Genomic DNA, 55,197 nt, shown 5'->3' with positions numbered 1-55,197 from the left:
GGCAGTTCGGCCGCGCAGGCGGGCACGGCCACCGGGCAGCGGCCGGCGAAGCGGCAGCCGGGCGGCGGGTTGATCGGGCTCGGTGGATCGCCCATGAGCTTGATGCGCTGCGCGGCGCGCTGGCGCCCGCCGCCCACCGCGGGCACGGCGGACATCAGCGCCACGCTGTAGGGGTGCAGCGGCCGGGCGAAGAAGGTCTTGCGCGGCCCCTGCTCGACGATCTGGCCCAGGTACATCACGGCGATGTCGTCGCAGATGTGCTCGACCACGGCCATGTCGTGCGAGATGAACAGGAAGGTCAGGCCCAGGTCCTTCTGCAGCCGTGCCAGCAGGTTCAGGATCTGCGCGCGGATCGCGATGTCCAGTGCCGACACGGGTTCGTCGCACACCACCAGCTCGGGGTTGGTGGCCAGCGCGCGCGCGATGTTGATGCGCTGGCGCTGGCCGCCCGAGAACTGGTGCGGGAAGAGGTGCTGCTGCTCGGGCCGCAGGCCGACCTGCGTGAACAACTCGGCCACGCGGGCCTCGCGCTCGGCGGGGGTGCCGACCTGCATGAGGTCCAGGGGCGCGCGCACGGCGGCACCGGCGCGCTGGCGCGGGTTCAGCGAGGAGAACGGGTCCTGGAACACGATCTGCATGCGCCGGCGCGCCTGGCGCAGGGGTTCGCCGGACAGCGCCGCCAGGTCGGTGTCGCCCAGCCGCATGCGGCCGGCCGTCACGGGCGCCAGCCGCATCACGGCCAGCGCCGTGGTCGTCTTGCCCGAGCCCGATTCGCCGACCACGGCCAGCGTGCTGCCGCGGCGCACGCGGAAGGACACGCCATCGACGGCCTTGACGACCTCGGGCGGCTGGAACATGCCGCTGCGCGGCCGCGGGAAATGCACCTGCAGGTCGTCGACCTGCAGCAGGATGTCTTCGGTGCGCGCGTTCATGCCAGTTCCTCGGTGCGTGCGCGCAGCTTCGGCGCCTGGGTGTGCAGCCAGCAAGCCACGCCGTGGTCGTTGCCGGAGGCGTCCGCTGCCAGCGTGACCAGTGGCGGCACCTCGCTCGCGCAGCGCGGCAGGGCCTCCCTGCAGCGCGCGCGGAAGGCGCAGCCGCTGCCCAGTTCCCAGATCGAGGGCACCACGCCCGGGATCTCGGGCAGGTCCTCTCGCGCGGGCGCCTGGCTGCTGCCCAGTTCGGGCAGGCAGGCGATCAGGCCGCGTGTGTAGGGGTGGGCCGGCGCCGACAGCACCTGGTCGCAGCTGCCTTGTTCGATCACGCGGCCGGCGTACATGACCATCACGCGGTCGGCCATTTCGGCCACGGCGCCCATGTCGTGCGTGATCATGAGGATGGCCGTGCCCTTCTCGCGCTGCAGATCGCGCAGCAGGTCGAAGATCTGGGCCTGCACGGTGACATCGAGTGCGGTGGTGGGCTCGTCGGCGATCAGGATGTCGGGCCGGCAGGCCAGTGCCATGGCGATCATCACGCGCTGGCGCATGCCGCCGGACATCTGGTGCGGGTAGTCGTTCACGCGGCGCTCGGGCGCCGGGATGCCCACCTGCTTGAGCATCTCCACCGCCCGCGCCTGCGCGGCCGCAGGGTCGAGGCCCGCATGCAGCCGCAGCGACTCGGCGATCTGCTCGCCCACGGTGAACACGGGGTTCAGCGAGGTCATGGGCTCCTGGAAGATCATGGAGATGCGGTTGCCGCGCACGGCGCGCATGCGGGCGTCGTCGGCGGTCAGCAGGTCCTCGCCCTGGAACAGCACCTGGCCGCCCGTGATGCGGCCTGGCGGCGAGGGGATCAGGCGCAGCAGCGCCAGCGCCGTCATGCTCTTGCCACAGCCCGATTCGCCGACCACGCACAGCGTCTCGCCGCCGCGGATGGCGAAGTCCACGCCGTTGAGCACCATGGCTTCGCCGCGGCGGCTGCTGAAGGTGACGCGCAGGTCCTTGACCTGCAACAGTGGCTTGTCCATCACCGCTCCCGGAGTTTGGGGTTCAAGGCATCGTTGAGGCCGTCGCCGATCAGGCTGACGGCCAGCACGGTGACGAAGATCGCAGCGCCCGGGAAGGCCACGGCCCACCAGCACGACAGCACGTACTGGCGCGCCGAGCCGATCATGAGGCCCCAGCTCATCTGGTTCGGGTCGCCCAGGCCGAGGAAGGACAGGCCGGCCTCGAACAGGATGGCAGCGCCCACGGCCAGCGTGGCCGACACCACCAGCGAAGGCAGTGCGTTGGGCAGGATCACCTTCCAGATGATGCGGGCGTCGCGCGCGCCGATGGCACGTTCGGCGCGCACGAACTCCAGGTTCTTGGTCTTGAGGAACTCGGCCCGCGCGAGCCGTGCGGTGCCGGGCCAGCTGACGATGCCGATGGCCAGCGTGACGGTGACCAGCGAAGGCGAGAACAGCGTGACCACCACCATCGCGAACAGCAGCGCCGGCAGCACCTGGAAGAACTCGGTCACGCGCATCAGCAGCGCGTCCACGCGGCCGCCGTAGTAGCCGGCCAGCGCGCCCAGCGTGACGCCGATGGCCACCGACAGCAGCGCCGCGAAGGCCCCCACCATCAGCGTGGCGCGGCCGCCGTAGACGATGCCGGTCAGCACATCGCGGCCGAGCTGGTCGCTGCCCAGCCAGGCGTCCTCGCTGAACGGCGGTGTCAGCGGCATGGTGCGGATCTCGAAGGGGTCGGCTGGGTAGACCCAGGGGCCCGCGATGGCCACCAGCAGCACGGCGATCAGCATCACCATGCCGGCGATGGCCGTGCGGTTGCGCATGAACATGCGCAGTGCTTCCCGTGCGGGATGCTCGGCCGCGAGGGCGGCGGGTGCCGGCCGCGCGGCCGACAGGGGGTCCAGGGGTGGGGCTGTCGTGGTCATGGTGGGCCTCAGGCGGTCTTGATGCGGGGGTCGATGAAGCGGTAGGCGAGGTCCGTGAGCAGGTTCATGACCACCACCACGATGGAGGAGAACAGCAGCACCCCGAGGATGGTCGGGTAGTCGCGCCGCAGCACCGAGTCGAAGGCCAGGCGGCCCAGTCCCGGCCAGTTGAAGACGGTCTCCACGATGATGGCGCCGGCCATCACGTTGCCGAATTGCAGGCCCAGCATGGTGACCACTGGCAGCAGCGCGTTGCGCAGCGCGTGCTTGTAGAGCACCACGTGCTCGGCCAGGCCCTTGGCGCGCGCGGTGCGGATGTAGTCCGAGCCGAGCACGTCCAGCATCGACGAGCGCGCCAGCCGGCTGTATTGCGCGAGGTAGACCAAGGCCAGCGTGACGGTGGGCAGCACCAGGTGGTGCAGCACGTCCAGCATGTCGGTCAGGCCGCTGGCGCCGACCGAGTCGGCCGAGCGCATGCCGGACACCGGCAGGATCGGCAGCACCGACGCGAACAGCAGCACCAGCAGCATGCCGGTCCAGAACACCGGCGCGGCGAAGCCCACCAGCGAGAGCACGGTGATGCACTGGGACAGCAGGCCGTTGGGCCGGCGCGCGGACAGCACGCCCAGCAGCGTGCCGGCCACGAAGGCCAGCAGCACGGCCGAGACCACCAACAGCAGCGTGGCGGGCACGCGCTCGAAGATCATCTGCGCCACCGGCAGGTTGAAGAAGTACGAATAGCCCAGGTCGCCGCTCAGCACGTGGCCGAGGTAGATGCCCAGCTGCACCGGCAGCGGGCGGTCCAGCCCGTACTGGCTGCGCAGCTGCGCCATGAGTTCGGGGCTCATGCCGCCGCTGGCGCCGGCAATGGTCTCGACCGGATCGCCGGGTGCGGCATGCACCAGCATGAAGTTCAGGACCACCACGGCCAGCACCAACAGAAAGCCCTGGAGCAGGCGGATTGCAAGAGCGCGCAGCATGTTCATGTTGTCAAAGTGGTTGTGGAGATGCGGGCCAGTATGGGTGGTGTGTGCAGTCCATATCACGAGGGTCTACGCGCATACACTGCATGCGACAACGCCATCGGAAGACGCCATGCACGCCACGCACGACCCCACTGCACGGGCCACCATCCTCGTCGTCGACGACGTGCCCGAGAACCTGGCCTTGCTGGCTGGCATCCTGCAGGGTCGGTACGCCGTCCGCGCTGCGAACAGCGGCCCGCGGGCGCTGCAGCTGCTGCGTCGCGGCTCCTTGCCCGACCTGGTGCTGCTGGACGTGGTGATGCCCGAGATGGACGGCTACGCGGTCTGCGGTCGGATCAAGCAGGACCCGCGCACGCGCGACATCCCGGTCATCTTCCTGACCGTGCTGGACGACGCCGTGGACGAGGAGATGGGCCTGGGCATGGGCGCGGTCGACTACATCGCCAAGCCGGTCAGCCCGCCCATCGTGCTGGCGCGCATCGCGGCCCAGCTGCGCCTGAAGGCCACGGCCGATTTCCTGCGCGACCAGAACCAGTTCCTGGAGCACGAAGTGGCGCGCCGCCTGGCAGTGGCGGAGCGCCAGTACGACGCGATCATCGGCACCATGGCGGGGCTGCTGCACGCCCGCGCGTTCGAAGGCGGACGGCATGTGCAGCGCCTGCAGGCCGGTCTGCAGGCGCTGGCGGACCGCCTGCAGCTGGACCCGCGCTACGCCCCGGCGTTGACGGAGGAGGCGGTGCGGCTCATGGTCAAGGCGGTGCCGCTGTACGACATCGGCATGGCGGATGTGCCGGACCGCATCCTCTTCAAGGCCGGGGCGCTGAGCACCGAGGAGCGTGGCATCGTGCGCCGGCACGCCGAGCATGGCCACACGCTGCTGCAACACATCGCGCAGGAGCTGGGCGGCAGCACGCCCTTGCTGCAAATGGCCGGCACCATGGCCCGTGCGCACCAGGAGCGCTGGGACGGCAGCGGCTATCCGCATGGCCTGGCTGGCGAGGCCATCGCACCGGCGGCGCGGCTGGTGGCCGTGGTGGACGCCTACGAGGCGCTCGCGAGCGGGCGCCTGTACCGCCAGCCCGTGCCGCACGCGCAGGCGGTACAGGCCATTGCGGAAGGGCGCGGCACCCAGTTCGACCCGGGTGTGGTCGATGCCTTCCTGGACATCCAGGCCGAATTCCAGCGCATTGCGCAGCAGCTGGCGGACACCGCCGGGGCGGCTGCCACGTCTTCGCGCGCCATCGACGCCGTAGGAGGCCACGGAGCCTGATCCTTTGCGTGCGGCCGGGCGCATGTTGGTAGGGCTGGCGGCGCCCGCTTACTTCAGGAAGACCTCGTCGTAGGGAGACGCGGGCCCCCAGATCGTCGTCGGCACGTTGCCCACGTTCTTGCGCGTCGCCGTGAAGTAGGGCGCGTTGTTGATGAAGACGATGGGCACCTCGTCCGTCACGATCTTCTGGAAGGTGGCGTAGTAGGCCTTGCGGCGGGTCTCGTCCATGATGCCGCCGGCCGTGTTGAGCAGCTCGTCGACCTGCGCGTTCTTGTACGACTGGGTGTTGGTCCAGACCACCGGCTTGATGTTGTTCGACAGGTAGGTGCGGTGCACGCCGATGACCGGGTCGCCCCAGTTGAAGACGGTGTCCATCGACAGGTCGAAGTCGTGCGTGGCCAGCCGCTTGGCCCAGGCCGGGAAGTCGGCCGAGGCGCGCACCTCCACCGCGATGCCGACCTTCTTGAGCTGGGCGCGCAGGTACTCGGCCACGTTCTTTTGCTGTTCGTCTGCACCGGGCAGGTAGTCGATGCTGATCTTGAAGCGCTCGCCGTTGCCGCCTGGCTTCAGGCCCGCCTCGTCCAGCAGCGCGGCGGCCTTCTTGAGGTCCACCGGGTAGCGCACGAGGTCGGCCACCGCGAACGGGCTGCTTCCCACGATGGGGCCGTCGGCCGGCGTGGCGAAGCCGCCCATCAAGGCCTTGGTGATGAAGTTCTTGTCGATCGCATAGGCGATGGCCTTGCGCACACGCACGTCGTCCAGCGGCTTCTTGGCGGTGTTGATGGCCAGCCAGTTCAGCGCACCGATGCCTTCGAAGCCCTTGTTCGTGAGTGCGATGTTGGGGTTGTTCTGCAGCCGCTTGAGGTCGATGGAAACGGCCACGTAGGGCACCATCTGGATGTCGCCGCGCTCCAGCCCCAGCAGCAGGCTGGAGGTGTCGGGCACGATGTTCATGATCACCTTGTCCAGGTAGGGCTTGCCCGGCAGGAAGAACTTGTCGAAGCGCTCCATCACGATGCGCTGCCCGGCGCGGAACTCGACGAGCTTGAACGGTCCGGAGCCCACCACATCGGTGGTGTTGCGCGGATGGGACTTGAGGTCGACGCCGTCGCCGTAGACATGCTTGGGCAGGATGGGGGCGAGCGCCGGGCTCATGGCGAGCAGGATCGCCGGGTGCGGCTGGCTCATGCGGATGATGGCCGTGTAGGGGTCCGGCGTTTCGACCTTCTCCACCGGCGCCAGCATGGTCTGGAACGGGTGGTTGGCCTTCACGGCCATGATGGAGAAGGCCACGTCTTCGGAGGTGATGGGCTTGCCGTCGTGGAACACGGCGTTCTTGCGCAGGTTCAGCGTGAGCGACTTGCCGTCCTCCGCCAGCTTCCAGGACTCGGCCAGGTAGGGCTGGGGCTGCCACTTGTCATCGAAGCGCAGGGGGCTGGCGAACAGCTGCGTGGACGGCATGGCGGTGGCAATGCCGGACTGCACCGCACCGTTGAGGTGGCGTGGCACCTGGGTGCTGCCCACCACCAGCGTGCCGCCCTTCTTGGGCTGCTCCTGGGCCTGGCTGGGCAGGGCCGCCGTGGCCAGCGCAGCCGCGGCGAGGGCGATGCTGCCGAGGGCGCGGCGGTGCAGGAAAAATGAACGCATGCGGAAGTCCTCTGGTCTGTGGCCGCGCCCATCGCGGCCTTGCGCCGACGATACGCACGAAGCACACCAACCACGCATGCCACAGGCGGTGAACTGCTGGTGCCAGAGGGGCAGTGTTTTCCCTTGGCACGCACCGTCGTCGTGCGACGTCCCGTCGTGCTACTTCTCGTCGCGCAGCCAATACCACTTGTAGAGCGCACGCTGGCCGATGCGGCGGAACGGTGCCAGCAAGGACGAACGCACCACGCCGAACGCATTGGGGAACTCCAGCGGCCCGTCGTAGATGGGCAGGGAGAACACGGCGCGCTCGGCGTCCTGGCCCGTCACGCGCTGGGCCAGGCGCTTGCCGGCCCAGGTGGAGAACGACACGCCGTTGCCGCCGTAGCCCACGGCATACCAGATGGTCTGCGCCGGGTCGGGCCGCGTGATGCGCGGCATCATGTCGTGGCTCACGTCCACCCAGCCCCACCACGAGTGGTCGATCGCGACACCGGCCAACGGAGGGAACTTGCGCGCGATCGCATCGGTGAGCAGCTTGAGGTGTTCGGGCGCTTCGGCGTCGGCGCCCGTGACGGCACTGCGGCTGCCCAGCTGCAGCCGGTTGCCGCGCAGGAAGCGGTAGTAAAAGCGCAGCGTGCGCGTGTCGGTCAGGAAGGTCTCGCTGCGCACGCCGCAGGCGGCCATCTCCGCGGCCGTCAGCTCGCGCGTGACGACCGAATTCGACAGGATCGGCATGATCTTGTTCTTGAGCAGCGGGTGCAGCTGCTGGCCGGTGTAGCCGCCCGTGCACACGGCGACGCGGCGCGCCCGCACGGTGCCACCGGGCGTGCGCAGATGGTGCACGCCGCCGATGGTCTGCCAGCCCTGCACCGGGCTGGCCGGATGCACCTTCACGCCCAGCGCGCGGGCCCGCCGCATCAGGCCGAAGGTGAACTTGAGCGGATGGATGCCGATGCCGTGCTCCTCCCACATCGCGCCGGCGGCCTCGCGTTCGTCGCAGAACTCCTCGCGGATCTGGCCCGGCGTGAGCATGCGCGTGCGGTAGCCGAACTGCTCGTTCATCACGCGCGACTCATCGCGCAGGTAGTCGATCTTCTCGGGCCGGTGCGCCATGTAGAGATGGCCGCCGTCGTAGGCCTCGCAGTCGATCTGGCGCGTGAGCTCGGCGAAGTTCTCGAAGCCTGTGCGGATCTCGCGGTCGAGTGCGCGTGCGGTGTCCAGGCCCCAGCGCGCGATCCACTGGCTGCGCTTGAGCCGGCCGCTGGCGTTCTGGCCCTGGCCGCCGCTGCGGCTGGAGCAGCCCCAGGACGTCTGGTTGGCCTCCAGCACCACGGCGGCGATGCCGTGCTCCTGCGCCAGGTACAGCGCCGTGGACATGCCGGTCGCGCCGGCGCCGATGACGACCACGTCGGCATCGAAGTCGCCGCGCACGGGGCCGTCGTCGGGCGGCGGCTGGCCGGCGCTCGCCACCCACCAGGTCGGTGCGTAGGCGCGTCCTGCACCCGGATCGGGCGCGACCAGGGGGTCGTAGCGCGGGTCGTAGCGCCGTTCGGCCGGACTGGCGGACGCGGTGAAAGGCACGCTGCTCATCTGTCAGCGCGCCGGCAGGTTCGGCCGCGTCTTGCGGAACACGTTCTTCAGGTGGATCTTGCCGTTCTTGAAGGTGAACAGGTCCACGCCGTCGACCTCCACACGCGTGCCGTCCGCCGCCGTTCCGGTGAAGGTCCATTCGGACACGCCGAAGTCGCCCTGCACGAAGTGCTTGCCGTTGCGCCACTGTGCATCGGGCATGGTGGCCCAGGCCGCCGGAAACGCCTGGCGCACCGCGGCCGCGCCGACGTGGCGCGTGCCGCAGGCATCCGGTCCGCCCGCAGTCTGGAAGATGCAGTCCTCGCTCATGAAGGACATCAGGGCCTCGATGTCGTGGCGGTTCCAGGCGTCGCTGAAGGCGGCCAGGGTGGCTTCGGTGACGGGCGGGGGGGTGGTGTTCAAGACGCTCTCCTGTTCAGGTTGCGTCGCAGGTTAGGCAATTGATCCGTGCAGCGATAGTGCCAGTGGCCCCCAATCCACCACGCCAGTCGCGTGCCGGCATGGCGCTAGACTGCGCCTCCCATGAGCACCCCCGGCGCCGATGCGCACCACCAGTGGGCCAGGCTGTTCGTCGTGCCCGAGCAGCCCGGCCTGCCCTTGCAGGGCCGCTTGCGGCTGGCCATCGTGCAGCCCATCCTGGAGGGCCGGCTGCCGGCCGGCGCGGCGATGCCGTCCTCGCGCGAACTCTCGCGCCTCCTCGGCCTGTCGCGCAACACCGCCACGGCGGCCTACCAGCAGCTGATCGACGAGGGCTTCCTGGAGGCGCGTGCGCGCAGCGGCGTCTTCGTGGCGCGCAACGCGCGGCCGGCCAGCGTGGGCGCCACGCCGCAGGCCAGCTTCGGCAGCGGCGGCGGCGTGGCACCGGACTGGGGCGCGCGCGTGCTGCGCTCGCTGGCGGACGCACCCACGCTGACCAAGCCGGAACGCTGGCGCGAGGTGCCGTTTCCCTTCGTCTACGGCACGCACGATCCCGAGCTGTTCCCGATCGAGGGCTTCCGCGAGTGCTGCATGCGCAGCCTGGCGCGCGCCCAGCTGGCGCACTGGACGCCGGACTTCGAGACCGACGACGTGCCCGACCTGATCGAGCAGATCCGCCTGCACCTGCTGCCCAAGCGGGGCGTGTTCGCGCTGAAGGAGGAGATCCTCGTCACCGTGGGTGCGCAGCAGGCCTTCCAGCTGCTGGCCGACGCGCTGCTGGACGAGCGCCAGCGCCTGGGCTTCGAGGAACCCGGCCACCCGCATGCGCGCAACACCTTCTCGCTGCGGCGCCCGCGCTGGGTGCCGGTGGCGGTGGACGGCGAGGGCGTGGTGGTGGACACGCTGGCGCCGCTGGACTACTTGTTCGTCACGCCCTCGCACCAGAGCCCGACCACCGCCACGCTGACGCTCACGCGGCGCGAGTGGCTGCTGCGCAAGGCCGAACTGGCCAACTTCGTGATCATCGAGGACGACTACGAGGCCGAGAACCTGTACGAGGGCGCGCCCATGCCCGCGCTCAAGAGCCTGGACAAGAGCGGCCGCGTGGTCTATGTGGGCTCGCTGTCCAAGAGCCTGTCGCCGGCCATGCGGCTGGGCTACATCGTCGCGCCGCGGGCGCTCATCGCCGAGCTGCGGCTGTTGCGCCATGCCATGGTGCGGCACCCGAGCGCCTTCCTGCAGCATGCCTACGCGCTGTTCATCTCGCTCGGCCACCACGAATCGCACGCGCGCCGCGTCAACTTCGTGATGCAGGAGCGCGTGCAGCAGGTGGCCCGCGCGCTGCGCACGCACCTGCCGGATTTCGCGTTCGAGCTGCCGCGGGGCGGCGCCTCGATGTGGGTGAACACCCCGGCCTGGATGGACGGCGCTGAGCTGGCCGCCATCGCGCAGCGCCACGGCGTGCTGATCGAGCCGGGCGACGTGTTCTTCCAGCACCCGCCCTATCCCTGCCCGCACTTCCGGCTGCGGCTGTCGTCGATTGCCACCGAACGCATCGACGACGGCATCGCGGCGCTGGCCAAGGCCGTGGACGAACTCGCGGCGGCGCGCGGCGCGCGGCGCACCTGAGCGTCCCTGCGCGGCGCACGGCGTCGGTGCGCGCCGCACCAAACCAAGGGTTCACCCTGGTCCCCTGGCCCCATGGACGGGCGCACGCTGGTTCTTTTGTGTCGTGTGCCTTTGCTGCACATTGGCCCGGCTCGCCCCCCGCCCGGCGCCGCAGTCCAGCGGTGGCCACATGTGCTTCCGTTGGGAACCAGGAGATCTCCAAGATGTTCACCCGTCGATCCATGCACCGCGCGGCCGCTGCCGCCGCGCTCGTCCTCGCAGCCGGGGCCCAGGCCCAGACCAAGGAGGTGACCTTCGCCCACCAGGACATGCTGGTGCCGCTGCGCCTGGTCATGGAGTCCGGCGAGGTCGAGAAGGCCACCGGCTACAAGATCAACTGGCGCATGTTCGGCGGCGGTGGCGATGTGATCCGCGCCATGGCCTCGGGCAACGTGCAGATGGGCGAGGTCGGCTCCAGCCCGCTGACGGCGGCGGCCAGCCAGGGGCAGGACATCCGGCTGTTCTGGGTCTCGGCCGACATCGCCGATGCCGAGGCCCTGGTGGCTCGCAACGGCGCGGGCGTGAACACGCTGGCCGACCTCAAGGGCAAGCGCGTGGGCGTGCCCTTCGTCTCCACCGCGCACTACCAGCTCATGGCCGCGCTCAAGGCCGCGGGTGTGGACGCGCGCCAGGTCAACGTCAACAACATGCGCCCGCCCGAGGTGGCGGCCGCCTGGGAGCGCGGCGACATCGACGCCACCTTCATCTGGGACCCGGTGCTCAGCAAGGTCAAGGGCAACGGCAAGGTCATCGCCACCTCCGGCAGCATCGGCAAGCAGGGCTATCCCACCTTCGAGGGCATCGTGGTGGACGCCAAGTGGGCCGCCGCCAACGAGGCCTTCATGGTCGCCTTCGTGAAGGCGCTGGACCGCGCCAACGCCGAGGTGCGCACGGGCCTGAAGGGCTGGACGCCCGATTCGCCGCAGGTCAAGGCCGTGGCCAAGTGGACCAAGGCCGACGCCAAGGACGTGCCGGCCGGCATGGCGCTGTACAGCTTCCCCACGCTGCAAGAGCAGCTATCGGCCAACTGGCTGGGCGGCGGCGCGGCCAAGGCGATGACAGGCACGGCGGAATTCCTCAAGGAGCAAGGCCGCGTGCAGGAGGTCAAGCCGAGCTATGCGAGCTTCGTGACCGACATGTATGTGAAGAAGGCCCTGGGCCAGTGAGGCGAGGCGATGCCCACGCTCGACATCCGTGAGCTGACGGTCAACTACGCCGTCACGGGCGGCACGCTGCAGGCGCTGGCGCCCGTCAACCTGCGCATGCAGGGCGGCGACTTCGTGGTTGCGCTCGGCGCCTCGGGCTGCGGCAAGACCACGCTGCTCAACTGCATCGCCGGCTTCCTGCCGCCCTCGTCGGGCCAGGTGCTGCTGGACGGCCGGCCGGTGGTGGGCCCCGGTGCCGACCGCGGCGTGGTGTTCCAAAAGCACGCGCTGATGCCCTGGCTCAACGTCCGCGACAACGTGGCGCTGGGCCTGCGGCTGCGCGGCGTGCCGGCGGCCGAGCGTGGACGCATTGCCGAAGAGAAGCTGGCCCTGGTGGGCCTGGCCAAGTACGCCGACCGCGCCGTCTACGAACTCTCGGGCGGCATGCAGCAGCGCGTGGGCATCGCGCGGGCGCTGGCCAACGACCCGGCCGTGCTGCTCATGGACGAGCCCATGGGCGCGCTGGATGCCTTCACGCGCGAGCAGGTGCAGGAGATCCTGCTGCGCGCGTGGATGGCCACGCAGAAGATGGTGTTCTTCATCACCCACGACGTGGAGGAGGCGCTGTTCCTCTCCACCCGCCTGATCGTCATGAGCCCCAGCCCCGGCCGCATCTCGCACGTCTACGACGAGGTGCCGTTCTCGCGCCAATTCCTCGCGCATGGCGACGCGCGCAAGGTCAAGTCCGAGCCGGCCTTCATCCGCATGCGCGAAGAGGTGCTGGCCATCATCCACCACCGCGAAGCACTGGAGCCCGCCCATGCCTGACAGTGCCCCCGCCATGACCGTGCCGGCGGCTGCCGCGGTGCAATCCGCCGCCCCCGTCAAGACCAGCCGCTTCCGCACGCCCGGAGAAGGCAACAGCGGCGCCATCAGCGTGGCCACCGTGGTCACGCTGCTGGCGCTGTGGACCATCGTGACCAACATGGGCTGGGTCAAGCCGCTGTTCCTGCCCACGCCGCAGGCCGTGTTCGAGCAGTTCTGGCAGTACCTGACCGGCCAGGCCAATGACAAGCCGCTGTGGCAGCACTTCCTGGCCAGCATGTTCCGCGTGTTCTCGGCCTTCTTCCTGGCCTGCGTGACGGCGATCCCGGTCGGCATCGCCATGGGCATGAGCCGCTGGGCGCGCGGCATCTTCGACCCCCCGCTGGAGTTCTACCGCCCGCTGCCGCCGCTGGCCTACCTGCCGCTGATCATCATCTGGTTCGGCATCGACGAGCTGCCCAAGGTGCTGCTGATCTTCCTGTCGTGCTTCGCGCCACTGGCGCTAGCCGCGCGCTCGGGCATGCGCAGCGCCGCGCAGGAGCAGATCAACGCCGCCTACTCCATGGGCGCGAGCTACTGGCAGGTGGTGCGCCATGTGGTGCTGCCTGCGGCCATGCCCGAGATCCTGGTGGGCATGCGCATCGCCATTGGCTTCGGCTGGACCACGCTGGTGGCGGCCGAGATGGTGGCGGCCAACATGGGCCTGGGGCAGATGGTGCTCAACGCATCGAACTTCCTGCGCACCGACATCGTGATCATGGGCATCGTGGTGATCGGCGTGGTGGCCTACCTGTTCGACCTGCTGATGCGCTGGGTCGAGCGGCGCGTGGTGCCGTGGAAGGGGCGCATGTAGCCGCAGGCACCGGTGGCGCGCCGGCCTGCCGGTGCGGCAATCGCCCCTGGGCGCGCCGGGCATGCCGGTAGCAGAGGTCGGTGGCGCAATTGCTGGCATGCTCGGAGGCCCTTCTCCACGGACCGGTATGCGCGTCAGCCCTTGCACCTTGGCCTGCCGAATGGCGTTCTCAGCGGCCTTCCTCGCCGCCCTGGCGGCACCCGCCTTTGCCCAACAGCCCGCGGCCGCGGTGGACGACACCGCGTGCGCCGCGCAGCTGTCGGCCATCGAGGAGGAGATCGGCGATGCGCGCGCGAAAGGCCGCATGCTGCTGCGCCGCGAGCTGGACAAGCAGCTGGCGGCATTGCAGGCACGCTGCCATGCCGGGCCGGCGCAGGCCAGCCGGGCGGCCCGCATCGAGCTGCTCGAGCAGGAGATCGAGGCCTTGCGCGCCCAGCTCGGGCGCACCGAGGAGCAGTTGCGCAGGCTCAGGAACGCACCGCCTTGAAGGCGTGCTGCATCCTCGCCGTGGCGGTCCGCCCGCCACCTGCACCCCGTGCACGGCCTGACGGGAGGTGTCGCTCTTGACCGCCACGCTGCTGCTCCCTCCGCTGGCCGGCTGGTCCCTGGTGGCGGCCCTGGCCGTGGTGCTGGGCGCCGGCTTCGTGCGCGGCTTCGCGGGCTTCGGCTTCTCGGCCTTCAGCGTGGCCGGCCTGTCGCTGCTGGTCGCGCCCTCGGCCGTGATCCCTTCCATCTTCCTGCTGGAGATCCTGGCCAGCCTGCACATGCTGCGCGTGGGCCTGCGCGACGCCGACTGGCCCTGGCTGCGCGCGCTGGTGGCCGGGCAGGTGCTGGGCGTGCCGGTCGGCGTGGCCCTGCTCGCCTGGCTGCCCGAGAGCGGGTTGCGCCTGGTGATCGGCGGCTTGCTGGTGGCCGCCGTGCTGGCCCTGCGCAGCGGCGCGCGGCCGGCGCTGGAGCCCACGCCGCGCATGCGCGGCGCGGTCGGCATGGCCTCGGGCGTGGTCAACGGCGTGGCCGCCATCGGCGGCATCGTGGTGGCCGTGCTGCTGAGCGCCACGCGCATGGCGCCGTCCGCGCTGCGCGCGACCATGGTGCTGATGCTGCTGTGCTCCGACGTGCTGGCCCTGGCCTTCGCCGCCATGCTGCCGCGTGCCGCCGATGCGGGCGCGCTGGTGGGCGCCGGCACCTGGCGTTGGGCGCTGTGGCTGGCGCCGGCCATGGTGGCCGGCATCTGGCTCGGCAGCCACGCGTTCGCGCGCGTGTCGCCGGACCAGTTCCGGCGGCGGCTTCTGGATCTGCTGGGTGTGCTGGCCGTGTTGGCGCTGGGGCGGGCAGTCTGGGGTGTGGTCGGCGCGGTGTGATGGTGTGGCCGGGCGTGCGTTCGCCTCGGCCCATGTGTTGAAAAGCGGGTTCCGCGTCGCTTCGGAGTGCTTGCGCCTGCACTCCCGTGGCGGACCTTTGTTTCTCGGGCCGACCAGGGAGGTGTCTTAAGGCACCTCGGGTGGGGGAGGGGGCAAACGATGGCTGCTGTGTCGGCGCGTTGACGTAAGATAAAAATCGGTTCGCCCGCACTCCGATTTACTGGCCCTGATTCACCAAAGTACTGACGCAACTTCGCTGACTGTATGAGGTCACCACCCGAGATGTCGCAGATGCCCAGTCTCCAGTGCCTCTTCTGCCAGCACATCAATCCGGCTGATGCAGACGATTGCCGTCGTTGCGACGGACAGTTGAATTTGCAACCCTGTCGCCGGTGTGGCGCAGTCGACCTGCGAACAGCGACGAACTGCTACAAATGCGGCGCCAAGTTCTCTCTGCCAGTTGCGACGAGACTTGAATTCCCGTTCCCGCCGGCGATCGTCGACAGGGAATCCGCTTACTCCCCATCGACAGACATCGGAGTGGCGCGTTCGGAGGCGGGGCACCTGCCTGCCGGTGTTCTCGACAAGCCGGATACCGGCGCGAAGCCTGAACGTGGCACACCCGCGGCGGTCTTGGCAATATTGCTCCTGCTGATTGCAGGTGCTGCGGCGGCGTATTTTTTTCGTGGGAATGCGGCACCCGCCAATATGGCAGCCGAAACGGACGCCGCTTCCAAACCGGTGGGCCCGGTTCCAAATCCACGTGTGCCGCTGCCAGAAGGCGCCGACGCTGTGCCGGCTGCGCGCCCATTGCCGGCCACCGACGCCGAAGTCAAGAACGGCCCAGACCCATCGGGCGTTGAAAAATGCCCGCCTGCCGTCGCAACGCTGGGGCTGTGCAATCCGGAACCACGACAGGAGAAGCGCTGAAATGAACAACTTCATATGGAGCGTGCTGCTGCTGATGGGAGTGCTCTCCCATCTCCCTGCGCTCGCGGCGGTGGAATACAAAATCGTCACCGCTTCCGAGCGGGGAACCTACATCAAGATCGGGAACGATCTCGCCCAGCTGGTTGCGCCCTCTGCGGACATCAAGCTCGACGCCCTGCCTTCAGCCGGATCGGCAGAAAATGTCCGGCGCTTGCGTTACGACGCGGGCGTCAAACTGGCCTTGGTGCAATCGGACGTCTACCAGGCCTTTCTCGACATTGCCGCTGGCGGAAATGTGGAAGCCCGCGACATGATCCGGCCGTTGCGGGTGGTCATGCCGCTCTATAACGAGGAAATCTATTTCATCGTCCGGGCCGACTCGGAGCTGAACTATATCCACGAGATCCAGAATGCGAAGGTCAATGCCGGCGAGTCAGGAAGCGGAACGGCGCTGACCTCTGCAACGCTCTACCGCCTGATGTTTGGCGGACCCATGCCGCAGGCAGGCACCAGTTACCTCTCCAACGAAGAGGCGCTGAGCAAATTGGTGACCGACAAGACGGTCGACGTGGTTGCCGTTGTCGCCGGCCAGCCTGCCAAGCTGTTCGTCGACATGAAGCCGGAATCGCGCAAGCTGATCAAACTGCTCAAGTTCGACCCCAACCATTCAACCAGCGCAGGGGTTCTCAAGACCTATTTCGCAGCCAGCGTTCTGGCCAAAAATTATCCCAACCTGCTGACAACGGACATCCCGGGATTGGCGGTCAAGGCCTTCCTTGTCACCTACGATTTTCAGCTCAAGGAGACAGAGACCAACCTGCGCAATATGGCGCGCGCGCTGTGCCAGAACTTCTCGACGCTCCAAGAAAAAGGGCACCCGAAGTGGAGAGAGGTGGAGTTGGCGCTTCCGGATCTCGGTCGCGGCTGGTTCTACTACGCTCCGACGACGCGGGAAATCCGCTCCTGTATCGCCGGGAAGGCGAATGTGGCAGTGCCTGTCAAATCGAAACCTGCGAAGGACTGCGCGCAGCAGGAACGGATCCTGGGTCTGTGCAAGCCTGTTTAGCCGCAGCAGTCCTGCCGTCCTGCCCGGGTCCGCTACGCAGCAGCCGCGCTACAGCAGCGTGCGCATCCGCGCCGCGGCCGCGTGCAGGAAGGGCAGCTTCTCGCGCGCCTGCGCCAGCGACATGCGGGCCGTCGGCGCATGCACGGCGATCGCCGCCCTGGGCCGCCCCTGGCTGTCGAGCACCGGCACGGCCACGGCGATCAACCCGGCGATGAACTCGCCACGGTCGTCGGCATGGCCCTGGGCCGCAATCTGCACGCATTCGGCGCGCAGCGCCTGTGCGTCGGTGAGCGTCTCGGGCGTGAGCCGCTCCAGCACCAGCTGGCCGATCAGCGCATCGCGCTCGGCGGCCGGCATCAGCGCCAGGAAGAGCTTGCCGCTGGCGGTGGCATGCAGCGGCACATGCGAGCCGACCTCCAGCGTGAGCCGCAACGGCCAGTGCGCCTCCACGCGGTCCAGGTAGAGCACGCGCATGCCGTCCAGCGTGGTGAAGTTGCAGGTTTCGCCGACCTGCTGCACCAGCCGCGCCAGCACATCGTGGCGCAGCCCGCGCGCAGCGCCATGGTTCAGCGTGTCGAAGGCCAGCTGGCGCAGTGCGGGGCCCACCACGAAGCAGCGTTCGTCCACATCGCGCGCGAGAAAGCCGCCCTCCTGCAGCTGGCCGCAGAGCCGGTGCAGCGTGGGTTTGGGCAGGCCCAGTCGCTCGGCCAACTCGGCCAGCGTGAGCGCATGGCCCGCCCCCGCCACGGCCGCCAGCACACGCAGGCTGCGGGCCGCGGACGAATCGGGCAGTTTCGAGGGGGCTGACGCTTTCACGGGCTTGCTCAGGGTATTCATCAAGAAACGGAACGTTTTATTCCAAGAATAATCGCCTCGACTTCATTTCGGAAGCCAACGTTCCGGAAATCCAATGTCAGAGGTGTTCGATCACATTGTCGTGGGTGCCGGCTCCGCTGGCTGTGTGCTGGCGGCGCGCCTGTCCGAGGACCCGGGCACGCGCGTGCTGCTGCTGGAGGCCGGCCCGCCTGACCGCTCGCCCTGGATCCACCTGCCGATCGGCTATGGCAAGACCATGTGGAGCCCCGAGCTCAACTGGTGCTACCAGACCGACCCGGACCCGAACATGAACGGCCGGCGCATCTACTGGCCGCGCGGCAAGACCTTGGGCGGCAGCAGCTCCATCAACGGCTTGATCTACATCCGCGGCCAGCAGGAGGACTACGACCACTGGGCCGCGCTGGGCAACACCGGCTGGAGCTACGACGAGGTGCTGCCCTACTTCGTGAAGTCCGAGAACAACCAGCGCGGCGCCATCGCGCTGCATGGCGACGCGGGCCCGCTGCGGGTGTCGGACATCGGCGCGCGGCACGAGCTCATCGAGGCCTTCATCGCCGGGGCCGGCGAGATCGGCGTGCCGGCGACGTCCGATTTCAACGGCGCGCGCCAGGAGGGTGCCGGCTACTACCAGCTGACCACGCACCGCGGCCTGCGCGTGAGCGCCGCCAAGGCCTACCTCAAGCCAGCCCGCGGCCGCCCCAACCTGCGCGTGGAGACCGGCGCCTTCGCCTCCGGCGTGCTGCTGGAGGGGCGGCGTGCCGTGGGCGTGCGCTGGCGCCAGGACGGCATCCTGCGCGAGGCACGCTGCCGCGGCGAGGTGCTGCTGGCGGCCGGCGCGCTGCAGTCGCCGCAACTGCTGCAGCTCTCGGGCATCGGCCCGCCCGCGCTGCTGGCCGAACACGGCATTCCCGTGGTGCACGACGCGCCAGGCGTGGGCGAGAACCTGCAGGACCACCTGCAGATCCGGCTGATCTACGAGTGCACCAAGCCCATCACCACCAACGACCAGCTGCGCACCTGGTGGGGCCAGACGCGGCTGGGCCTGCAGTGGCTGCTGGCGCGCAGCGGCCCGCTGGCGGTCGGCATCAACCAGGGCGGCTGCTTTCTGCGCGCCCTGCGCGGGCCCGATGGCCTGCCCGTGGCCACCACGCCCGACATCCAGTTCCACGTGGCCACGCTGTCGGCCGACATGGCCGGCGGCAAGGTGCATCCGTTCTCGGGCTTCACAATGTCGGTGTGCCAGCTGCGGCCCGAGTCGCGCGGGCGCGTGCGCATCCGCTCGGCCGACCCGTTCGAGCCGCCTTCCATGCAGCCCAACTACCTGGCCACCGAACTGGACCGGCGCACGGCCGTGGCCGGCATGCAGGCAGCCCGCGCGATCGCGGCCGCACCTTCGATGCGGCCCTACGTGCGGCGCGAGGTCAAGCCCGGGCCCGATGCCGCCGACGAGGCTGCGCTGCTGGCCTTCTGCCGCGACAACGGCGCCACCATCTTCCACCCCAGCGGCACCTGCCGCATGGGCGTGGACGCGGCCGCCGTGCTCGACCCGCGGCTGCGCGTGCGCGGCATCGCCGCGTTGCGCGTCATCGATTGCTCGGCCATGCCCACGCTGGTGTCGGGCAACACGCATGCACCGGCGGTGATGATGGCCGAGAAGGCGGTGGACATGATCCGGGAGGACGCGCGCAGGCGGCCTTGATGGATGGCGGGGCGCGCCTGCCCGGTGACGGCGCGCGGTTTCTCAACTGGCGACGAGAAGGAGACAGAACATGGCGGAACTCACACGGCGCGGCGCCCTCGGTGGCGCGGCCTCGGCCCTGGCCGCCGCCGGCCTGGCGGCCCCCACGGTGGTCGGCGCACAGAGCGCGGTGCGCATGAAGATCCAGACGGCGGTACCCACCTCCAGCATCTACTTCGACCTCATGAAGAAGCTGGGCGATCGCTGCGACAAGATGTCCGGCGGCAAGATCAAGATGGAGATGCTGCCCGACGGCGCGGTGGTCAACGCCTTCGAGATGCTCGATGCGGTGGACAAGGGCGTGGTGGACGGCGGCTATTCGTGGACGCACTACTGGTCGGGCAAGAACACCGCGGCCGGCCTGTTCTCCAACCCCGCGGCCGGTGCCGGCACCGGCATGGACCAGATCTCGCACGTGGCCTGGCTGCTGCAGGGCGGCGGCATGGCGCTGTACCGGCGCTTCTACGCCGAGGTGCTCAAGCTCAACATCGAGCCGCTCATGGTGCAGCCCATGGGGCCGGATCCGCTGGGCTGGTTCAAGACACCGATCAGCTCGCTGGACGACATGCGCAAGCTCAAGTACCGCGCGCCTCCGGGCCTGGTGGGCGAGATCTTCAAGGAGATGGGCATCAACGCCGTGGCCATGCCGGGCGGCGAGATCGTGCCGGCGGCGCAGCGAGGCGTGATCGACGCGGCCGAGTGGATCGGCCCCGCCGACGACCTGGCGCTGGGCTTTCACACCGTGTTCAAGCACTACTACCTGCAGGGGCTGCACCAGTCCACCGACGTGGGCGAGCTGCTCATCAACAAGCGCGTGTGGGAGAAGCTCGCGCCGGAGCACAAGGCCATCGTCGAGACCGCGGCCCTGGCCTGCATGACCGAGACCTACAGCTACAACGTGCAGCGCAACGCGCAGGCGCTGCAGAAGATCCAGGGCGAGTTCAAGGTGCAGGTGCACGACACGCCCAAGGACATCTTCCCCGCCTTCATCAAGGCCACCAACCTGGTCTACGACCGCGAGGCCGGCAAGAACCCCTTCTTCAAGGAAGTGCTGGAGTCGCAGCGCACCTTCGCCAAGCTCGTCGTGCCGTACTGGAACAAGATCGTCGGCCTGTACTACAACCTGGGCATCGATTCGCCCTACAAGTGAGCAAAGGCGCCGGGCCAACGGCGGCCCTGCGCCATCCCAACGGAGATGCGGATGCAATCGATGGAATCGGGCCTGCTGCGCCTCGCGCGCGCACTCGACCGCGTGGCCATTGTCTCGGGTCACGCCGTGGCCTGGATGATCGTGCCGCTGGTGCTGTCGCTGAGCTACGAGGTCGTGGCGCGCTATGTGTTCAACGCGCCCACGCAATGGGCCTACGACATGACCTTCATGCTGTACGGCAGCTTCTTCATGCTGGGTGCGGCCTACACGCTGCAGCGCAAGGGCCATGTGCGCACCGACAGCTTCTACGCCGACTGGTCGCCGCGGCGCCAGGCCGGGGTGGACCTGGCCGGCTACCTGCTGATGTTCTTCCCCTTCGTGGGGGTGCTGCTGTTCGTGGGCTGGGGCTACTTCTGGAAGGCCTTCGTCACCCACGAGACCTTCGTCAGCAGCTCCTGGCAGCCGATCACCTGGCCGTTCAAGCTGTCGCTGCCGCTGGCCGGCGCGCTGCTGATGCTGCAAGGCGTCAGCGAGTGCCTGAAGTGCCTGCACACGCTGCGCACGGGGGCCTGGCCGGCAGCCGAGGCGCCAGCGGAGATCGCGGTATGAGCGACGAGATCCTGGGCATCGTCGCGCTGCTGGTCCTGTTCGGCGCCATCTTCATCGGCTTTCCGATCTCGTTCACGTTGGGGGCGCTGTCACTGGCCACGGGCTTCATCGCGCTGGGCCCGGTGGTGTTCGACCTGGCCATCCTGCAGACCTTCTCGGTCATGCGCGACACCGTGCTGGCCTCCATCCCGTTCTTCCTGTTCATGGGCTTCCTGCTGGAGCAGTCCGGCCTGATGGAACGGCTGTTCCGCGGCATCCAGCAGCTGCTGGCCGGCGTGCGCGGCTCGCTGTACATCGCCGTGATCGTCACCGCCACGATCTTCGCGGCGGCCACCGGCATCGTCGGCTCGGCCGTCACGCTGCTGGGCGTGATGGCCGGGCCCTCCATGATCAAGAGCGGCTACGACCCCAAGCTCAGCGCCGGTGCCATCACGGCCGGCGGCACGCTGGGCATCCTCATTCCACCGAGCGTGATGCTGATCGTCATGGGCCCGGTCGTCGGCGTGCCGGCCACCGACCTGTTCGCCGCCGCTGTGCTGCCGGGCCTGCTGCTCTCCACGCTGTTCCTGGTCTGGTGCCTGCTGCGCTGCTGGCTCAACCCGGCGCTGGGCCCGGCCTTGCCGCCGGAGCTGCGGCCCGCCTCGCTGGGGCCGGTGGTGAAGGACCTGGCCCTGGGCGTGCTGCCGGTCATCGTGGTCATCATGGCCACGCTGGGCGTGATCCTGCTGGGCATCGCCACGCCCACCGACGCCGGTGCCGTGGGCTGCGCTGCCACCTTCGTGCTGACCGTGGGCTCGGGCCGCATGCGCTGGCCGCAGATCCGCAAGTCCATGCTGCAGACGCTGGAGGTCTCCAGCATGATCCTGTTGCTGGTGTGGCCAGCAACCTGTTCGGCTCGGTGTTCGCGCGGCTCGGCAGCCCGCAGTTCATGGCCGACTGGCTGCTGGGCCTGTCGCTGCCGCCGATGGTCATGCTGGGGCTGATCCTCGGCCTGATCTTCGTGCTGGGCTGGCCGCTGGAATGGGTGCCCATCGTGCTGATCGTGGTGCCCGTCGTGCTGCCCATCGTGCAGGCCGCGGGCATCGACCTGCTGTGGTTCTGCACGCTGGTGGCCGTCACGCTGCAGACGGCCTGGCTGTCGCCACCGGTGGCGTTGTCCGCCTACTTCCTCAAGGGCGTGGTGCCGCAGTGGGAGCTCAAGCACATCTACGCCGGCATGCTGCAGTTCATGGCGCTGCAGGTGCTGGCGGTGGGGATCCTGATGCTGTTCCCGGCGCTGGCGACGTGGTTGCCGCGCGTGACGGGGTGAGGTGGCCCCTCAGCGGCCGCCGCGTCCAGGGCCGATCAGCACCAGGTTTTCGTGGCGCGTCTCGCCCAGCACGAACCAGTCGGTGCCGATCTGCGTGTAGCCCTGGCGTCTGTAGAAGGCCAGGGCGCGGTCGTTGCGCGCGTTGACCATGAGCCAAGGCGCACAGTCTGCGGCGGCGAGCACCTGCGCCTCGACGGCCTGCAACAGCCGTTTGCCGATGCCACTCCCGATGAAGTGCGCCTGCACATAGAGCGTCTGCAACTCCACTGTGGATGGCGCGCCCGCCGGACAGGGCGCCTTGCCGCGGGCCACCGCCATGCCAACGAGCCGTTGGCCGCGCTCTGCCACGAGCACGCTGGTGCGCGGATCTCCGAGCAATGCGGCGTACCTGTCGACGCCGAGCTCCGACAGGACATGGCGGGCGATGTCGTCGCCGATGCCGTCGGTGGCATAGGTGTGCAGCCAGACCTGGGTTGCCAGGACTGCCAGCCGTGCGGCGTCGCCCGGGCCGGCGCTGCGCAAGGCCAGGATGGCATCCGGTTCCGCCGGCAACCCTAGGGGCAGGCGTTCAGCCGAGGCGGTGGACGTCGCCGTTGCTGGGCGTGGCATGCTCATGGGACAGGTCTTCCAGGTACTGCTGCAGTTCTTCTTCCGCGAGCTCATCGGGGACCACGAAGTCGGCGGGCACGCGCTTGCCGTCCAGGTTGGCGGAGAAAGCCCGCCAATGCCGGCCGTCGCCGACGATGTCCACCAGCCTGTCGAAGCTGCTGAAGCGGATGGACTGCATCGCCGCGCTCACCCCGCCGCCAGCACCGCCAGCGCCACCGACGCGATGCGCGCGCCGGCCGAGTCCGCGCGCGAGGTCACCACCACCGGCACGCGCGCGCCCAGCACCAGGCCCGCGCAGTCGCCTCCGCCCACGTAGACGAAGCTCTTGTAGAGCATGTTGCCGGCGTTGAGGTCGGGCAGCAGCAGCAGGTCGGCGTCGCCCGGCACCAGGCCCCCGATTTTCTTGATGCGCGCGGCCTCGGCCGAGAACACGTTGTCGAAGCCGAACGGGCCTTCGACGATGGCGCCCGGCCAGGCGCCGGCGTGCGCCTGCGCGACCAGGGCCTGCGCGTCCAGCGTGGCCGGGATGGCGGCCGTCACGGTCTCCACTGCGGCCACGATGCCGACCTTGGGCCGGGGGTTGCCGAGGCGCTGCAAGAGTCCGACGGCATTGCCGAGGATGTCCTGCTTGGTGCGCAGGTCCGGCGCGATGTTCACCACGCAGTCGGCCATGGCCAGCAGCTTGGGGTAGTGCGGCAGGTCGAACAGGAACACGTGGCTGATGCGGCGCTCGCCACGCAAGCCGTTCTCCTTGTGGACCACGGCGGACATCAGCTCGTCGGTGTGCAGCGAGCCCTTCATGAGCGCGTCGACCTGGCCGTTGCGCGCCAGCCGGGTGGCCTCCAGCGCCGCAGCCGGGCCGGTGTCGGCGGTGTCGACCAGGGCCATGCCGGACAGGTCGACGCCGGCGGCCGCGGCGGCCTGCGCAATGGCCACGCGGGGGCCGATCAGCACCGGCTGGCCGATGCCGCTGGCCGCGATGTGCTGCGCCGCATCGAGCGCCAGCGCGTCGCAGGGGTAGACCAGCCCGATGCGCGGCAGGCGCTCGGCGGCACCGGCCCGCGCCCTCGCGATCAGAGCCGCCAGGCGCGGATGGGTCTCCAGACCGGGCAGCGGCTGCACCGTCCGCCCCCCGGACTCAGACGTAGTCCTTGTACTTGTCCAGGAAGCGCACCGGCTTGGCCAGCGCATCGCGGCGGAACGGGTCGCCCAGTTCGCGCGTGCACATGATCTCGATCACGCAGGTCTTCTTCTCGTTCATCTGCAGGTCGATGGCCTTCTTCAGCGCGGCACCCACCTGGGCCAGGTCGTCCACCACGATGCCTTCGGCGCCCATGCTCTGCGCGATGCCCGCGAAGCTCGGGCTGTCGAGCTCGCCGGCGACGAAGCGGCGGTTGTAGAAATCCACCTGGTTCTTCTTCTCCGCGCCCCACTGGCGGTTGTGGAACACCACGGCCGTGACCGGGATGCCGTGGCGCACGGCCGTCATGATCTCGGTCATGCTCATGGCCCAGGCACCGTCGCCCGCGTAGGCGATGGCCGGGCGGTCCGGGCAGGCCAGCTTGGCGCCGATCATGGTGGGCAGCGAGTAGCCGCAGTTGCCGAAGCTCATGGGCGCGAAGAAGCTGCGCGGCTCCTCGAAGCGCAGGTAGCTGTTCGACACGGCGTTGATGTTGCCGATGTCGGTGGACACCATCGCGCGCGGCGGCATGGCTTTCTCCAGCTCGCGCAGCACCTGGCGCGGGCTCAGGTACTGGCCGCCGTTGAAGGTCTTCTCGCCCTTGGCTTCTTCCACCATGTCCTGGCTGTATTGGTCGCGCTCCTGCGTCCACTCCGTCAGCTCCTTCTCCCAGGCGGCCTTCTCGGCAGCGATCTTCTGGGCGCGCTCGCCCTTGGTGGCGTCGCAGGCGAGGGTCTGGCCGCCGATGCGTGCCAGCAGGGCCTTGGCCACGGCCTTGGCGTCGCCGTGGATGCCCACGTGGATCTTCTTCACCAGGCCCAGGTTGGTGTGGTCGGCCTCGACCTGGATGATCTTGGCGTCCTTGGGCCAGTAGTCCATGCCGTGCTGGGGCAGCGTGCCGAACGGCCCCATGCGCGAGCCCAGCGCGATCACCACGTCGGCCTGGCTGATCAGCTTCATGGCCGCCTTGCTGCCCTGGTAGCCCAGCGGACCGGCCCACAGCGGATGGCTTGCGGGGAAGCTGTCGTTGCGCAGGTAGCCGTTGCACACGGGGGCACCCAGGCGCTCGGCCAGGGCCTTGGTCTCTTCCACCGCATCGCCCAGCACCACGCCGCCGCCGGCCAGGATCACCGGGAATTTCGCGTTCGCCAGCAGCTCGGCTGCAGCCGCCATGCTGTTCTCGCCACCCGAGCCGCGCTCCACGCGCATGGGCTTCGGAATCTCGCACTGGATCTCGCCATAGAAGTAGTCGCGCGGGATGTTCAGCTGCGTGGGCGCCATCTCGCTCATCGCGCGGTCGAAGCAGCGCGCGGTGAACTCGGCCATGCGCTTGGGGTTGGTCACGTGGCCCTGGTACTTGGTGAACTCCTGGAACATCGGCAGCTGGTTGGCTTCCTGGAAGCCGCCCAGGCCCATGCCCATGGTGCCGGTCTCGGGCGTGATCATGACGACAGGGCTGTGCGCCCAGTAGGCTGCGGCGATGGCCGTCACGCAGTTGCTGATGCCCGGGCCGTTCTGGCCGATCACCACGCCATGCTGGCCGCTGGCGCGGGCATAGCCGTCGGCCATGTGGGCCGCGCCCTGCTCGTGCACCACCGGGATCAGCGTGATGCCGGCCGGCGCGAAGATGTCCATCGCGTCCATGAAGGCCGAGCCCATGATGCCGAAGATGTGCCGCACGCCGTTGGCGACCATGGTTTCGACAAAGGCTTCGGAAGGCGTCATCTTCTGCACGCCGGCAACGACGCTGCGGCCGTCGGTGGGGGTCTGGCTCATGGGAGTCTCCGGTAAAGGCGGGTGGGTTGAATCGCCGGCGGATTCTGAAAGCACGGCCGCAAAACGTCAACAAATTTCGAAAATCGAAACTTATTGGTCCGAATAACGGAATATGAGAACATCCCACACCATGCACATCGTTCCCCCTTCCCAGCCCGCCGGCGGCGCGGCCGAGCTCCCGGGCGACACGCCCACGATGCGTCTGTTCGCGCTGCTCGAGGTCATCGCCGGGCGCGACCAGCTGTTCACCCTGCAGTCCGTGGTGGACGAGACCGGCCTGCCCAAGCCCACGCTGCACCGCATGCTGCAGCAGCTGGAGGGTGCAGGCCTGCTGCAGCGCGAGGGCGACGGCCGCCACTACGGCACCGGCGTGCGGCTGCGCCGCCTGGCCGAGAACCTGCTGCGCAACGACACCTTCCACGGCGCGCGCCATGCCGTGCTGCGCCGGCTCGTGGAAGAGGTGGGCGAGAGCTGCAACATCACCGCGCTGGCCGGCGACGAGGTGGTCTACCTCGACCGCGTGGAGACCGCCGCGCCGCTGCGCTTCTACCTGGCGCCCGGCTCGCGCGTGCCGGCGCACTGCTCGGCCAGCGGCAAGCTGCTGCTGGCGCAGATGAGCCCGGCGCAACGCCAGCGGCTCCTGGGCCACGCGCCGCTGATGGCCTACACGCCCAAGACCGTCACCGACCTGGCGCAGCTGGAAACTGCGCTCAAGGCCGTGCGCCGCGCCGGCCATGCGCTGGACGACGAGGAGTTCCTGCCCGGCCTGTTGTGCGTGGCCGTGCTGGTGCCGTCCGACACCGGCCGCTCCAACCTCTGCGTGGCCGTGCAGGCGCCTGTGATGCGGCTGCCGCGCGAGAAGGCCGAGAGCGTGCTGCCCGCGCTGCAGCGCGCCGCCCGCGCGTTGGCCGACATCGAGCACGCCGTGCCGCGCCAGACTTCTGCCTAGGACCTTGGCCATGACCGACCCCACCACCGTTCCCGACATCCAGGTCAGCGTGCGCGAGGTCTTCGGGCTGGACAGCGACCTGCGCGTGCCCGCCTTCCGCACGCCCGACGCCCATGTGCCCGAGACCGACCCGGCCTACCGCTTCCAGCACGACGTGACGCTGGCGCTGCTGGCCGGCTTCGCGCACAACCGGCGCGTGCTGGTGCAGGGCCTGCACGGCACGGGCAAATCCACCCACATCGAGCAGGTGGCGGCGCGGCTGAACTGGCCCTGCCTGCGCGTGAACCTCGATGGCCACGTGGGCCGGCTCGACCTGATCGGCCGCGACGCCGTGGTGCTCCAGGACGGCCAGCAGGTCACCGCGTTCCAGCCCGGCATCCTGCCCTGGGCGCTGCAGCGGCCCATGGCCCTGGTGTTCGACGAGTACGACGCCGGCCGGCCCGACGTGATGTTCGTGATCCAGCGCGTGCTGGAACAGGGCGGCCGGCTCACGCTGCTGGACCAGAACACCGTGCTCACGCCGCATCCGGCGTTCCGCCTGTTCGCCACCGCCAACACCGTGGGCCAGGGCAACCTGAACGGCCTGTACCACGGCGTGCAGCGGCTCAACCACGCGCAGATCGACCGCTGGAACATCGTCGCCGCGCTGGACTACCTGCATCCTGCCGAGGAGGCGGCCATCGTGCTGGCCCGCGTGCCGGCGCTGGGCGACGACGCCGGGCGCCGCCTGGTGGCGCAGATGGTGGCGCTCGCCGGGCTCACCCGCAAGGGCTTCGCGGCGGGCGATGTGTCCACGCTGATGTCGCCGCGCACCGTGATCACCTGGGCCGAGAACCTGCAGATCTTCGGCGACGTGGCGGTGGCCTTCCGACTCTCGTACGCCAACAAATGCGACGAGGCCGAGCGCCCCGTCGTGGCCGAGTACTTCCAGCGCTGCCTGGACCGCGAGCTGGAACCCACGGCCAGTCCATGACGCCGCGCCACTGGCCCGCGCCTCCGCGCGCCGACGCGGCCGGCGTGCCGCCGACGCCGCCGCAGCTGGCGCGCTGGCACGAGCAGGTGGAGGAACTCAGCGCCGGGGCCATCCGCGCGTTGAGCGGCGAGGCCGACCTGCACTACCGCGGCCGCCGCCTGCACCGCGGCCGCCAGCCGTTGCCGCTGTTCGGACCGCACCTGGCACCGGCACTGGAGCAGGGCGACGATGCCGGCTCCTTCCGCGGCGCGGCCGACGGCATCGCGCTGCGCCTGGCCCACAGCGACGCCGCCCTGCACCGCCGCCTGTGCCCGCAGCCGCCGGTGGAGCGGCTGCTGTTCGAGCTGCTGGAGCAGCTGCGCTGCGAGTCGCTGGCCGACCCCGCCATGCCCGGCGTGGTGCGCAACCTGCGCCACCGCTTCGATGCCTGGTCGCGCGCCTACCACCATGCGCGGCTCAACGAAACCACGCGCGGCATGCTGCTCTACACCGTGGCGCAGATCAGCCGCTCGCGCGTGACCGGCGATCCCGTGCTGGAGGACACCGAAGACCTCATCGAAGGCACGCGCGCCGAACTCGTGCCGCAGCTGGGCACCGACCTGGCCGGCCTGCGCCGCCAGCGCCGCGACCAGGCTGCCTATGCGCAGCACGCGCTGGCCATCGCACGCGCAGTGGCCGCCATGCTCGCGCACGGTGCCGAGGTGGCCGAGCAGCAGGCGGCCGAGCGCGAAGCCGAGGACGAAGACAGCGCCGCCAACTTTCGCGTGTTGATGGACTTCGACCCCCCAGCCGGAGAGGCCGGCCGCATGGCACAGGCTGGCGACGCCCGCGTGGTCGAGGGCGAAGGCGAGCCGTACCGTGTGTTCACGCGCGCCCACGACCGCGAGGTGGCCGCCACCACCTTGGTGCGGGCCGAACCTTTGCGCGCACTGCGCGAGCGGCTGGACGCCCGCATCGCCAGCCAGGGCGTGCAGCTGCCCTGGCTGGTGCGCGCGCTGCAGGCCTTGCTGGCCCAGCCGCGCGACGATGGCTGGCACGACGGCCAGGAGGAAGGTCTGCTCGACGGGCGCCGCCTGGCCCGGCTGGTGGCGCTGCCGACCGAGCGCCGGCTGTTCCGCACCGCGCGCAGCCAGCCGTTGGCCGACTGCGCCGTGACGCTGCTGCTCGATTGCTCGGCCTCGATGAAGGAGCACGCCGAGTGGACGGCCATGCTGGCCGATGTGCTGGCCCGCGCGCTGGAGCGCATCGGCGCGCGCTGCGAGGTGCTGGGCTTCACCACGGGCGCCTGGAACGGTGGCCGGGCCCAGCGCGACTGGCAGCGCGCCGGCCGGCCGGCGCGGCCGGGCCGGCTCAACGAGCTGTGCCACATCGTGTTCAAGGATGCCGCCACGCCCTGGCGCCGCGCGCGCCCCGGCATCGCCGCGCTGCTGCGGCCCGATCTGTTCCGCGAAGGTGTGGACGGCGAGGCCCTGCAATGGGCGGCCGGCCGGCTCGCCGCACAGGAGGCAGGGCGCCGCATCCTGCTGGTGGTGTCCGACGGTTGCCCGATGGATGGCGCGACGCGCCTGGCCAACGACACGCACTACCTCGACAGGCACCTGCAGCAGGTGGCCCAACGCATCGAGCAGCAGGGGCAGATCGCGCTGTACGGCGTGGGCGTGGGGCTGGACCTGAGCCCCTACTACGCCGCCAGCCATGTGCTGGACCTGGCCCACGCGGGCGCAGGCAATGCGGTGTTCCGCGAGGTGGTGGGGGTGCTGGGCGGGCGCGTGCGGCGCTGAGGCATCCTTCTCTGTGCGAGCATGCGGGCCATGCCCGATCTGCGCCAGCTGTCCCGCCAGTTTCCCCATGCCGGCCGCGTGCAGGCCATCGTCCTGCGGCCTGCGCGCGATGTGCCGGCGCTGTCGGTCGAACGTGCGCTGGCAGTTGCGGACCGTGGCCTGCAGGGCGACCGCAGCGCCGAGCGGACTCCACGTTCACCGGCCCACGCCGGTGGCGGCAAGCGGCAGGTCACGCTGTTGCAGGCCGAGCACCTGCCGCTGGTCGCGGCCTGGACGGGGTTGCCGCACATCGCGCCCACGCTGCTGCGCCGCAACCTCGTGGTCGAGGGCCTCAACCTCGTCGCGGCGCGCACGCTGTTCGCCGACCAGCCGCTCGCGCTGCACATCGGCGCGGCCGTCGTGTTGCAGCTGACCGGCCCCTGCGATCCCTGCTCGAAGATGGAGGCCACGCTGGGCCCTGGCGGCTACAACGCGCTGCGCGGCCACGGCGGCATGACGGCGCGCGTGCTGCAGGGCGGTGAGATCGCGGTGGGCGATGCGGTGCGGGTGGCCGCCTTGCCTGCCGGCGCCTGACAGACCGCCTTGTCCGCGGGATGGAACAATCTGCGCTTTGCTTGCGCCACGCTGCCCTTTGACCGCCCTCGCCATTCTTCTTGCCGGCTACTCGGTCTTCAGCGCCGCCGCGGTCGCGCTGACCCATCTGGGCGGCGACCAGTACCGAGGGCTGCCACAGTCCCGCGCCATGGGCCTGTTGTTGCTGCTGGCGCTGTCGGGCCTGCAGCTGGCGCACTTCGCCGACCTGTACCTGGGCCAGGCCTGGACCGGTAGTCTGGCCTACCGCATCGCGTTGTTCGTCGTCGCGCCGAGCTTCTACCTGTTCAGCCGGGCCGTGCTGCATCCACTTGCCGCACCGGTCCAGGGCGCGCGGCTGGCGGTCCACGGCATCCCGCTACTGGTCGCACCCTGGCTGGCGCCGCCGCTGGCCTTGCCCGCCGCCTTCCTGCTCGGCGCTGGCTACCTGCTCTGGCTGGGGCGCAGCCTGCTGGCTTTGCGCCAGGCGCGGGCGCGCTTCCATGCGGAGATGGCCCTGCTCGGCACGGCCTGCGCCATCGCGCTGGGCGTCTCGGTCCTGGGGCTGGCGCCGACCCTGCTGCCAGCCCAGGTGTTCGTCAGCCTCTACGCATGTGCCATCGGCCTGGCCCTGCTGCTGGTGCAGATCTCCCTGGGGCTGCGGCCGCAGCTGGCGGTCGAAGTCCGTGAAGCGGTCCAGACGGGCTATGCCCAGACGACGCTGGGCAAGGTCGATTGCGATGCGGCGCTGGCGCGTTTGCAGGGCCTGATGGCCAGGGACCGTGCGTTCACCGACCCGGACCTGAGCCTGGCGGGCCTGGCGGCGCAGCTGGACTTGAGCCCCCACCAGCTGTCGGAACTGCTGAACGCCCGGCTCGGCAAGAGCCTGTCCCGTTACCTGCGCGAATGGCGGATCGGCGCCGCCACGACCCTGCTGTGCGAGGAGCCGTCGGCCTCTGTGCTGTCCGTGGGCCTGAATGTCGGCTTCACGTCCCAGTCGACCTTCTACGAGGCCTTCCGCGAAATCGAAGGCATGACGCCGGGCCAGTACCGCACGCTGCACTCACCGCCTGCCGGCCGCGCCAAAGCGCCCCAGGCGTCGATTGGTATTCCGGAATGATCATTTCGGAGCCGAAAACTAGGACGGTTCTATCCGTCCGAAAGACCAATCGACCCTGAACCGGAAAACTGGAGGCTCCAACAACCCTAGCGAGCCTTCCATGAATGCCTTCCTCCAGCTGCTGGCCGCGGCCCTCGTCAGCGTCAGCCTGAGTCTTTTGCTGCTCCGCATCCTGTCCGATCCGCTCACCCGGGTGCTCGAGCGGGTTTGCCAGGACGCCGATGCAGCCGCCTTCTGGCGCAGTTACACCTGGGCGATGCTGACGATCGCGCCCTTGCTGGTGTCGCTCGCGGTGCAGATGCTGTGGCCCACCAGCGATCCGCTCGACGCCTTCCATGCTGTCCTGATGGCGACGCTCGGCGGCCTGCTGCTCGGCCTGCATGTCCTGGGCAAGCGCCTCGTGCAGTTCATCGGCGCTCCGGGCGGGCGGAGCGCGTCATGAACGTGCTGCTCACTGGCGCCAGCGGCTTCCTCGGCCGCCACATCGCTGCCGCGCTGGCCGATGCCGGCCACCGGGTCCTGCGGGTGTCGCGGCGGCACGGGGTCGACGCCGGGCAGATGCGGACGCCGCAGGACTGGCGGGCGCTGCTGGACGGCGTGGATGCCGTCGTCAACGCCATCGGCATCATCGGCCAGACCCGCAGGCAGCGTTTCGCAGTGCTGCACACCGAGGCCCCGCTGGCCTTGTTCCAGGCCAGCCAGCAGGCTGGCGTGCGCCGGGTGGTGCAGATCTCGGCCCTGGGCGCCGATGCTTCGGCCTGTTCCGCCTTCCTTTCGAGCAAGCGTGCCGCCGACGACGGACTGCGCCGCCTGCCGCTGGATTGGTTCGTGCTGCGGCCCGCTCTGGTCTATGGCGAGGGCGGTGCCAGCGCCGCTGCGGCGCTGCGCCTGGCGGCGCTGCCCTGGATTCCCGTGGTCGGGCGCGGCGAGCAGATGCTGCAACCCGTGCATGTCGGCGATGTCGTGGCCAGCGTGCTGCGCTGCCTCGCGGCCGACGCGGCCGGCCTGACGCTGGACCTCGTCGGGCCCGAGGCCTTCACCTGCGCGCAATGGCTGCGGCGCCTGCGCCAGGCCCAGGGGCTGGCGCCCGCGCGCCTGCTCTGCGTGCCCGAACCGCTGGTTCTGGGCCTGGCCGCCCTGGGCCGCGGCATGCATCCGATGCTCCGGCCCGAGAACATCCGCATGCTGCAGCGCGGCTGCACTGCCGATGCCGGACCGCTCGAACGCTTCCTGCGGCGGCCGCTGCGCCCTGCCGCGCCCGAGGGCCTGCGCCTGCCCGTTGCCACCAGGAGCGCCGCATGAGCTACACGACCCTCAAGACCCTGCACATCCTGAGCATGGTGCTGCTGTTCGGCACCGGCCTGGGCAGCGCCTTCTACAAGTGGATGGCCGACCGCAGCGGCCATGTGGTCCACATCGCGGTCACCAACCGGCATGTGGTGCTGGCCGACTGGATCTTCACCACGCCCGCCGTGGTGTTCCAGCCGCTGAGCGGGCTGTGGATGGTCCATCTGCTGGGCCTGCCGCTGGCGACGCCGTGGATCGCATTCAGCCTGGCGCTGTACGGCCTGGCCGGCGCCTGCTGGTTGCCGGTGGTCTGGTTGCAGCTGCGCATGCGGGCCATCGCGGACGATGCGGCCGCCAGATCCGTCCCGCTTTCGCCGGCCTACTGGCGCATGGTGCGCTGCTGGTTCTGGCTCGGCGTGCCGGCGTTCGCCAGCATGGTGGTGGTGGTCGCGCTGATGGTCTCCAAGCACGTGGCGGGGGTGGGTCCATGAGCCAGCTGATGCAGCAGATCCTGGGCGCGGACTGGGACCGCCTGCCGCCCGCATTGCAAGCCCACTACCGCGACGAGGGTTCCCGCGACGTCGGTCACCTGGACATCGCGTTTCATGTCTGGCTGCTGCCCTTGCTGTGGGCCATGCGCCTACTGGGGGCGCTGGTGCACCGGCGTGGGCAGGCGGTGGAGACCACGGTGCTCAAGCATGCCGAGGGAGGGCGCCAGCACTGGCGCAGAACCCTGCGTTACGGCGACGGCCGTGTATTGCGTTTCGACAGCCACCGCGTGGCTAGCGGGCCGGGTCGGCTGATCGAGTTCGTCAATCCCGTGCTCGGGCTGGAGCTGGTTCCATCCGTGGTTGGAGAGCAATTGCACTACCGTGGCACCCGCATGGTCGCCAAGCTCGGGCCGTGGCTGTTGACGGTTCCCGAATGGCTGGTGCTGGGCCACACCACCATCGTCGAGCAGGCGGTGGGCGCGCGCCACTATGCGATGGACTTCCGCATGACCCACCCGCTATTTGGCGAGCTGTTCCGCTACGCAGGGCGGTTCGAAGCGGACGTGTAGCCGTTCGTGTTGCGGCGCGGCCTGCACAGCCATGGTGTTCGCGAGCATTGCAATTGCGCTTCACGGCGCCGGCTGTGCGAGCGCGCGCAACGCCTCGGTGGCCGCGCGACGTTCGCGCGCACGCGTGCCGCCGCGCAGCTGTCCGGCCACCCATTCCGCCCGCTCCAGCGCGATGCCGCCGCTGCTGCGCCAGGCGCGTGCCTCGGCATCGGGCCTGTGCAGCATCGCCGCCAGCCACACGGCCTGCGCCGGTTCCAGCTGCCGCGCGCTGCGGCCGAAGTAGCCGCGCGCCGCGGCCTCGGCGCCGCACACGCCCATGCCCCAGGGCGCGTTGTCCAGGTACAGCTGCAGGATGCGGGCCTTGCCCAGCGTCTGCTCCATCTCCACGGCGTAGAGCAGCTCGCGCAGCTTGCGCGTGGCGCTGCGCTCGTCGCCGGTCACGAGGCGTTTGGCCAGCTGCTGGCTCAGGGTGCTGCCGCCCCGGCGCACGCCGCCTAGCGCCTGGTTGGCGGACAGCGCCGCCTGGAGTTCGCGGATGTCGTAGCCCGGGTGTTCGAAGAAGCGCTGGTCTTCGGCCGCCAGCACGGCACGCACCAGCCAGTCGCCTTGGCGCAGCCGGCTCGGCGCGCCGCAGCTGCTCGAGGCGTGGGCCCAGGCTTCGGTGCCCAGGCCTTGCACCGTGAAGCCCTCCAGCTGCGGCTGCACGCGCAACGGACCGGCGGGCAGCTGCCATTGGGCGCGCAAGGCGATCTCGCCGCCGATCCGCGCCTGCCGCAGCTCGGGCAGCTGCGGGGCCAGCACGGCGTAGGCGTCGGCGATGGGCGTGGCGGGCAGGCGCAGCTGCAGCGCCAGGCCACCGCCCTGCAGGCGGCCCGTGAACCAGGCCTGCAGGGCCGGGCCGTCGTCCACGCCCGTGTCGGCACGCACCAGGCCTTGCATGGTCTCGAAGTCGCGGAACACCGTGACCTGCAGCCGCTGCAGCTCCAGCGGCGTGCCGCCCAGCGCAGACGCCGGCATGCGGCAAGGCGCGCACTGCAGGTGCAGGCTGCGGTCGTGGGCCTGCCAGTGCAGCTGCACCGGCCCCCAGCGCGTCTGCAGGCGGCGGCCGTCCAGCCACGTTGCGAAGGGTGCGGCCGTGGCCAGCCGCAGCGCCGCGGGCACGCTGGCGCTGGTGTGCCAGGGCCCGATGCGCAGCGGCATCGCCCATTCGCCGGGCTGGGGCGCGAGCAGGCGCAGCGCCACGGCGCCGGCCAGCACCACGCCCAGCAGCAGGGCGGCGAGCGAGAGCAGCAGCAAACGCAGCGCGCGGGCCGGGCTCACAGCAGCCCCGTGGCGACCACGGAAGCCAGCGGCGTGGCCGTGGTCACCGCCAGCCAGGGGCCGCGGGAATGGCCGCGCAAGGCAGACCAGTACCAGGCCGAGGTGTCGGTGAAGGCCTGGCCCTGGGCGTCGGTGGTGCGCTCGCACACGCGCAGCGGCTGGCCTCCTGCACGTCCTGCCCGCGTGGCGGTGAAACAGCGCCACAGCTGCGCATGCGCGTCGTGCTCCAGCCGCGCGCTGGCGATGCCATAGCCGAGCGCGCGGTAGCAGTCCTCGGCCGGATGCAGCATGCGCGTGGGCGCCGTCACATGGCGCAGCACCAGCACGCGTTGGCCATCGGTCATGCGCGCGATGGCGCCCGGGAACTGCCGCGCGAAGCGTTGCTCTACCGGCCCCAGGGCCAGTGGGCGCAGCGCGGCGCCCTCCCACTGGCTGGGCCATTCCCAGGCCGTGGCCTCGGCAGGCGCTGCGGCGTCGGGCCAGATGGCCTGGGCCACGCCCCACAGCGTGCACAGGGCCAGGCCCGTGGCGAAGGCGGTCTTGTGCAGCACGCGCTGCACGAAGCGGTTGGCGAACAGGTTTTCAAGCCGCGTGGGCATGGCGCACTCCAAAGGACAGGGTAAGGGCAGCAGGCCGCTGCATCTGCCTTGCGATCGCGGCGCAGACCGCGCCGAGCACGGCCAGGCCCAGCAGTTCGTGGCCGAAGGCCGGCAGCGGCCGGCCTGCGCCCTCGGCCGCGACCAGCAGCGTGTTGCGCAGCACGTTGCCGGCCAGCACCGTGAGGCCCACGAGCGGCAGGCGCGCCAGCACGGTGCGGTCGGCCAGGCCGGCCCACAGCGCCGTGGCACCGGCCGTGAAGTAGCTCAGCCAGGCCATCTGCACGCCCGAGCAGGGTGCGTCCACGATCACCAGGCGGCCGTCCACGAGCAGCGTGCTGCCTTCGCGCCAGACCGTGAAGAACGGCGCCAGCAGCCAGTGCGAGGCCTCGGCCGTCAGCACGCGCAGCGGGTAGCCGGCATAGAACTGCAGCGAGGACAGCAGCGGCAGCGCCAGCACCGCCAGCAGCAGCACGGGCGTGGCCGCCACCTGGCGCGGCAGGAAGGCCAGCAGCGTGGCGGCCAGCGCCAGCACGGCCAGCAGGCTGGCCAGCAGCGGCGACAGCGCGCCGCGTGCCAGCGTGGCGGCCAGCGTCAGCGCCGTGGCGGCGGCCAGCCAGCCCAGCGCGGGGGACGCCCGCAAGGCCTTGCGGTGCAGGCCGGCCAGCGTGGCGAGCGCGGCAAGTGCCAGCAGGCCCAAGGGGTCGTCGGCCCCGTCGGCCAGGCGCCGCGCCATCCAGGTCCAGGCGGGCAGCAGCGCCAGTGCCTGCAGTGCGATCCAGGCCCAGGCGGGCAGGCGGTCCAGGGCGATGCCCCAGCGCACGAAGCGCGGGTTGCGGATCAGGTCGTGGGGGGTCATGGCGTGAAGCTCCGGTTGCGGCTGCGCCGGGCACGCCGCTGCAGCATGGCCAGCACCGAGAGCACCAGCAGCACGGCGCCCAGCGTCTCCGGCTCGGGCGTGCTGGGCACCTCGGCGCCGGCGATCACGGTGGCGCTTTCGCCCAACGCGCTCTCGCCCACGCCCTGGGGCAGCGGCTGCGGTTGCTGCACACGCTGGCTGTCGGCAGGGGCCAGGTTGCGCACCACCTGGTCGATGGCGATGAAGCTCGTGTAGGGCGTCAGCAGGGCGTAGTCCAGGCCCAGCCGCGTGATCGCGGCGCGCTGGGCGTCGCCCCCTTCCAGGGCCTCCTGGTCGGCCAGTTGGGCGATGCGGTGGCGGGCCCACAGCGCGGGCAGCGCAGCGGCCTGGCCGGGCGGGGCGGGCAGCACTTCCACGGCCTGTTGCCAGGGGCCGGCGGCCGTGTGGCCCAGCACCCGCATGCGGCCTTGCGGCTTGCCGCGCCACTTGCCGAACACCACGACGGGGCGCTCGCCCAGCACGTCGGGCTGCACGGCAGGTTCGAGGTCGTAGACATCGAGGCCCTCGAACTGCAGCTGCACGTTGGTCAGCACGGGCGACTCCACCATGCGCCGAAAGCGCGCAGCCTGCTCGGGCGCTTGCACGGGGTCGGTGATGATGAAGGGCTCTCCGCCACCGGCGCGGGCCAGGCCTTCGAGCAATGCGCGGTTGACCGAGGAGCCGATGCCGAAGGCGAACAGGTTGGCCTGGTTCAGGTTGCGCCGCACGAGTGCGAAGGCCTCCTGCTCCACGCTCACATAGCCATCGGTCACGACGACGATCGTGCGTGCCACGTCGGGCGCCTTGGGCTCGGCGTAGACGCGGCGCAGCGCCGGGATCAGCTCGGTGCCGCCCGCGCCCATGGTCTGGCCCAGCGCGGCCAGCGCACGGGTGATGTTGGCCTGCGTGGCCGGTACCGGCTGGGGCGCCAGCATGCGGTTGCTGCCCGAGAACAGCAGCACGTTGAACCGGTCGGTTGGCCGCAGGCCACCGATCAGGCGTTGCAGCATGGCCTTGGCCGTGTCCAGCGGAAAGCCGTGCATCGAGCCCGAGATGTCGACCACGAAGATGTACTCGCGCGGCGCGATCTGCGTGGCGGCCACGGCCTGGGGCGGCGCCACCAGCGCGAGGAAGAAGTTCTCGGCGTGGGGCCCCTGGCCTTCGGACAGCATCAGGCCGGCGGCCAGCTGCTCGCCGGCCAGGCCGTACTCGAGCACGAAGTCGCGATCATTGGCCGCGCCGGCGCCGTCGGCCAGCCGCACGCTGGCGTGGCGCGGCTGGTCCTGCGATTGCGCGACGGCGATGGCATGCGTGCGCGAGCGGATGCCCTGCAGCGGCAGCGGTGCGTCCAGCTGCATCCGCAGCGTGAAGCGGCTGGCGGGCGGCTCGCCGGCGCGCAGCGTGGGCTGGGCGGCCCAGGTGTTGCCGCCCTGGCTGGCGGCATGTGCGTAGCGCGGCCCGACGACGGTGGGGAACACGAATGCGTAGCGGCCGTCCTGCGGCAGCAGCAGCTCGGTGTAGCGCAGTTCCACCTGCACGTCGTCGCCGGGCAGGATGTTCGCCACGCGCATCTGGAACACATTCGGCCGGTGCTGCTCCAGCAGTGCGGCGGTCTTGCCTTCCTGCCTGGCGGCGGCGTACTCGATGCGCGCCTGCTGCTTCTCGCGGATCTGCGCTGTGATGAGGCGCTCGCCCAGGCGCACCTGCAGCCCGCCCACGGCGGCGCGGGTGGAACCGGGGAACACGTAGTCGGCCTCGATGGCCGCGCTGCCCTCGTTGCGGTAGTGCTGCACCACGCGCACCTCGGCGATCACGCCGGAGACCTGGACGGAGACCTCCGTGGCCTTGAGCGGCAGCTGGTCCGTGCCGGGCGCGCCGCCGCGCACGAAGAAGTAAGGGCTCTCGGTCTGCTGCCGCGGGCTGTCGGCGTCGCGCGTCTGCGCCATGGCAGGGCGGTGCAGCAGTGCCGCGCACAGCGCCAGCGCGACCGCGGCGAACCAGCGCCCGGCGGCGCTCTGGGGGAGGAAGAGGAAGGCGATCACGGTGTGTCCGCTGAAGGTGGCCGTGCGACGGTGCACGGAGCGGACTTTCGGTGGCGCGTGCGAAGGCAGTTCGAAGGATCCGGGGCTGTGTGAAGCCTGTGTGAAGTCCGCCTGTGTGGCAGCATCGCCTCCACGGTGCCCGGCCGGGCGCCCCTGGCGAAGGAGGCCACGCCCATGTTGCGAGGGGGATGCTTTTGCGGCGCGGTCCGCTACGAGACGACGGGCCAGCCGTACCACCGGACGGTCTGCCACTGCAGCATTTGCCGGCGCACCACGGGCGCGCCCTTCGTGGCCTGGTTCAGCGTGCCGCGCGCCGCGTTCCGCTTCGTGCGGGGAACGCCGGCGACCCTGCGCTCCAGCCCACAGGCGACGCGCAGCTTCTGCGCGCGGTGCGGCACCCAGCTGAGCTTCGCAGACGACGCCGCCCCTGCCGAGATCGACATCACCACCTGCAGCCTGGACGATCCCGGGCAGGCCCCGCCCGAGGACCACACGCACACGGCCAGCCGGCTGGCCTGGACCGCGCTGGCGGATGGCCTGCCCACGCACCGCGCAGCGCGGCCCGGACCCTGACCGCCCTTACGGCCGGCGCAGCGGCAGCACCAGCGTGGCCAGCGCACCGCCGCCCGCAGCGTTCGCCAGCGTCGCCTGGCCGCCGTGCTGCTGGGCGATCTCGCGCACGAAGGCCAGGCCCAGCCCCGTGCTCTTCTTGCCGCCGTCCGGCCGCGCGAGCGAGTAGAACTTCTCGAACACCTTGTTGCGCGCGTACTCGGGAATGCCGGGGCCGTGGTCGCGCACCGTGATGCGGGCGTGGCGGGCATCGGCCTGCAGCGCCAGGGCGATGCGGCTGCCGGCCGGCGCGAAATCGAAGGCGTTGGCCAGCAGGTTGGCGACGGCGCGCCGCAGCAGGAAGGGGTCGCCCCAGACGCCGGCCTGGGCCTCGAGGGAGAGCGCCAGTTCCAGCCCGCGCGCGGTGGCCGCGGCCTGGTGGCTGGCGGCCAGCTCCTCGAGCAGCGGCGCCAGCGCCACCGGGCCGGCATGCTCCAGCACACGCCGGCTCTCCAGCGCCGTGAGTTCCATCATTCGGTCCACGATCTCCTGGATGCGCTGGGTCTCGCGCGCGATGTTGGCCAGGAAATGCGCGCGCGCGGGCGCGGGCATGGCCGGGTCTTCCAGCAGCTCGGCCGCGCCGCGGATGGCCGACAGCGGGCTCTTGATCTCGTGCGTGAGCGTGGCCACATGGTCGGCCATGGTGTTGCGGCCGGTCAGCGCGTCGCGCGTTTCGTGCACGCCGGCGCGCAGCAGGGCCACGAAGTGCCGCAGCATGGGGCGCGGCCGCAGCCGCGGCTGCGTGCGCACCCAGGCCAGGTAGTCGCGCACCAGGCCGAAGGGCCGCACCAGCCAGATGGAGACGATGAGCGCGCCGACCAGCAGCGCCAGCGCCGAGCCCACGCCGACCCAGATCGTCCGCCAGCGCGCGTCCTGCACGAACTTGCCGAAGCTCTGCACGGGCTTGCCGACGCTGACCACGCCGATGGTCACGTGGTCGCGGCTGCGCACCGGCGCGGCCACGTACATGACCGAGGTCGTGGCGTCGTTGGCCACATCGCGCGAGGTGCGTGCGCCGTACAGGCCGTCCAGCGTGTAGCGCACGTCGCGCCAGTCCAGGTAGTTCTCGCCCAGGTGCTGGCCCATGCGGCCGCGCTGCGCGTCGAACAGCACACGGCCGTCGGCGTCGGTCACGTACAGGCGCAGGTCCACACGCGTCTTGCGCAGGCCGTAGATCTCGGCATCGAACTGGCGTTCGTAGAGCGTGCGCAGCAGCGGCTCCAGCCGCGCGGGGTCGATGCGGTCGCCCTGCAGGTCTTGCTCCACCAGGCTGGCCACGAGGTTGGCGGTGTCGACCAGCGATTCCTCGGCCGACTCCCGGTAGCGCGGATCGATGTCGCCGACCACGCGGTACAGCAGCAGCGCGATGCCGGCGACGTAGATCGCCAGGATGCCGAGGAAGATGCGTGTGCGGCGGCTCACGGTGCGGCGGTGGGCGGGGGCGGCAGGTCCTCGTGCAGTGCGTAGCCGGTGCCGCGCAGCGTGCGGATGGGCTCCACCTCGGGCGCCACCGCCTTCAGCTTGGCACGCAGGGTCTTGATGTGCGCGTCCACGGTGCGGTCCAGGCTCTGGGCGGCGTCGTCCCAGACCATGTCCAGCAGCTCGTCGCGCGTGTAGACGCGGCCCGGGCGCTGCACCAGCAGGGCCAGCAGGCCGTATTCGTAGCGCGAGAGTTCGAGCGGCTGGCCGTAGTAGCGGATGCGGCGGCGCTCGCCATCGATGTGGAACACCGGCACGGTGCCGGCCGGCGGTGCGGGCGCTGCGGCTGCCGCACCGCCGCGCGCGCTGCGGCGCAGGATGCTGCGCACGCGCGCCACCAGTTCGCGCGGCGAGAACGGCTTGGCGATGTAGTCGTCGGCGCCGAGCTCCAGGCCCACCACGCGGTCGATCTCGTCGCTGCGCGCGGTCAGGAACAGCATGGGCACGCCGTCGGCGCCCGGCAGTTCGTGCAGGCGGCGGAACAGCTCGAAGCCGTTCATGTCGGGCAGGCCCACGTCGAGAATGGCCAGGGCCGGCCGCTGCGCGCGGTACTGCGCCAGCGCCTCGCCGGCCGTGGCGCACCACACGGGCTCGTAACCATCGGCGCGCAGCACGTAGGCCAGCGTGTCGGCGATGCCGGATTCGTCCTCGGCGATCAGGATGCGGGGGCGGGCGGCGGGGGAAGGTGGCATGGCGGCATGGTAAACATGCCGTCCGGCCCGTGCCGCTGCGCTACCTGCCGGCGTCCGCGCCGCCGCGCACGCACCACACCGGCTGCGTGGTGGTGGTGCCGTCGACGGCTCCGGTCACGCCGTTGAAGATGTTGACGATGCGGTGCGCGACCGCAAACCGCTCCGGGTAGTAGCGCGACGAGGTCCAGAACGACTGCGAGGTGCCGATGTCGAACGGGTGCCCGGCCGGCAGCGCGGGGGCCGAGCGCGTGGGGTCGATCAGGCTGGCCAGTTCGGCCGCACTGGGCAGCCGCCAGCCCATGCGGCCACCGGTTCTGAGGTCCAGGCAATGCTCCTCGGCGTGGATGCCGCCGAACACCAGGGTCGGCGGCAACGTCTGGTCGAAGCGGTCGGTGCTCGGCGTGCGCTCCCACACCAGGCCGGTTTCGCGGTCGAGCACCGCCTGCGACGCGAAGTTGGACAGCACGATGAAGCGGCTGGCCGCGGGCAGCGTCTGGTCCCAGGACGGCATGGCGTAGTAGGGGCCGTTCGCGGAGGTCTGGGCGGTGGCCGGCGCGGCGGCCACGCAGGCTGCGGCGACAGCGAGCCACAGCGTGGCGCGGGAGATCCTGGTGGTCGTCATGGGGTGTCCTTTGCTTCGGCGGATGGAACGCGGCGGGCTTGGCGTTGGCGCTGGCCCAGCAGCAGCAGGGCGAGGGATGCCAGCGCGATGCTGCCCGGCTCGGGCACGGGCTGCGTCACGGTGACCCCGCCGACGCTGACGCCCGGGTCTTCGCTGCCCTGCCCGGGCAGGTAGGCGAAGGCGACGTAGGCCAGCAGGCCATCGCCGCTCACACCGCCCGAGAACCCCGACACGCCGGCGAGCACGCCGTCGAGCAGGAAGCCGCTGCCCGTGATCGAGGACAGATCGGTCTGCAGCGCATCGAATGGCGCGGCGAACACGCCGTAGTAGAAGCCGCCGAGGTCAACCTGCTGCACCACCAGCGGATCGAAGTGCAGGTCGAAGCTCCAGTCCTGCAAGCCTGCGGCGCCGGTGGCCACGATCGGCACCAGGAACTGCCCAGGACCCAGGCTCGCCGGCACATAGGCCGGCACCGTGGTCGTCCGCGCGGCGGCCGAGATGACGATGGCGCTGCACTCCGTCGCCGTCAGCAGCAGCGCAGCCAGCAGGCCCGTGGCGGCGAGCCAGCGCCGGACACCTGGAATTGTGTTCATGCCTGTCCTTTCGATGGAGACAGCGGTCGGCTGTCGCGGCAGCAGGCCACCCCCTGCCCGCCAGCCGCATGCGGCGCAGTCTGCAGGCACACGCTGCGGCGCGGAATGCCGTGTACGCGGGATTGACGCGGGCGCGTGGACAGGGCGATCGGCCCGGACGTGCAACATGCGCGAGCCGCCCCGCACAGGCTCCTGCCCGGGAGGCGGCGTGAAGGGGCCTCGCGCCGCAGGCTCAGTACCCCCGCAGGTCGTCCACCGGCAGCAGCAGCTTCTTGCCGCCGCGGATGCGCTGCAGCGTGCGCGCGATGACGTCCACGTCGTTGTCGAAGCTGCCGTGCGCGGGCGCCTGCGTGGCGATCGGCTGGCCGGCGGCGTCCGCGGCGGTGGTGATGCGCTCGGCGTCGAGCACCGTGGTGCGCTTGGCCAGCGCCACCTGCGCGGCGGCGGCGCGCCAGGTGGCCAGGGCTTCGCCGGTGTCGGAGGTGCCGTCCCAGCCGCTGTAGCCGGTGTCGTGGATGCGGTCCATGCCCAAAATGGGCAGGCGCAGGTCGGTCTCCAGCGCGTTGGAGACGAAGTACAGCAGCGACTTGCGGTACACGGCCGCCACGTTGTCCTTGCGTTCTACGCGGTCGGACAGCACGTCGATGTGCAGGCGCTCCATCACGTGCGCGTTGCGGGCGTAGCGCGCGTTGGCGAAGGGCACGCTGCAGGCCGGCGCGTACAGGTGGGCCGAGGCGAGCCTGTCGTGCAGGCCGCCGTCGCGGCCCTCGGCCTTGCGCCGTGCCAGCGCGGCAATCAGGTGGCCCAGCGCGATGGAGCCGGCCGAATGGCCGACCACGTGCAGCTCGAAGGCGTCGCCCCAGGTGCTGGCCAGGGCCTGCAGCGCATCCAGCAGCAGGTCGCCGCCACGGCGGGGCGCGAAGGCCAGGTCGGCGTTCTCCTTCATCTCGCTCCAGATCGGCCGCGCCACGGGGCGGCCGACGGTCTTCTCGAGCAGCAGGTCGGTCTTCTCGCTGATCCACTCGCCGATGCCCGCGCCGGCCAGCCCGCGGTCGACCTGGCGGCGGTCTTCGAGGATGTTGCCCAGCGTCTCGAACAGGCCCGTCTTCCAGACCAGGAACAGGGGGTAGCAGCCGTTGGCCACGAAGTAGCGGCCCATCGCGCTGGCCCGCTTGATGGCCGCGCCCTCGTCGTTGAGGCCGCCGTGCACGTACAGCACCAGGCGCTTGGTCTTGTCCTTCTGCGCGCGGAACCATTCGTCGGGCAGCGTGGTGCATTGGTACTGCAGCTTGCGCGGCTGCTCGTCCTGCGTGAGGTAGCGGCTCACGCGGCCGTCGTTGCCCAGCACCACGCTGTGCTGGTAGGCCAGTCCCTGGTCCCACCACTTGGTGCGGTCGGTCCCCGCCAGCGCGCCGGCCTGGCCGTGCGAGACCGCGAGCCGGCCGGCCACCACGCCCGGCACGCCCAGCGCCACCACCCAGGCGTCCATGCCGTTGGCCAGCCAGTCCAGGTAGCTGATCACGCCGAAGCCGCCCGCGCCCCAGTCGTCGCCCCAGGAGTTCTGCACGATGAAGCCCACGGCGTTGAAGCCGACCAGCGCGAAGGCGTGGCCGCCGTCCTGCGAGGGCCGGCCGTCGAACGGGATCGCCGGCAGGTCGCCGTGGTCCTGCGGCACCTGCTTGCGCGTGCGCACCTCGTTCCAGCCGCCGTGCGTGAACGCGGAGACGAACACCGCCCAGTGCTGGTGGATGGCGGCCTGCATGTCGGTGATCGACTTGGTGTCGATGCGGTAGTACACGCCCAAGGTGTTCTGCACGGCGCGGTCGGCGAAGCCGTAGCGCGCGGGGTTGGCCTTGTCGGGCGCGTAGGGCCAGTCGGTCTCCAGGCACACGCCGTTGTTGAACCAGCCCTTGAGCGCACCGCGGCAGCTGGAGCCGTCGTAGTTCTCGCCCTCGTACTCGTCGTGCCGGCGCGCCAGCGTGTAGAGCATGCGGGGGCTGACAGACTCCATCTGCGCCGGGTTGCCGGCCTTGATCCAGCGCAGGTAGTTGACCACGCAGGCCAGGCCGAAGCCGGTGCAGGCGCCTTCCTGGCCCTGGTCCAGGATCAGCCCTGCGCCCGTGTAGCCGGGCAGGAAGCGGCTGACGTCCTGCGGCGTGGGCACCTGGTCGGGCAGCGTGATGGCGGCGGGCAGGAACTGGCGGTCACGCAGGTCGGCCGCGTCCTTGCGGGTGTGCAGGTTGCGCGGCTTTTTCGGCACCGGCGTGATGGCGGCCAGCGCCGCGGTCTTGCCTGCGCCCTTGCCCGCGCTCTTGCGCGCGGCTGCGCGCGGCGGTGCCGGGGGCCAGACCGCCGCGGCCCGCTTGAACACATCGGAGAAGCTCTCCAGCCCGTGCGATCCGCCGTTGACCAGGCGCCGCGCCGCGCGCAGGTCGCCAGCGGCCACGGCGGCGCGGAACTTGGTGGCCTTGTCGGCCAGGAACTGCGCCAGGATGACGGCCGCCACCTCGGGTGCGTTGGCGCGGTCCGGGAAGGCCACGAGGTCGATGCCGATGCGCTTGCCGTAGGTGGCGTAGTTGGCCTTGCCGGTCAGCTGCACGAAGCCGCGGCCGCGGTAGCGCTCGCCGTCGCCGCGCGCGCCGTTGCCGATGTCCTTGCGCGTGTCGTAGAGCGAGAACGGCGCGCCGCCGGGGGGAGTGTTGTACTTGGAGGGCAGTTCGGCGATCGGCACGAAGCCCTCGGTCTCGGCGCGGATGGTGCCCAGCGCGCCGATGACCATGGCGGTGTCGGTGAGCTCGGCGGCGCCCAGGGCCGCTTCCACATAGGGCAGGTAGCGCGCGATGTTGGCCGGCCGCGTGGCCGGGAACAGCCGGCACACGTCGCCCACGTTGAGTGGCGGCTGCAGCGCCACGGTGGGGGCCAGCTCCAGCAGCACCTGGCAGCGCGGGCCGACGATGCCGTCGGCGATCAAGCCCACGCCGGACTGCCAGCGCCGGATGGCGGCGTCGAAGTCGTCGTCGATGGGGCTGCCGGGCGGCGCCGAGAGCGAGGGAAAGGCGTTCGCGTCGGCCGCCAGCAGGGTCGCCAGCGTGGCGCGCAGGAGGTCGACGTCGTTGCCGGCGTCGCCCTTGGTCAGAAGATGCTTCATGGCTTGTCTCGCTCCGGTGGTGGATGGCGGCGCCTATCATGGCCCGCTTGTTCCACTCCCGCGCGTGCCTCAAGTCACCGCGCATTGGCCAAAGTGATGAGCAAGCGCATCCGCATCGGTTCCGGCTCCACCTTCGAGGAGCAGATGGCCTATTCCCGCGCCGTGGTCGACGGCGACTGGGTTTTCGTCTCCGGCACCACCGGCTTCGACTACGCGGCGATGTCCATCGTGGACGACATCGTGGCGCAGGCCGACCAGTGCTTCCGCAACATCGCCGCCGCGCTGGAGCAGGCCGGCAGCAGCCTGGCGGACGTGGTGCGCGTGACCTACGTGCTGCCCGACGCCAGCCTGTTTCCGCAGTGCTGGCCGGTGATGCGGCAGTACCTGGGCGAAGTCAAGCCCGCGGCCATGATGATCAGCGCCGGGCTGGCCGATCCGCGCATGAAGATCGAGATCGAGGTGACGGCGCGCAAGCAGGCCGGGTGATGGGCCGTGGCGGGCGGCCCGATCAGGCGTAGTCCAGCGGCAGCGCCGTCGTGAACTTGATCTGCTCCATCGCGAAGCTGGAACTCACGTCGGCCAGTTCCACCTCGCGGATCAGCCGCTGGTACACCGCGTCGTAGCCCTTGATGTCGGGCACCACCACGCGCAGCAGGTAGTCGATCTCGCCGCTCATGCGGTAGAACTCGACGATCTCGGGGATGGCCGTCACCACCGCCGTGAAGCGCTGCGCCCACTTCTCGTTGTGCTGGTTGGTGCGCACCGAGACGAACACCGTCACGCCCACGTTGAGCTTGGCCGGATTCAGCAGGGCCACACGCTGCTGGATGTAGCCCTCGCGCTCCAGCCGCTGGATGCGCCGCCAGCACGGCGTGGCCGACAGGTGCACCAGCGCACTCACTTCCTGCAGCGACGCCATGGCGTTGGTCTGCAGCGCATCGAGGATGGCCTTGTCGATCTTGTCCAGGGCTGGGCGCGGTTCCATGGGTAAAAAATTCCAGGGATGTAGAGGTTCAAGGAACGAAGTTCCACGAATGCAGGCTTGCACGCCGCATTTTGAACCCATGTTTCCGGGCGCAGCCTGCAAAATTTTGGCCATGGAAATCTACCTCGATGCCAATGCCACCACGCCGGTTCTGGCGCAGGCCCGCAGCGCGGCGTTGGCCGCCATGTCCGACCTGTTCGGCAACCCCAGCAGCACCCACGGCGCCGGCCTCGCGGCCCGGGCGTTGCTCGACGGCGTGCGTGCCAGCGCCCGGCGGGTGCTGGGCGTACCGGGCGGGCGGTTGATGTTCACCAGCGGAGCGACCGAGGGCATCCAGACCGCCGTGCTGTCGGCACTGCACGCCCTGCGCGAGCGGCGCGACGCCGGCCAGGCCGTGGCGCCGCTGCTGCTCTACGGCGCCACCGAGCACAAGGCCGTGCCGGAAGCGATCCGCCACTGGAATGCCTTGCTGGGCCTGGATCTGCGCGTGCAGGCCATCCCCGTGGGCACCGATGGCTTGCACGACCTGGGCTGGCTGCGCGGCCACGCCGCGCAGGCCGGCCTGGTCTGCACCATGGCCGCCAACAACGAGACCGGCGCCGTCAGCGACCTGGACGGCATCGCCGCCGCGCTGGCCGGCGGCCCGGCGCTGTGGCTGGTCGATGGCGTGCAGGCCCTGGGCAAGCTGGACCTGCGCCTGGCGGAGCGCCGCATCGACTACGCCCCCTTCTCCGGCCACAAGCTCTACGCGCCCAAGGGCGTGGGCATGCTCTACGTGCGCGAGGGCGCCCCGTTCACGCCGCTGCAGGCCGGCGGCGGCCAGGAGCAGGGCCAGCGTGCCGGCACCGAGAACATGGCCGGCATCGCCGCGCTGGGCGCGGTGCTGCAGGCGCTGGAGCAGGGCGGGGTGTTCGCCGACCATGCCACGCTGCAGGCCCACCGGGCGCAACTGGCCGATGCGCTGCGGGGGGCCTTCCCGGGCGTGGTGTTCAACGCGCCGTTCGACACCAGCCTGCCGACCACGCTCAACGTGGCGGTGCCCGGCGTTGCCGCGCAAGACCTGATCGCGCTGTTCGACGCGGCCGGCGTGCGTGTGAGCGGCGGCTCGGCCTGCGGCGCAGCGCGTGCCGAGCCCAGCTACGTGCTGCAGGCCATGGGCTTGCCGGACTGGCAGGCGGCCTCGGCCGTGCGCCTGTCCTTCGGCGCGGCGGACAGTGCGGCCTTCGTCCAGGAAGCCTGCGCCCGCCTGCGTGCCTGCGGCGAGGCGCTGCGCGACGGCCGCGTGCTGGACGATGCCGCGCGCGCCGCACTCGAGATGGACGCGGCCGCGGTGCGCCAGGCGCTGCAGGCCGCGGCGCGCCCGCTGGTCGTCGATGTGCGCGAGGCGGACGAGCGAAGCCAGCAGCCCGTGGCCGGTCTCGCCACCGAGCAGGTGCCGCTGTCGGCGCTGGGCGATGCGCTGGCGCGCTGGCGCGCGCTGCCGGCGGCCACCCAGGTCATCTTCGTCTGCCGCAGCGGCCGGCGCAGCGCCCAGGCGGCCGATGCGCTGCGGCGCCAGGGACATGCGAACGCCTGGAGCCTGGCCGGCGGCCTGGCGCAGTGGGCGCCGGCATGACGGAGCACGCCACGGTGCACCGCGATGGCCCCTGGGCTGCGCAGGTTGACGGCGATGTCCGCCATGTGCAGGCCGCCGCGCGTGGAAAATCCTTTCCCCCTGGCGCGCACGCACCGCATGGGTTGGGAAAAATTCTGCTGAGATTCGCAATCCGGTAAAAGAAAAAACCAACGTCATGCATGGCCACAAGCACGGCTTGCTCAATGGCATGGCGATTGCGTCAATCCGGTTTTTTCAATCTCACCGAGGAATCTTCATGCTGGATCTGTTCAAGAACGTGCGAGTGGCCGCCCCTGTGCTGGCCGCCGGCCTGGCGCTGGCCGCCGCGGGCGCGCATGCCGAGGCCAACTGGCCGACCAAGCCCGTCACGCTGATCATGGGCTTTCCGGCCGGCTCGGGCGTGGACGTGGTGGCGCGTGCGATCCAGGATCCGCTGTCCAAGTCGCTGGGCCAGCCGGTCATCATCGACTACAAGTCGGGCGCGGCCGGCAACATCGCCTCCGAATACGTGGCGCGCGCCAAGGCCGACGGCTACACGCTGTCGTTCGGCACGGCGGCCACGCACGGCAGCAATGCCGCGCTGTACAAGAAGCTGCCGTTCGACGTGGAGGCCGATTTCGTGCCCGTGGCGCCCGTGCTCGATGTGTCCAACGTGCTGACCATCAACCCGAACGTGATGCCGGTCAAGACGCTCAAGGAGTTCGTCGACCTCGTGAAGGCCAACCCGGGCAAGTACAACTACGCGTCCACCGGCAACGGTGCCGGCACGCACATGGCGTTCGCCGAACTGAATTCGCGCCTGGGCCTGGACATGGTCCACGTGCCCTACAAGGGCGGCCCGGAGGCATTGACGGCCGTGGTGCGCGGCGAGACCTGCTGCATCATGAACCAGGTGCAGACCGTGCTGCCGCAGTACAAGGCCGGCACCGTGCGGCTGCTGGCCGTGACCACGGCCAAGCCCGTGGCGGCCGTGTCCGAGGTGCCCACCATCGCGGCCAGCGGCCTGCCGGGCACGAAGGGCTTCGACAGCTCGATCTGGTTCGGCGTGTTCGCGCCCAAGGGCACCGACCCGGCCATCGTCGACAAGCTCAACGCCGCCATCACGGCGGCCGTGCAGCAACCCGAGGTGCGCGCGCGCTTCGAGAGCCAGGGCAACAGCCTGCGCATCGAGACGCCCGCGCAATTCAAGCAGACCGTGCACGACAACCGCGCCAAGTGGGCCGAGGTCGTCAAGGCCGCCAACATCGAACTGAACTGATCCACCACCGTCCGTCCATGTCCACCCAAGCCACCACCACCATCGAACCGAACGCCGGCCTGGCAGCGCTGGAGCAGCGCCTGGCCCAGGACCTGCTGTACCTGGGCCTGCCGCCGCGTGCCTGGGTGCCGCCGCGCACGGTGGCCGGCCAGCCGGTGCTGGAGGTGGTGGTGATCGGTGCCGGCCAGGCCGGCCTGGCCGCGGCCATCGGCCTGGCGCACCAGGGCATCGCGGCCGTGGTGCTCGACCGTGCCGAGGAAGGCTTCGAGGGGCCCTGGGCGACCACGGCGCGCATGGAGACGCTGCGCTCGCCCAAGGAACTCGTCGGCCCCGCCATGGGCCTGCCCGCACTCACCTTCCGCGCCTGGTTCGAGGCGCAGTTCGGCGTGGATGCCTGGGCCGCGCTCGACAAGATCCCGCGCCTGCAATGGATGGACTACCTGCGCTGGGTGCGCCGCGTGATGCGCGTGGATGTGCGCAACGGCAGCACCGTCACCGACATCGCGCCGCGTGCCGACGGCCTGGTGCGGCTGGCGCTGCGCACGGCCGCCGGCGAGGGCAGCCTGCTGGCGCGCCGCGTGGTGGTGGCCACCGGGCGCGACGGCCTGGGGGGCCCGGCGCTGCCCGCCTTCGTGCAGGGCCTGCCGCGTGCGCTGTGGGCGCATTCCTCCGACAGCAACGACTACACGCAGCTGCGCGGCAAGCGCGTGGCCGTGGTCGGCGCCGGTTCCTCGGCCATGGACAGCGCGGCCACTGCGCTGGAGATCGGGGCCGCCAGCGTCGACCTGCTGATCCGCCGCCCCGACCTGCCGCGCGTGAACAAGAGCAAGGGCTCCATCGTGGCCGGCCTCACGCACGGCCACCACGACCTGCCCGATGCCGACAAGTGGCGGCTGCGCCAGTACATCAACGCCACGCAGGTGCCGCCGCCGCGGGGCAGCACGCTGCGCGTGTCGCGCAACCCCAACGTGCGCTTCCTGCTGGGCTGCCCGGTGCAGGGCGTCGAGGCGCAGGGCGACGGCCTGCTGGTGCGCACGCCCAGGGGCGAATTCGCCTACGACTTCCTGATCGTCTCGACCGGCTTCGTGATCGACTGGGCGCGCCGGCCCGAGTTTGCGCACATCGCGCCGCACATCCGCATCTGGTCCGAGCGCTACCAGCCACCTGCCGCGCTGCACGACCAGGAGCTGGCCGATTCGCCCGTGCTGGGCCCGGCCTTCGAGTTCCAGGAGAAGACGCCCGGCAGCTGCCCCGGCCTGACGCACGTGCACTGCTTCTGCTACCCGGCCACGCTGTCGCACGGCGCGCTGGCCGGCGACATCCCCAACATCAGCGACGGTGCGCGCCGGCTGGCCACCGGCATCGCCAGCCACTTCTACCGCGAAGACTTCGAACAGCACTTTGCCAACCTGCAGGCCTTCGCCGAGCCCGAACTGCTGGGCGACGAGTGGGTGCCTGCCGAGCTGCCGGCCACCGCCGCCGCGTGATCCCTTCTTGCAACGACACCAGAAAGACAAAGACGACATGACAAGCCCCGAGACCCTGCCCGTCGACGTGATCGACCAGGCCGTGCCGCTGGCCGCCGGCGACGCACTGCACGCGCTGCGCCGCCAGCGCCCCAAGATCGTCGACGCCACGCAAGGCAGTTACGCCGGCATGTTCTCGCCCGCCGTGGTGGGCGTCTCCGTGGTCGAGCGGCTGCTGGTCGCGCTGCATGCCTGCCGCCTGAGCGGCGCCGCGACGCTGGCCGACCACTACCGCGCACGGCTGCAGGCCGAGGGCGCCGATGCGGCGCTGGTGGCCGCGGCCGATGGCGGGGCTGCTGCATCAGACGCCCGCGTGGCCACGCTGCTGGCCTTCACCACCAAGCTCATCGTGCGCCCCATCGAAGGCGACCGCAGCGCCGTGCAGTCGCTGGCCGACGCCGGCCTGCCGCCGGCGGCCATCGTGGCCGTGGGGCAGCTGATCGCCTTTCTCTCCTACCAGATCCGTGTGGTCGCCGGGCTGCAGGCGCTGGCCGCGGCCGGTGCCGGTGGGCCTGAGACCGCACAGCCGGCCGAGGCGCGCGGCGGCAGCACCGTGGAGAGCCCGATCCGCATCCGCGGCTTCACCAACGAGGTGCTGGACTGGACGCCCTGGGTCGAGCCCGTGCGGCTGGAAGAAGCCACGCCCGAGCAAATGGCTGCGCTGCAGGAGATGAGCCCCACGGCCAAGGACCAGGCCTACTTCCGCCTGCTGGCGCACCAGCCGGAGATGCTGCTGCAGCGCTCCATCGCTTTCAACGCCATCATGTTTGCGCCGGGCGGCATGCCGCGCGCCGAGCGCGAACTGGGCGCCACGGTGGAGTCGCGGCTGAACGGCTGCGTCTACTGCGCCTCGGTGCACGCCCAGCGCTTCGAGCAGCTGGCCAAGCGCAACGACGTGATCGTGCAGCTGTTCGAAGACCCGGCCACGGCCGGCACCAGCGCGCGCGAGAAGGCCATCGTGGGCTTCTCGGCGCGTCTGGGCCTGGCGCCCGCCGACGTTGGCGGCGCCGATGTGCAGGCCCTGCGCACGGCCGGCCTGACCGACGGCGAGACGCTGGACCTGGTGCACGCCGTCGCGCTGTTCGCCTGGGCCAACCGGCTCATGCTGAACCTGGGCGAACCCATCCACAAGGACGGCACGCTGGCCGAGAAGGCACGCCTGTGATCCGCTACACCGCAGAGCATTTCTGGCTGCGCCTGGAAGAGGACGGCACCGCCGTGGCCGGCATCACGCGCCATGCGCAGGACACCCTGGGCGACATCGTCGTGGTCGACGTGCAGGCCAGCGGCCGGCAGGCCGAGAACACGGTGGTCGGCGTGGTCGAGTCGGTCAAGACCGCGTCCGACCTGCACATGCCGCTGGACGCCGACATCGTGGAAGTCAACCCCGCGCTGGCCGACAACCCGGCCCTCGTCAACGAAGACCCGATGGGCGCCGGCTGGATGCTGCGCCTGGCGAACGTGGACGCGGCCCGCTTCGCCACGCTGCTGGACGAAGCGGCCTACGACGCCCTCACCGGCAACTGATCCGGCACTGATCCGGCGGCTGGTCAGCCCAGCGCGGCCTCGACGGCCAGCGCCACGGCCGCCAGCCGCGCGTCGTCGCCACGCACCGACGACAGCATCAGCCCCGCCGGCAACTCGCCCGCCTCATGGCAGGGCAGGCTGAACGAGCAGCCGTCCAGGAAGTTGATCGCGAAGGTGTTGCGCAACAGCATGCCGTTGGCCTGGAAGAAGGCCTCGTCGGTGGCCAGCGACTCGATCGGGGGTGCGGCGATCGGCACCGTGGGGCACAGCAGCGCGTCGAAGCCCTGCAGCGCGCCTTCCATGCGCGCGATCCAGTCGGCCCGGCGCTGCTGCATGGTGATGTAGTCGACCGCGCTCACCGTCATGCCCAGGTCGATGCGGGCCGCCACGCGGCTGTCGTACAAGGCGCGGCCATCGGCGATGGTGGCGCGGTGCACGGCCGCCGCCTCGATCGGCGAGAAGCCGCCCGGCGCGTTGATCTTCGCCACCTCGGCCAGCTCCGCGAGCGTGATGTCCACGACCTGCGCGCCGGCAGCCGAGAGCTTGGTCACCGCGCGCTGGAAGGCGCGCGCGGTCGGCCGGTCGATGCCGTCGAACATCAGCGTGCTGGGCACCGCCAGGCGCAGGCCCTGCAGCGGCCGGCGCCGCACCGCGAGCGGCGCATCGGCCAGCGCGGCATCGGCCACCAGGCAGTCTTCCACCGAACGTGCCATGGCGCAGACCGTGTCCAGCGTCTGCGACAGCGGGAAGGCGCCCGTGCGCGGCGTGCGCGACTGCGTGCTCTTGAAGCCCACGATGCCGCACAGCGCGGCCGGGATGCGGATCGAGCCGCCGGTGTCCGAGCCCAGCCCGACGACCGCCAGGCCCAGCGCCACCGACACCGCCGCGCCGGATGAGGAGCCGCCCGGGATGCGCGCGATGTCCGGGTCGGCCGGGTTGTGCGGCGTGCCGTGGTGCGGGTTGATGCCCACACCCGAGAACGCGAACTCGGTCATGTTGGTCTTGCCGACGATGGCCGCGCCCTGCGCGCGCAGGCGCTGCACGGCCACGCTGTCGTGCGCCGCCGGTGCCGCGCCGCGCCGCACGACGGAGCCGGCCATGGTGGTCTCGCCGGCCACGTCGTACAAGTCCTTGATGGTGACCGGCAGGCCGGCCAGCGCCGGCAGCTGCACGCCGGCCTTGCGGGCGGCGTCGGCATGGCGTGCGGCGGCCAGCGCCGCATCGGTGTAGAGGGCGGTGAAGACATGCGCGGCGGACGGCAGCTTCGCGCCTTCCAGCGCCTGCGTGACGATGGCCTCGTGCGAGGCATTGCCGGCGTCGAGCCGGGCGCGCATGGCGGCGATGCGGGCGGTGGTGGGCATGGGCGGATGGAGGAAGAAGCGTTGGGGTCGGCACTGCGCGAGCGGTGCCGTGCGGCTGGCGCCGGTCAGGCCACCACGGGAAGGCACTCCACCGTGTAGCGGTGTGCCAGGCGGCGGCCGAGCCGTTCGTCGACGAGCATCATGCCAAAACTGGTCGCCGGCCGGATGCCGCCGATCACCGGCACCGTGCCGCAGCTCATGGCCATGCCGTCGGGAAGCTGTGGCTGTCCGGTGTGGCGCAGCGCCAGGTCGCGCACTTCGCGCAGGCTGTCCAGCGTGCCGTTCTGGTACTCCACTTCGCGGCCGTCCTCGGTGATGGTCGAGACGATGCGCAGGCTGTCCCAGTGCGGCAGCACCTCGTCGAGCGGCCAGGCTTCGCGCGCCACCGGCTTGGCGCACAGCTGCTTGGACAGTGCCACGCTGTGCGACTCGAGCTTGCGGTCGGTGTGGTCGGAGGTGAGGCTCACATAGCTGCGGCCGGCGTGGCTGAAGAGCAGCACCTCCACCTCGCCGGAGCTGTCGGGGCCGACCATCTGCAGGCAGTTCTCCTGCGTCAGCTGGTTGGCCGCGACCCGGTAGAACAGCGGCACGGCGGTCGGGCGGGGCACGCCGATGGCGGCCAGTTCTTCGATGTGGTGCTCGATGGCGGCATGGTCGCGGCCGGCCCAGCCAGCGATGACGAAGTGGTCGATGGCGACGTCGAGCGCGGCCGCGCCGCCGGCGGTGGGTATGGAGAAGGACAACAGCATGGAATGGACGAAGAAAGGGTTGGAGGGCGGGCGGGTCAGCCGAAGATGCGCGGCAGCCACAGCGCCAGGTCGGGGGCCAGCGCCAGCAGCGCGATCACCGCGAACAGCGCCAGCACGAAGGGCAGTGCGCCGACGATCACGGCCTGGATGGAGCCGCTCTTGCGCAGGCTCTGCACCACGAAGAGGTTCAGGCCCACCGGCGGCGTGATCAGCGCGGTCTCCACCAGCACGATGATCACGATGCCGAGCCAGATCGGGTCGAAGCCGAGCGCGGTCATGATCGGCGCGACGATGGGGATGGTGGTGATCATCATGGACAGGGTTTCCATGAAACAGCCCAGGATCACGTAGAACACCACCATCGCGCCGAGCATGGCCATCGGCGGCCAGCCCAGGCCGGCCACGCTGCTCGTGATGGCGTCGGTCAGGCCGATCGCCGACATCACGAAGTTCAGGAAGCCGGCGGCGATGACGATCAGCATGATCATCGCCGTCGAGCGCATCGTGTTCTCCGCCACCTCGCGCAGCATCTGCCAGGACACCCGGCCTGCTGCGAGGGCCAGCACCAGCGCGCCGACCACGCCGAGCGCCGCCGCCTCC

53 protein-coding genes and 1 pseudogene (2 of these 54 only partly in view) are annotated in these 55,197 nt (G+C 70.5%); 29 read left to right on the top strand and 25 right to left on the bottom strand.

Annotation, left to right across the window (positions count from 1 at the left end; all coding sequences use genetic code 11):
• The 4 genes in view from DES41_RS17085 to DES41_RS17070 are tightly spaced (at most 8 nt apart) and all read right to left on the bottom strand, a layout consistent with a single transcriptional unit that may run on beyond the window.
• Nucleotides 1–932 carry the 5' portion of an ABC transporter ATP-binding protein gene (locus DES41_RS17085; RefSeq protein WP_114468846.1) on the bottom strand. It extends 97 nt beyond the left edge of the window, so only the first 932 of its 1,029 coding nucleotides appear in the window; it begins with the start codon at nucleotides 930–932; its stop codon lies beyond the left edge, outside the window.
• Nucleotides 929–1,963 carry an ABC transporter ATP-binding protein gene (locus DES41_RS17080; protein ID WP_114468845.1) on the bottom strand — a complete coding sequence of 345 codons (1,035 nt, stop codon included), beginning with the start codon at nucleotides 1,961–1,963 and terminating at the stop codon, nucleotides 929–931. Before DES41_RS17080 ends, DES41_RS17085 begins: the two co-directional genes overlap by 4 nt.
• Nucleotides 1,963–2,871, bottom strand: coding sequence for an ABC transporter permease (locus DES41_RS17075; protein WP_114468844.1), 909 nt, complete (start codon nucleotides 2,869–2,871; stop codon nucleotides 1,963–1,965). Before DES41_RS17075 ends, DES41_RS17080 begins: the two co-directional genes overlap by 1 nt.
• An 8-nt stretch (nucleotides 2,872–2,879) precedes the next feature.
• Nucleotides 2,880–3,857: an ABC transporter permease gene (locus tag DES41_RS17070; RefSeq protein WP_114468843.1), complete on the bottom strand. Its 978-nt coding sequence runs from the start codon at nucleotides 3,855–3,857 to the stop codon at nucleotides 2,880–2,882.
• 109 nt (nucleotides 3,858–3,966) lie between these two features.
• On the opposite strand from DES41_RS17070, the gene DES41_RS17065 reads away from it, so the two are divergent.
• On the top strand, nucleotides 3,967–5,127 hold the full coding sequence (locus DES41_RS17065) for a response regulator (RefSeq protein WP_114468842.1): 1,161 nt from the start codon (nucleotides 3,967–3,969) through the stop codon (nucleotides 5,125–5,127).
• Between the two features lie 48 nt (nucleotides 5,128–5,175).
• Here the strand turns inward: DES41_RS17065 and DES41_RS17060 are convergent, their stop codons facing one another.
• From DES41_RS17060 to DES41_RS17050, 3 genes are all read right to left on the bottom strand, one after another.
• The gene (locus tag DES41_RS17060; protein ID WP_114468841.1) at nucleotides 5,176–6,774 is read right to left on the bottom strand and encodes an ABC transporter substrate-binding protein; all 1,599 of its coding nucleotides are present in this window, start codon (nucleotides 6,772–6,774) and stop codon (nucleotides 5,176–5,178) included.
• Nucleotides 6,775–6,933: 159 nt separating this feature from the next.
• Entirely contained in the window at nucleotides 6,934–8,364 is a 1,431-nt protein-coding gene (locus tag DES41_RS17055; RefSeq protein WP_114468840.1) for an NAD(P)/FAD-dependent oxidoreductase, read from the bottom strand.
• 3 nt (nucleotides 8,365–8,367) lie between these two features.
• Nucleotides 8,368–8,766, bottom strand: a complete 399-nt coding sequence (locus tag DES41_RS17050; protein WP_114468839.1) for a nuclear transport factor 2 family protein — start codon at nucleotides 8,764–8,766, stop codon at nucleotides 8,368–8,370.
• 120 nt (nucleotides 8,767–8,886) lie between these two features.
• Here DES41_RS17050 and pdxR point away from each other — a divergent pair, with 120 nt between their 5' ends.
• The 8 genes from pdxR (at nucleotide 8,887) to DES41_RS17015 (ending at nucleotide 16,629) form a co-directional block, all read left to right on the top strand.
• Nucleotides 8,887–10,410, top strand: coding sequence for a MocR-like pyridoxine biosynthesis transcription factor PdxR (gene pdxR, locus DES41_RS17045; protein ID WP_114468838.1), 1,524 nt, complete (start codon nucleotides 8,887–8,889; stop codon nucleotides 10,408–10,410).
• A 203-nt stretch (nucleotides 10,411–10,613) separates the two neighbouring features.
• Entirely contained in the window at nucleotides 10,614–11,615 is a 1,002-nt protein-coding gene (gene tauA / locus DES41_RS17040; protein ID WP_114468837.1) for a taurine ABC transporter substrate-binding protein, read from the top strand.
• Between the two features lie 9 nt (nucleotides 11,616–11,624).
• On the top strand, nucleotides 11,625–12,422 hold the full coding sequence (locus tag DES41_RS17035; protein ID WP_114468836.1) for a taurine ABC transporter ATP-binding protein: 798 nt from the start codon (nucleotides 11,625–11,627) through the stop codon (nucleotides 12,420–12,422).
• A complete protein-coding gene (locus tag DES41_RS17030) occupies nucleotides 12,415–13,272 on the top strand; it encodes an ABC transporter permease subunit (protein ID WP_114468835.1) in 858 nt (285 codons plus the stop codon). The genes DES41_RS17035 and DES41_RS17030 overlap by 8 nt, the downstream gene beginning before the upstream one ends.
• A gap of 160 nt (nucleotides 13,273–13,432) precedes the next feature.
• On the top strand, nucleotides 13,433–13,759 hold the full coding sequence (locus DES41_RS17025) for a DUF1090 family protein (RefSeq protein ID WP_114468834.1): 327 nt from the start codon (nucleotides 13,433–13,435) through the stop codon (nucleotides 13,757–13,759).
• Between the two features lie 67 nt (nucleotides 13,760–13,826).
• Complete coding sequence (locus DES41_RS17020; protein WP_114468833.1) at nucleotides 13,827–14,633, top strand: sulfite exporter TauE/SafE family protein; 807 nt, start codon at nucleotides 13,827–13,829, stop codon at nucleotides 14,631–14,633.
• 291 nt (nucleotides 14,634–14,924) lie between these two features.
• Nucleotides 14,925–15,563, top strand: coding sequence for a double zinc ribbon domain-containing protein (locus DES41_RS37775; RefSeq protein ID WP_147282869.1), 639 nt, complete (start codon nucleotides 14,925–14,927; stop codon nucleotides 15,561–15,563).
• A gap of 1 nt (nucleotide 15,564) precedes the next feature.
• Nucleotides 15,565–16,629, top strand: a complete 1,065-nt coding sequence (locus DES41_RS17015) for a TAXI family TRAP transporter solute-binding subunit (protein WP_114468832.1) — start codon at nucleotides 15,565–15,567, stop codon at nucleotides 16,627–16,629.
• Between the two features lie 48 nt (nucleotides 16,630–16,677).
• Here the strand turns inward: DES41_RS17015 and DES41_RS17010 are convergent, their stop codons facing one another.
• Nucleotides 16,678–17,466, bottom strand: coding sequence for an IclR family transcriptional regulator (locus tag DES41_RS17010; RefSeq protein WP_114468831.1), 789 nt, complete (start codon nucleotides 17,464–17,466; stop codon nucleotides 16,678–16,680).
• Nucleotides 17,467–17,539: 73 nt separating this feature from the next.
• Between DES41_RS17010 and DES41_RS17005 the strand changes: the two genes are divergently transcribed.
• From DES41_RS17005 to DES41_RS16990, 4 genes and pseudogenes are all read left to right on the top strand, one after another.
• Nucleotides 17,540–19,165 (top strand): GMC family oxidoreductase, encoded by a 1,626-nt coding sequence (locus DES41_RS17005; RefSeq protein ID WP_114468830.1) that lies wholly within the window; start codon nucleotides 17,540–17,542, stop codon nucleotides 19,163–19,165.
• Nucleotides 19,166–19,235: 70 nt separating this feature from the next.
• Nucleotides 19,236–20,354, top strand: a complete 1,119-nt coding sequence (locus DES41_RS17000; protein WP_114468829.1) for a TRAP transporter substrate-binding protein — start codon at nucleotides 19,236–19,238, stop codon at nucleotides 20,352–20,354.
• 51 nt (nucleotides 20,355–20,405) lie between these two features.
• Complete coding sequence (locus DES41_RS16995) at nucleotides 20,406–20,963, top strand: TRAP transporter small permease subunit (protein WP_170168198.1); 558 nt, start codon at nucleotides 20,406–20,408, stop codon at nucleotides 20,961–20,963.
• Nucleotides 20,960–22,272 (top strand): annotated as a pseudogene (locus tag DES41_RS16990) (TRAP transporter large permease). Before DES41_RS16995 ends, DES41_RS16990 begins: the two are co-directional and overlap by 4 nt.
• Nucleotides 22,273–22,281: 9 nt before the next feature.
• Here DES41_RS16990 and DES41_RS16985 read toward each other — a convergent pair.
• Genes DES41_RS16985 through xsc form a run of 4 tightly spaced genes read right to left on the bottom strand, consistent with a single transcriptional unit; the run spans nucleotide 22,282 to nucleotide 25,837 of the window.
• Nucleotides 22,282–22,887, bottom strand: coding sequence for a GNAT family N-acetyltransferase (locus tag DES41_RS16985; RefSeq protein WP_170168197.1), 606 nt, complete (start codon nucleotides 22,885–22,887; stop codon nucleotides 22,282–22,284).
• Entirely contained in the window at nucleotides 22,841–23,059 is a 219-nt protein-coding gene (locus DES41_RS16980; protein WP_114468826.1) for a DUF7661 family protein, read from the bottom strand. The genes DES41_RS16985 and DES41_RS16980 overlap by 47 nt, the downstream gene beginning before the upstream one ends.
• 8 nt (nucleotides 23,060–23,067) lie before the next feature.
• Nucleotides 23,068–24,003, bottom strand: a complete 936-nt coding sequence (locus DES41_RS16975; RefSeq protein ID WP_342769663.1) for a bifunctional enoyl-CoA hydratase/phosphate acetyltransferase — start codon at nucleotides 24,001–24,003, stop codon at nucleotides 23,068–23,070.
• A gap of 16 nt (nucleotides 24,004–24,019) precedes the next feature.
• Entirely contained in the window at nucleotides 24,020–25,837 is a 1,818-nt protein-coding gene (gene xsc / locus DES41_RS16970; RefSeq protein ID WP_114468824.1) for a sulfoacetaldehyde acetyltransferase, read from the bottom strand.
• A gap of 130 nt (nucleotides 25,838–25,967) precedes the next feature.
• Here xsc and DES41_RS16965 point away from each other — a divergent pair, with 130 nt between their 5' ends.
• From DES41_RS16965 to DES41_RS16925, 9 genes are all read left to right on the top strand, one after another.
• Nucleotides 25,968–26,786 (top strand): IclR family transcriptional regulator, encoded by an 819-nt coding sequence (locus tag DES41_RS16965; protein ID WP_114468823.1) that lies wholly within the window; start codon nucleotides 25,968–25,970, stop codon nucleotides 26,784–26,786.
• A 10-nt stretch (nucleotides 26,787–26,796) separates the two neighbouring features.
• A complete protein-coding gene (locus DES41_RS16960; RefSeq protein ID WP_114468822.1) occupies nucleotides 26,797–27,759 on the top strand; it encodes an AAA family ATPase in 963 nt (320 codons plus the stop codon).
• Nucleotides 27,756–29,540 (top strand): cobaltochelatase CobT-related protein, encoded by a 1,785-nt coding sequence (locus tag DES41_RS16955; RefSeq protein WP_114468821.1) that lies wholly within the window; start codon nucleotides 27,756–27,758, stop codon nucleotides 29,538–29,540. Before DES41_RS16960 ends, DES41_RS16955 begins: the two co-directional genes overlap by 4 nt.
• A gap of 30 nt (nucleotides 29,541–29,570) precedes the next feature.
• Entirely contained in the window at nucleotides 29,571–30,113 is a 543-nt protein-coding gene (locus tag DES41_RS16950; protein ID WP_114469027.1) for an MOSC domain-containing protein, read from the top strand.
• A 58-nt stretch (nucleotides 30,114–30,171) separates the two neighbouring features.
• On the top strand, nucleotides 30,172–31,230 hold the full coding sequence (locus tag DES41_RS16945) for a helix-turn-helix transcriptional regulator (RefSeq protein WP_114468820.1): 1,059 nt from the start codon (nucleotides 30,172–30,174) through the stop codon (nucleotides 31,228–31,230).
• 100 nt (nucleotides 31,231–31,330) lie between these two features.
• Nucleotides 31,331–31,672 (top strand): hypothetical protein, encoded by a 342-nt coding sequence (locus DES41_RS16940; RefSeq protein WP_114468819.1) that lies wholly within the window; start codon nucleotides 31,331–31,333, stop codon nucleotides 31,670–31,672.
• The gene (locus tag DES41_RS16935) at nucleotides 31,669–32,532 is read left to right on the top strand and encodes a complex I NDUFA9 subunit family protein (protein ID WP_114468818.1); all 864 of its coding nucleotides are present in this window, start codon (nucleotides 31,669–31,671) and stop codon (nucleotides 32,530–32,532) included. Before DES41_RS16940 ends, DES41_RS16935 begins: the two co-directional genes overlap by 4 nt.
• Nucleotides 32,529–33,008, top strand: a complete 480-nt coding sequence (locus tag DES41_RS16930; RefSeq protein ID WP_114468817.1) for a DUF2269 family protein — start codon at nucleotides 32,529–32,531, stop codon at nucleotides 33,006–33,008. The genes DES41_RS16935 and DES41_RS16930 overlap by 4 nt, the downstream gene beginning before the upstream one ends.
• Nucleotides 33,005–33,577, top strand: a complete 573-nt coding sequence (locus tag DES41_RS16925; RefSeq protein ID WP_114468816.1) for a DUF4166 domain-containing protein — start codon at nucleotides 33,005–33,007, stop codon at nucleotides 33,575–33,577. Before DES41_RS16930 ends, DES41_RS16925 begins: the two co-directional genes overlap by 4 nt.
• 60 nt (nucleotides 33,578–33,637) lie before the next feature.
• Here DES41_RS16925 and DES41_RS16920 read toward each other — a convergent pair whose 3' ends face one another.
• Genes DES41_RS16920 through DES41_RS16905 form a run of 4 tightly spaced genes read right to left on the bottom strand, consistent with a single transcriptional unit; the run spans nucleotide 33,638 to nucleotide 38,433 of the window.
• Nucleotides 33,638–34,897, bottom strand: a complete 1,260-nt coding sequence (locus tag DES41_RS16920; RefSeq protein WP_114468815.1) for a biosynthetic peptidoglycan transglycosylase — start codon at nucleotides 34,895–34,897, stop codon at nucleotides 33,638–33,640.
• On the bottom strand, nucleotides 34,894–35,496 hold the full coding sequence (locus DES41_RS16915) for a hypothetical protein (RefSeq protein WP_114468814.1): 603 nt from the start codon (nucleotides 35,494–35,496) through the stop codon (nucleotides 34,894–34,896). Before DES41_RS16915 ends, DES41_RS16920 begins: the two co-directional genes overlap by 4 nt.
• The gene (xrtQ, locus tag DES41_RS16910) at nucleotides 35,480–36,352 is read right to left on the bottom strand and encodes an exosortase Q (protein ID WP_114468813.1); all 873 of its coding nucleotides are present in this window, start codon (nucleotides 36,350–36,352) and stop codon (nucleotides 35,480–35,482) included. The genes DES41_RS16915 and xrtQ overlap by 17 nt, the downstream gene beginning before the upstream one ends.
• Nucleotides 36,349–38,433, bottom strand: coding sequence for a VIT domain-containing protein (locus tag DES41_RS16905; protein WP_425466369.1), 2,085 nt, complete (start codon nucleotides 38,431–38,433; stop codon nucleotides 36,349–36,351). The genes xrtQ and DES41_RS16905 overlap by 4 nt, the downstream gene beginning before the upstream one ends.
• A gap of 174 nt (nucleotides 38,434–38,607) precedes the next feature.
• On the opposite strand from DES41_RS16905, the gene DES41_RS16900 reads away from it, so the two are divergent.
• Nucleotides 38,608–39,006, top strand: coding sequence for a GFA family protein (locus DES41_RS16900; RefSeq protein WP_114468812.1), 399 nt, complete (start codon nucleotides 38,608–38,610; stop codon nucleotides 39,004–39,006).
• A 6-nt stretch (nucleotides 39,007–39,012) separates the two neighbouring features.
• Here DES41_RS16900 and creC read toward each other — a convergent pair whose 3' ends face one another.
• From creC to DES41_RS16875, 5 genes are all read right to left on the bottom strand, one after another.
• The gene (gene creC / locus DES41_RS16895; RefSeq protein WP_114468811.1) at nucleotides 39,013–40,464 is read right to left on the bottom strand and encodes a two-component system sensor histidine kinase CreC; all 1,452 of its coding nucleotides are present in this window, start codon (nucleotides 40,462–40,464) and stop codon (nucleotides 39,013–39,015) included.
• The gene (gene creB, locus DES41_RS16890) at nucleotides 40,461–41,213 is read right to left on the bottom strand and encodes a two-component system response regulator CreB (RefSeq protein ID WP_114468810.1); all 753 of its coding nucleotides are present in this window, start codon (nucleotides 41,211–41,213) and stop codon (nucleotides 40,461–40,463) included. Before creB ends, creC begins: the two co-directional genes overlap by 4 nt.
• A gap of 40 nt (nucleotides 41,214–41,253) precedes the next feature.
• The gene (locus tag DES41_RS16885; RefSeq protein ID WP_114468809.1) at nucleotides 41,254–41,835 is read right to left on the bottom strand and encodes an Lcl C-terminal domain-containing protein; all 582 of its coding nucleotides are present in this window, start codon (nucleotides 41,833–41,835) and stop codon (nucleotides 41,254–41,256) included.
• Nucleotides 41,832–42,428 (bottom strand): hypothetical protein, encoded by a 597-nt coding sequence (locus DES41_RS16880; RefSeq protein ID WP_114468808.1) that lies wholly within the window; start codon nucleotides 42,426–42,428, stop codon nucleotides 41,832–41,834. Before DES41_RS16880 ends, DES41_RS16885 begins: the two co-directional genes overlap by 4 nt.
• Before the next feature lie 232 nt (nucleotides 42,429–42,660).
• Nucleotides 42,661–45,576 carry a C1 family peptidase gene (locus tag DES41_RS16875; protein ID WP_114468807.1) on the bottom strand — a complete coding sequence of 972 codons (2,916 nt, stop codon included), beginning with the start codon at nucleotides 45,574–45,576 and terminating at the stop codon, nucleotides 42,661–42,663.
• A 96-nt stretch (nucleotides 45,577–45,672) separates the two neighbouring features.
• On the opposite strand from DES41_RS16875, the gene DES41_RS16870 reads away from it, so the two are divergent.
• A complete protein-coding gene (locus DES41_RS16870) occupies nucleotides 45,673–46,062 on the top strand; it encodes a RidA family protein (protein WP_114468806.1) in 390 nt (129 codons plus the stop codon).
• Between the two features lie 22 nt (nucleotides 46,063–46,084).
• Here DES41_RS16870 and DES41_RS16865 read toward each other — a convergent pair whose 3' ends face one another.
• Complete coding sequence (locus DES41_RS16865; RefSeq protein ID WP_114469025.1) at nucleotides 46,085–46,543, bottom strand: Lrp/AsnC family transcriptional regulator; 459 nt, start codon at nucleotides 46,541–46,543, stop codon at nucleotides 46,085–46,087.
• Between the two features lie 130 nt (nucleotides 46,544–46,673).
• On the opposite strand from DES41_RS16865, the gene DES41_RS16860 reads away from it, so the two are divergent.
• From DES41_RS16860 to gcvH, 5 genes are all read left to right on the top strand, one after another.
• Entirely contained in the window at nucleotides 46,674–48,176 is a 1,503-nt protein-coding gene (locus DES41_RS16860) for an aminotransferase class V-fold PLP-dependent enzyme (RefSeq protein WP_114468805.1), read from the top strand.
• 256 nt (nucleotides 48,177–48,432) lie between these two features.
• Entirely contained in the window at nucleotides 48,433–49,434 is a 1,002-nt protein-coding gene (locus DES41_RS16855; protein ID WP_114468804.1) for a Bug family tripartite tricarboxylate transporter substrate binding protein, read from the top strand.
• A 17-nt stretch (nucleotides 49,435–49,451) separates the two neighbouring features.
• A complete protein-coding gene (locus DES41_RS16850) occupies nucleotides 49,452–50,921 on the top strand; it encodes a flavin-containing monooxygenase (protein WP_114468803.1) in 1,470 nt (489 codons plus the stop codon).
• A gap of 37 nt (nucleotides 50,922–50,958) precedes the next feature.
• A complete protein-coding gene (locus DES41_RS16845; RefSeq protein WP_114468802.1) occupies nucleotides 50,959–52,125 on the top strand; it encodes a CMD domain-containing protein in 1,167 nt (388 codons plus the stop codon).
• On the top strand, nucleotides 52,122–52,487 hold the full coding sequence (gene gcvH, locus DES41_RS16840) for a glycine cleavage system protein GcvH (RefSeq protein WP_114468801.1): 366 nt from the start codon (nucleotides 52,122–52,124) through the stop codon (nucleotides 52,485–52,487). Before DES41_RS16845 ends, gcvH begins: the two co-directional genes overlap by 4 nt.
• Before the next feature lie 23 nt (nucleotides 52,488–52,510).
• Here gcvH and DES41_RS16835 read toward each other — a convergent pair whose 3' ends face one another.
• The 3 genes from DES41_RS16835 to DES41_RS16825 form a co-directional block, all read right to left on the bottom strand.
• Nucleotides 52,511–53,848, bottom strand: a complete 1,338-nt coding sequence (locus DES41_RS16835) for an amidase (protein ID WP_114468800.1) — start codon at nucleotides 53,846–53,848, stop codon at nucleotides 52,511–52,513.
• A 65-nt stretch (nucleotides 53,849–53,913) separates the two neighbouring features.
• On the bottom strand, nucleotides 53,914–54,597 hold the full coding sequence (locus DES41_RS16830) for a DUF2848 domain-containing protein (protein ID WP_114469024.1): 684 nt from the start codon (nucleotides 54,595–54,597) through the stop codon (nucleotides 53,914–53,916).
• Nucleotides 54,598–54,632: 35 nt separating this feature from the next.
• Nucleotides 54,633–55,197, bottom strand: partial view of a TRAP transporter large permease gene (locus DES41_RS16825; RefSeq protein ID WP_114469023.1) — the 3' portion only. The gene runs 719 nt beyond the window's last position; only the last 565 of its 1,284 coding nucleotides appear in the window; the start codon falls outside the window, past its right edge — the gene reads right to left on this strand; it ends in the stop codon at nucleotides 54,633–54,635.

This window comes from Pseudorhodoferax soli, assembly GCF_003337555.1.
Lineage (GTDB): Bacteria > Pseudomonadota > Gammaproteobacteria > Burkholderiales > Burkholderiaceae_C > Pseudorhodoferax > Pseudorhodoferax soli.
This window is presented reverse-complemented; position numbering and strand designations above follow the sequence as displayed.

What these genes read in the sequence shown, in the direction of transcription:
- DES41_RS17080 (WP_114468845.1), bottom strand. Translation starts at nt 1,963, where the DNA reads ATGGACAAGCCACTGTTGCAGGTCAAGGACCTGCGCGTCACCTTCAGC.
- DES41_RS17075 (WP_114468844.1), bottom strand. Translation starts at nt 2,871, where the DNA reads ATGACCACGACAGCCCCACCCCTGGACCCCCTGTCGGCCGCGCGGCCG.
- DES41_RS17070 (WP_114468843.1), bottom strand. Translation starts at nt 3,857, where the DNA reads ATGAACATGCTGCGCGCTCTTGCAATCCGCCTGCTCCAGGGCTTTCTG.
- DES41_RS17065 (WP_114468842.1), top strand. Translation starts at nt 3,967, where the DNA reads ATGCACGCCACGCACGACCCCACTGCACGGGCCACCATCCTCGTCGTC.
- DES41_RS17060 (WP_114468841.1), bottom strand. Translation starts at nt 6,774, where the DNA reads ATGCGTTCATTTTTCCTGCACCGCCGCGCCCTCGGCAGCATCGCCCTC.
- DES41_RS17055 (WP_114468840.1), bottom strand. Translation starts at nt 8,364, where the DNA reads ATGAGCAGCGTGCCTTTCACCGCGTCCGCCAGTCCGGCCGAACGGCGC.
- pdxR (WP_114468838.1), top strand. Translation starts at nt 8,887, where the DNA reads ATGAGCACCCCCGGCGCCGATGCGCACCACCAGTGGGCCAGGCTGTTC.
- tauA (WP_114468837.1), top strand. Translation starts at nt 10,614, where the DNA reads ATGTTCACCCGTCGATCCATGCACCGCGCGGCCGCTGCCGCCGCGCTC.
- DES41_RS17035 (WP_114468836.1), top strand. Translation starts at nt 11,625, where the DNA reads ATGCCCACGCTCGACATCCGTGAGCTGACGGTCAACTACGCCGTCACG.
- DES41_RS17030 (WP_114468835.1), top strand. Translation starts at nt 12,415, where the DNA reads ATGCCTGACAGTGCCCCCGCCATGACCGTGCCGGCGGCTGCCGCGGTG.
- DES41_RS17025 (WP_114468834.1), top strand. Translation starts at nt 13,433, where the DNA reads ATGGCGTTCTCAGCGGCCTTCCTCGCCGCCCTGGCGGCACCCGCCTTT.
- DES41_RS37775 (WP_147282869.1), top strand. Translation starts at nt 14,925, where the DNA reads ATGCCCAGTCTCCAGTGCCTCTTCTGCCAGCACATCAATCCGGCTGAT.
- DES41_RS17015 (WP_114468832.1), top strand. Translation starts at nt 15,565, where the DNA reads ATGAACAACTTCATATGGAGCGTGCTGCTGCTGATGGGAGTGCTCTCC.
- DES41_RS17010 (WP_114468831.1), bottom strand. Translation starts at nt 17,466, where the DNA reads ATGAATACCCTGAGCAAGCCCGTGAAAGCGTCAGCCCCCTCGAAACTG.
- DES41_RS17005 (WP_114468830.1), top strand. Translation starts at nt 17,540, where the DNA reads ATGTCAGAGGTGTTCGATCACATTGTCGTGGGTGCCGGCTCCGCTGGC.
- DES41_RS17000 (WP_114468829.1), top strand. Translation starts at nt 19,236, where the DNA reads ATGGCGGAACTCACACGGCGCGGCGCCCTCGGTGGCGCGGCCTCGGCC.
- DES41_RS16995 (WP_170168198.1), top strand. Translation starts at nt 20,406, where the DNA reads ATGCAATCGATGGAATCGGGCCTGCTGCGCCTCGCGCGCGCACTCGAC.
- DES41_RS16985 (WP_170168197.1), bottom strand. Translation starts at nt 22,887, where the DNA reads ATGAGCATGCCACGCCCAGCAACGGCGACGTCCACCGCCTCGGCTGAA.
- DES41_RS16980 (WP_114468826.1), bottom strand. Translation starts at nt 23,059, where the DNA reads ATGCAGTCCATCCGCTTCAGCAGCTTCGACAGGCTGGTGGACATCGTC.
- xsc (WP_114468824.1), bottom strand. Translation starts at nt 25,837, where the DNA reads ATGAGCCAGACCCCCACCGACGGCCGCAGCGTCGTTGCCGGCGTGCAG.
- DES41_RS16965 (WP_114468823.1), top strand. Translation starts at nt 25,968, where the DNA reads ATGCACATCGTTCCCCCTTCCCAGCCCGCCGGCGGCGCGGCCGAGCTC.
- DES41_RS16960 (WP_114468822.1), top strand. Translation starts at nt 26,797, where the DNA reads ATGACCGACCCCACCACCGTTCCCGACATCCAGGTCAGCGTGCGCGAG.
- DES41_RS16955 (WP_114468821.1), top strand. Translation starts at nt 27,756, where the DNA reads ATGACGCCGCGCCACTGGCCCGCGCCTCCGCGCGCCGACGCGGCCGGC.
- DES41_RS16950 (WP_114469027.1), top strand. Translation starts at nt 29,571, where the DNA reads ATGCCCGATCTGCGCCAGCTGTCCCGCCAGTTTCCCCATGCCGGCCGC.
- DES41_RS16940 (WP_114468819.1), top strand. Translation starts at nt 31,331, where the DNA reads ATGAATGCCTTCCTCCAGCTGCTGGCCGCGGCCCTCGTCAGCGTCAGC.
- DES41_RS16935 (WP_114468818.1), top strand. Translation starts at nt 31,669, where the DNA reads ATGAACGTGCTGCTCACTGGCGCCAGCGGCTTCCTCGGCCGCCACATC.
- DES41_RS16930 (WP_114468817.1), top strand. Translation starts at nt 32,529, where the DNA reads ATGAGCTACACGACCCTCAAGACCCTGCACATCCTGAGCATGGTGCTG.
- DES41_RS16925 (WP_114468816.1), top strand. Translation starts at nt 33,005, where the DNA reads ATGAGCCAGCTGATGCAGCAGATCCTGGGCGCGGACTGGGACCGCCTG.
- DES41_RS16915 (WP_114468814.1), bottom strand. Translation starts at nt 35,496, where the DNA reads ATGCCCACGCGGCTTGAAAACCTGTTCGCCAACCGCTTCGTGCAGCGC.
- xrtQ (WP_114468813.1), bottom strand. Translation starts at nt 36,352, where the DNA reads ATGACCCCCCACGACCTGATCCGCAACCCGCGCTTCGTGCGCTGGGGC.
- DES41_RS16900 (WP_114468812.1), top strand. Translation starts at nt 38,608, where the DNA reads ATGTTGCGAGGGGGATGCTTTTGCGGCGCGGTCCGCTACGAGACGACG.
- creB (WP_114468810.1), bottom strand. Translation starts at nt 41,213, where the DNA reads ATGCCACCTTCCCCCGCCGCCCGCCCCCGCATCCTGATCGCCGAGGAC.
- DES41_RS16885 (WP_114468809.1), bottom strand. Translation starts at nt 41,835, where the DNA reads ATGACGACCACCAGGATCTCCCGCGCCACGCTGTGGCTCGCTGTCGCC.
- DES41_RS16880 (WP_114468808.1), bottom strand. Translation starts at nt 42,428, where the DNA reads ATGAACACAATTCCAGGTGTCCGGCGCTGGCTCGCCGCCACGGGCCTG.
- DES41_RS16875 (WP_114468807.1), bottom strand. Translation starts at nt 45,576, where the DNA reads ATGAAGCATCTTCTGACCAAGGGCGACGCCGGCAACGACGTCGACCTC.
- DES41_RS16870 (WP_114468806.1), top strand. Translation starts at nt 45,673, where the DNA reads ATGAGCAAGCGCATCCGCATCGGTTCCGGCTCCACCTTCGAGGAGCAG.
- DES41_RS16860 (WP_114468805.1), top strand. Translation starts at nt 46,674, where the DNA reads ATGGAAATCTACCTCGATGCCAATGCCACCACGCCGGTTCTGGCGCAG.
- DES41_RS16855 (WP_114468804.1), top strand. Translation starts at nt 48,433, where the DNA reads ATGCTGGATCTGTTCAAGAACGTGCGAGTGGCCGCCCCTGTGCTGGCC.
- DES41_RS16850 (WP_114468803.1), top strand. Translation starts at nt 49,452, where the DNA reads ATGTCCACCCAAGCCACCACCACCATCGAACCGAACGCCGGCCTGGCA.
- DES41_RS16845 (WP_114468802.1), top strand. Translation starts at nt 50,959, where the DNA reads ATGACAAGCCCCGAGACCCTGCCCGTCGACGTGATCGACCAGGCCGTG.
- DES41_RS16835 (WP_114468800.1), bottom strand. Translation starts at nt 53,848, where the DNA reads ATGCCCACCACCGCCCGCATCGCCGCCATGCGCGCCCGGCTCGACGCC.
- DES41_RS16830 (WP_114469024.1), bottom strand. Translation starts at nt 54,597, where the DNA reads ATGCTGTTGTCCTTCTCCATACCCACCGCCGGCGGCGCGGCCGCGCTC.